This window comes from Kaistella treverensis (genome assembly GCF_900114045.1).
Classification (GTDB): Bacteria; Bacteroidota; Bacteroidia; order Flavobacteriales; family Weeksellaceae; genus Kaistella; species Kaistella treverensis.
In genome coordinates, this window is the sequence record NZ_FORQ01000002.1 from 403,559 (window position 1) to 461,229 (window position 57,671).

Sequence of the window (57,671 nt, forward strand, 5' to 3'; positions counted from 1 at the left end):
AGCTGAGGTTGATGAAAGAACGCTGGTGACGACATTAACAAAAAAAATGGCCGAAGAGCTCACAAAATATTTCACAAAATTTGGCATTAGAACCCGATATATTCACTCCGATGTAGAAACGCTGGACCGAATCCAGATTATGCAGGATTTGCGCGTAGGTCTTTTCGATGTTTTGGTAGGTGTAAACCTTCTGCGTGAAGGTCTGGATTTGCCGGAAGTTTCGCTTGTCGCGATTCTTGATGCGGATAAAGAAGGGATGTTGCGCTCCCGACGTTCGATGATTCAAACCGTTGGTAGAGCGGCGCGAAATCTAAACGGCCGTGCGATTATGTATGCGGACAAAATGACGAAATCGATGCAGGCAACGATTGACGAAACCAATTACCGTCGCCAGAAACAGATGGAATACAACGAGAAACACGGTTTGGTTCCAACTTCTCTCAACAAAAAAATATCTGAAGTTTTGGTGGGCCGCAGCAAAGATTTTCCAGATCCAAAATATACTCAAAAAGAAATTTTACAAAAAGTTGCCGAACAAAAGGCAAATTTTGGTGATGCAGATATTGAAAAATTAGTGGCTGAAAAACAAAAAGCAATGGAAGCTGCCGCGCGAAACCTGGATTTCATTAAAGCTGCAAAACTGCGCGATGAAATTAATGCGCTGAAGACGGAATAATTAATCATTATCTATTTCGAAAAAAAATGCTTCTGAAGCAGGAAATAAATTGAACAGGAACTTTTCGGTTTAATTTTGATCTTGTTAAAAAACAAAAAATATCGTCTTTTAAGGCGATATTTTTTCTATTTAGAATTTGTAAATTTTCTTTGAAGATTTCATCGGTGCCGTGCTTTGCCGAAGCGGTTTCAGCAAATCCATTAAACCATTGAGTTTTATTTCATAAATGGTGGAAAGCTGCATGCCCAGTTTTCCTCTTGGCATACCTTGCCTTTGAAACCATTCCAAATAATTCACGGGTAAATCGACCAAAAAAACGCCTTTGTATTTGCCAAAAGGCATTTCGGTTTCGCAGATTTCCTTTAAAATTTCCGGTCTTAATTCTGGTATCATCTTAAATGCTGAGGTCAATTTTTTCTTCAATTTCTTTCGGTTCCGGAAGAATCAGCTCATTGTCGTCATCCGCAAACTCGTCTCGGTAAACCTGGATTAAAAGTACGGTAATGGAAATCAGAATCGGCCCGAAAATCAAGCCCATAAAGCCGAAAACATTTAAGCCTAAAATAATTCCAAAAACGGTATTTAAAGGGTGAATATTTTCCAGTTTTTTCAGTAAAGTAAAGCGTAATAAATTGTCGGTAAGTCCCACAACGATAACACAGTACAGCGCCAAACCAATGCCTGAACCAACGTTTCCTTCGGCAATCATAAAAATACAGACCGGAACGTAAACTATAGCCGCCCCGACAATCGGCAACATCGCGCCGACGCAGGTTAGTGCAAAAAGCAAAAACGGGCTGGGCGCACCGAAAATAAAATAGCCAATAATAGCAATAATTCCCTGTCCGATGGCGACAACCGGAATTCCGATCGCATTTGCCATCACCATTTTCTGAATTTTTTCGCCCAAAAGATTGACGTTGGATTTTTTCAACGGTGCGGAACTTCGCATCAGCCTTTCAAAAAGTCGGGGTTTTTCGAGCAAAAAATAAAGAATAAAATACATTGAAACCAAAACGGTTAGCGTATTGAAAGTTCCGCTCAGCGCCGAGGTGGAATATTTTCCAACATTATCTTTCAGCTTGGTAAGATTGTCTTCGCTTAAAACATCAATATGTGTTTTGCTGTAGATATAATCGTGGATTTTATCAATAAAAATATTGAACTTTTCCATGTACGCCGTTGCATTTCCGAGTTTGTCAATCAGCATATCGATAATGAAATATACGGGCAGAATTAAAATAACCAAAGTGCCCAAAATTATCAGCAACGACGCTGCCCAGGGTTTCCAGTTTTTTTCTTCCTGCAGGTAAAGATTGTATTTCCGTGTAATGACATACAAGGTAATTGCGCCCAGCAAAGACGGAATAAACAGCGATAGATTGTACGCAATAAGAAGCGCCAAAACTACGATGACAAGCAGCAAAAAAATCTGCTTGATAACTATTTCACTAATTTGGTGTTTTTTATTTGGCATTTTCTGGTATTAAAAAAGCAATGGAAATCCATTGCTTTCAAATGTACATTTATTCCTGAAAAGAATGTAAAAATAATTTAATCTTTCGTGATAATTGGGCGCGGTCTGCCGCAAAAAGCAACGTAGAGCGAATACATTACGACCAGGAAAATAGGCATGGTGAAAATAATTCCAATTCCGCATAGGAAAACGCCGCAAATGCTTACCAGCAAACCTAGAAGTGAAGTTCCGAGAAATACGCCGTAATTTTCTTTGGCAATATTAAAGGATTTTTTCAGCGCGTCGGAAAAAGAAGCATTTTCAAATAACAGAATCGGATAGCCCAACATAAAGAAAGGAAGAACGAAAAGTCCCGGGACAAAACACATCGCGAATGAAATTCCTAAAGCGATGCTCATTACTAATGTGTACAACACAATGTTCAGAAAATTCTGTTTAAATCCTATAAATATATCAGAAAAATCAAGTCTTTCATTCAAATTATATTTATTCGCAAGGTAAATTATACCCACATAAAAAGGTGCAAGAAGCAAAGTTACCAAACCGGATAAACCGTAATACGTGCGAATGCCGGGAATCGACCACATATTTTCAGACAGCGTTTCGGGTGAATTTTGAATTTCTTCTAATAATTCTTCGGACTGAAATCCCGAAATAGGCTGAATTAAAAATGAAATTAAAAACATGAGTAAAAATGCCCCGATGGCATAGAGAAAAATGCCTTTGTAAATATCGAAAGCGTGCGCGATTATAGCGCCTGCCGACCGCTCCGGCCCGTTTGATTGTTTAAAATCCTGAAAAGTTTCCATAGTTGTTTAGATGTTTTTTCAAATTTATCATAATTTGTAAACATCTCATAATTTTTTCGCACTTTTTGGTTCAATTTCTCGGAAAAATTGTTGGTATAATGCATAAATGACAGCATGCCAAAACGGAAAAGTGAGTAAAAAACCAAAACCGAAAAGCAAAAGTCCGGAAAGACTGAAAATTATCGCCACGATTATCGCAATTAAAGCGGTGGTAAAATCTTTTTTCAAGGCTTTAAATGTCAACCGGATTCCCTCAAAAGTATTGATATTGCTAAAAAACATCAGCGGAACCGAAAATGCGGTGAGAATCAGCCAAACCACGCCCAAAACTATTAATGAATTGGCGTAGGAAAAAATAATGAGCCAAAACAGGTAAAAACCAAAAAATTTAAAAAAAGCAAAACCCATATAGCCGGCGAAAAGATCGTTCATAACCACGGGCTGTTTCAGGTCAATTTTGCGGTAAATCTGATAGAAGCCCACATTCAGTGGATTCAGCAGCGCAAGTAGAATAAAAATTCCAAAAACAAAGCCCTGCATTTGCGGTAGCAATGCCACTTCCTGCATTTTCGCGTTGAAAGCCGGCATATCGGTTTTAATTAAATCTGCGTACGGCGCCAGCGCATCCCAAAGTCCAAAATATCTGAAAAGATAAAAATAACCCATAAACAGCAGCGAAAAATACAAAAGACTGTACACGAGTTGAAAAAGCAACGTTTTGTTCCAGTACGCAAACGCGGTTTTCAAAATATCGCTCAGGTTGCCTTTCGACGGGTAATTTTTTTCCATGCCGCAAAAATAAGCAAATCCTGAAGATTAAATTTTTAAAACACTAATTTTGCCAAATGCTGGAAAATAACCATCCGAACTTTTTGGTGATGGACGAGCTTTCGTTCTCGAAAGTTCCTTTCTTTTTTATGATTGATTTTTTGGTGGAAAAAGTGGAAATTTTTACTGAAAACCAAATTTCGGAAAATGGTTTATCAATTGATTTTCAAAGCATTAAAACCGAAAAATTTGGCCAAACAACGGCTAAAAAATTTCAACTTAAAGTTTTCCCGCAAGCTGCGGAAATTTATCACAAAGGTTTTGATTTGGTTCAGAGTAATTTGCGACGCGGAAATTCCTATCTTACAAACTATACTTGCAAAACTGAAATCGAAATCGACTTGAATTTAAAGCAGATTTTCGAGCTTTCAGAAGCAAAATACAAGGTTTTATATAAAGATCAATTTGTGTGTTTTTCGCCCGAAACATTTATTGAAATTAAAGAAAACCGCATTTCCACGCACCCCATGAAAGGCACCATTGATGCTTCAATAGAAAATGCTGTTGAGGTTTTGAAAAACAATTCGAAAGAAAAAGCGGAACATTACACGGTGGTGGATTTGCTTCGGAACGATTTAAGCCGCGTTGCTGATGACGTGAAAGTTGATGAATTCCAAAGAATTGATTTGATCAAAACCGCGCAGAAAAATTTATACGCCATGAGTTCTGAAATTTCGGGCACGGTAAAACCAAATTTTCGGGGCAAAATTGGCAGTATTTTTCGTGAACTTTTGCCCGCAGGTTCCATTTTAGGTGCACCAAAACGAAAAACTTTAGAAATAATTTTAGAAGCTGAAAACTACAAGCGTGGCTTCTACACTGGCGTTTGCGGCTGGTTCGATGGCGAAGATCTGGATTCCGGTGTCATGATTCGTTTCATCGAAAAAGAAGGCGAAAAACTTTATTTTAAAAGCGGTGGTGGAATCACACATTTGAGTAATTTTGCCGACGAATATCAAGAAATGATAAATAAAATTTATGTCCCAATTCATTGAAAGTATTAAAGTAGACGACCGAAAGATTTTTATGCTGGAGCTGCATCAGCACCGCGTAAATGAGACGTTCTCTTATTTTGGGCATGAAAACCCGCTTAATTTAGCCCAGGTTTTTAAAAATCTGGATCATCAGGAAGAAGGTTTGTATAAATTTAAAGTGACCTACGGTTTAGACGGAAAATTCCGCACACAGATGATTCCGTACGCGATTTCGGAAAAAGCAAATTTCGAACTGGTAGAAAATAATTCCTACGATTACGCTTTTAAATTCGAAGACCGAACCGAGCTGGAACACATGAAACAGCGCTCCCGGGCTGCCGAAATTATCATTGTAAAAAATAATCATATTACGGACACGTCTTATTCCAACCTGATTTTCAAAAAAGGCAAAGATTGGTTTACGCCGAAAAGTTTTTTGCTGAACGGCGTTCAAAGACAGCATTTGCTGAAAACCAAAAAAATTAAGGAAGCAGAAGTTACGCTCCAAAACATCCACGATTTCAGCCATTTCCAACTCATTAACGCGATGAATAATCTGGATGATCAGCTGATTTACCCGATTTCTAAAATTAAAAATTTGCCGCAAAAACCGGGAGCTGAAGCTTTTTAAAATTTATTTTAAAAACTTAAAATATTCCTTTAAAATTTCTGCATTTTCAATTTCCGAAGTATCAACTTCGAGGATTTTGGGTTTTTCATCAGCTTTAAAGAAATTATTCAAAACGCGAATCAGGGTTTCTTCCTCATCAACTTTGGTGTAACCAAAACCAAAATGTTTCGCCAAGTGTTCCGCATTTTTATGGTGCGTGGTCATGATAAATTCGTCTAACGCATTTGTAGAACTCGGTCCCGGAATAATTTTAAAGATGTCGCCGCCGCCATTATTGAAAATAATAATTCGGGTGTACGGCGGAATATAATTGTTCCACAAACCATTGATGTCGTAAAAAAAGCTGATTTCTCCTGTGACTAAAAGCGTTTGTACCGGACTTTTCATCGCGTAGCCCATCGCGGTAGAAGTGGAACCGTCGATGCCGCTGGTGCCGCGGTTGCAGTAAATATTGTTGTTCGGAAAATCGAAAAGTTGTGCGTAGCGGATCGCAGAAGAATTGCTGATATGTAAATTAATATTTTTTGGCAGTTTAGCGGCTAAAATTTCAAAAAATTTAAAATCCGAGAATGGCGTTGTCAGGCAATATTCAGCGTGTTTTGCATCTTTTTTATCACGCAGCACATCCCATAAATTGTAATAAGCACTCGGTTCCAATTTGATAAAATTGAGCATTTTAGCAAAGAATTTTTCCGGCGTGGTTTTTATTTTTTCGCTTAACGAAAAAAACGTGTCTGGATGCCAAAATTCATCGATGTGCCAATGGTTTTCCGGTTTTGCGTTGCGTAGAAATTGCTTTACTTTCTTGGAAACTACGTTTTGACCAATGGTAATCAGCAAATCCGGTGCGTAAGTTTTATAATCTTCATCGGTAAAATTGAAAATATACCGGTCTATATGCCCAAAAAATTTCTCCTGACGCAAGTTCGAGTTGGCTTCTTTTAAAACAACAACGCTATGATTTTTCACCAGTTGCGATAACTGCATTTCAAGCTCTTCGCTGTGATCGCGCGTACCAACCAAAATCATAATCCGTTTTGCGGTATTCCAGTCTGCAGGGAAATTTGGTGTAAATTCAAACTGTGGTTTCCGGATGGTTTTTTCCACCGGCGGAAGCTTCGGCAATTCTGAAACCAGTTCGTAAAGCGGCTCAGCCAACGGAATATTAATATGAACCGGTCCCTGGCGCTCAAAACAGGTTTCAATTGCTTTTTTAATGATGTTGAAATTTTCTTCATCAGCATCTTCTTTCTCATCTTCCAAAAGCTGAAAATCACCGTAAGAATGCTGGTGATAAAGGTCTTTTTGGCGAATGGTTTGTCCATCGAACAAATCCACATAATCGGTCGGCCGGTCTGCGGTTAGAATTAAAATCGGTGTATTCTGGAAAAAAGCTTCGGTTACGGCTGGATAATAATTCGCTGCCGCTGAACCGCTGGTGGAAGTTACAGCAACCGGTTTTTTAAGACTCTGGGCCATTCCGAGCGCCACGAAACCTGCGCTTCGTTCATCAACAATGCTGTAGCAATTTAGTTCATCCATTTCCGAGAAATGAATCGCCAGCGGCGCGTTTCGGGATCCCGGAGAAATCACAACATCAAAAATGCCGTATTCTTTTAAAAGATATCCTAAAATCTGAATGCTGCGTTTGCCGGAGAATTGCTTCATAGTCTGTATTGCTTCCCGCAAATTTAATGATAATAAAGTTGAAATTTAAGGAAGAAATTTTCCGCTTTCTAAAAAATATGCTGCTTTTAAGGTAATAAATATCATTTTTTAAAATGCTGCTTTTTCAGCGCTTGATTTAAATCTTTCGTAACTTTAACTACCTAAAAATCAAATGCCGATCATTTCCTTTTTAGCATTTCCATTAAATTATTAAACCAAAATATGATGAGTGCTAATACCAAAAACCTAAGAAATGTAGTCTTGCTGGGCCATTCTGACAGCGGCAAAACTACGCTCATAGAAACGATGATGTACGAAGGCGGGGCGATTAAGCGCCGTGGCAGCGTAAATTTACGCAACATGGTGAGCGATTATACCGACCTGGAACATGAGAAAGGAAAAACCATTTTTTCGCACCAGATGTTTGTAAACTGGCGCAACAACAGGATTAATATGATTGATACGCCGGGATTTGATGATTTTATTGGCGAAGTGGTTTCCTCTTTAAAAGTCGCTGATACCGCCATCATCGTGCTGAATGCCGCAAACGGTGTGGAAGTAGGAACCGAGCTGGTTTGGGAATATGTTGAAAAATATAGAACACCAGCCATTTTTGTCATCAACCAGATGGACCATCCGAAAGCTGATTTCGAAAAAACTCTGGAACAGGCGAGGGAAAGATTTGGGCCGAAGTTGCTTCCACTGCAGTTTCCGTATAATTCCGGCGCAAATTTTAATTCAATTATCGATGCGTTGCGGATGGTGATGTACGTATTTCCGGCGGACGGCGGTAAACCCGAGAAAAAACCCATTCCTGAAAGCGAATTGGAAAGAGCCAACGCAATGCACAACGCTTTGGTGGAAATCGCCGCCGAAAATGAAGACGGCTTGATGGAAAAATATTTCGAAGAAGGAAATTTGTCTGAAGAAGAACTCGGACAGGGAATTACACTCGCGCTGGCTAAACAGCAGTTTTTTCCGGTTTTCATTACTAGCGGCTTAAAAGATATGGGAAGCGGCCGTTTGATGGGATTTATTGATGATATCGCACCGTCACCCGCGGAAAGACCAGCAAGAAAACTTGAAAATGGTGATGAAATTTCTTACGATCCCGACGATAAAACCACGATATTTATTTATAAAACCACATCCGAACCGCAAGTGGGGATGGTTTCTTACTTTAAAGTTTTAAGCGGAAAACTAAAACCGGGAGATGAACTTGTAAATGCGGAAAATGGAGAAATTGAGCGCATTTCACAGGTGTTTTTAGCTGAAGGAAAAGACCGCATTACGGTAGATGAGCTGGTTGCCGGCGATTTAGGTGTTACCGTAAAACTCAAATATGCGCGTTCAAATCACACTTTAAACTCAAAAGGTCTTAATCGCAAAATCCGTCCGATGGAATTCCCGGAAAGCAGAATTCGCAAAGCAATTTTTACCGATGTTTCCTCGGACATGGAAAAATTGGTCACCGCACTGCACAAAATTCAGGATTCCGATCCAACTTTGGTGGTAGAACAATCTACGGAACTTAGGCAAACCATTCTGCACGGTCAGGGACAGTTGCATCTTGATCTCGTGACACAGCGGTTGGAAAAAGAATTTGGTGTAAAAATGAGGTTTGCAGCACCGAAAATCCCGTACCGCGAAACCATTACCGGAAAAGCGGATGCCGATTACCGCCACAAAAAACAATCCGGCGGCGCGGGGCAGTTTGCAGAAATACATTTAAAACTCGAAAATTATTACGACGGTATGGAAGAACCAACGGGTGTAAACATACGTCAGAAAGACATCGAAGAACTGCCGTGGGGCGGAAAACTTGCTTTTTACTGGTGCATCGTGGGCGGCGCGATAGACAACCGCTACATCGGCGCTATAAAAAAAGGCATTATGCAGCAGATGGAATCCGGGCCCCTGACCGGTTCGCGCTGCCAAAACGTCCGCGTAACCGTTTACGACGGTAAAATGCACAGCGTCGATTCCAACGATATTTCCTTCCAGCTCGCCGCGGCGGGCGCCTTTCGCGACGCTTTTCACCGCGCAAATCCGCAGCTTTTAGAGCCGGTTTATGCAGTGGAAATTTTATGTCCGGACGAAGATACCGGCGATGTAATGGGCGATTTGCAAACGCGCCGCGCTATCATTTCGGGTATGGATTCCGAAAAACATTACCAGAAAATCTTGGCGCACGTTCCCCTCGCGGAGCTTGATGACTACGGTTCAACGCTGAGGTCAATAACGGGCGGTCGTGCAAAATTCACCATGAAATTTGCCGAATACCAGCTAGTTCCGATGAATGTACAGCAGGAAGTGGTGCGAAATCAAGCGCCGTTGCAGGAAGCTTAAATTTCAGTAAAATGAAAAATATCCGTCCTTTAGGCGGATATTTTTTTAGGAAACGACAAGATTTTCCATGTGCCCGAAGGCTGGTACCCGCTGTCCGCTGCAATCTTTTTTGCCGCCCGCGCAGCGGGCGGCAAAAAAGGATTTCCACTTCCATCGGGGTTAGAATTTCACTTTTTCCTTCTTTTAACAGGTGAAATATTTAATGAATCATCAAAAAGCTGGTGACGCCAAGTCCCAAAAGCAAAAATAAAAACGCGAAGAAATTCCTTTGGTCCTGTAAACCCGCTGGTGCGCCAGAAAGAAGTAAACCACGTTATAAAGCAGAAGCGCCGTGATGAGCAAATAAATTAGAAAGTTCACAAACGAGGAGCTGATCATTGTGCTGACTTTATAAAGCAGATAAAGAAGCAAGATATTCAGCAAAGAAAAGCGAAATAATGCAGTGTGAAAACGCCGTGATCGAAATACCACCACCTTTTCTTGTTATGGAAAATCCATAAAAAAAGGCAAATAATGGCAAATAAATAAAAAGCGCTTTCGGCAGATTATGAAAAGAGGTCAATGCGAAATTCCGTAAAATATCACCTTTTTTTATGCCTTTTTCTTTGAGTTCAAAAAATTTGTGTGCGATAGGTTTTTCGATAAAATCAAAAGCTCCGGGATTTTTCACCAATGCAGAATCGTAAGCCTTTTCTGTAGTATAACCCAGAAACTTGGTGTCTTTATCTACGGATTTATCCATATCAAAACTCGTCGCGAAATTTCCCAGCGACGCGGAATCGATCATTACCGCGGTTACTTTCTGCAAAGCTGCTGAATCTTCTGCTGTAAGATTCGGTTGCGCTTTTATGCTGTCGATTTTCTGCTGTAACGCCGCCGTACTAATGTCTGAAAGGACTTTGGTTTGTTTTAATTTTTGCGACTCTTTGCCGCCATTAAAATCCATATTAAAAGGCGGAAATATTGAAAATAAAAAAAAGGTAATAAAGCTGATGAAAATATATAATTTTACGGGCGGTACGTAACGCTGTCTTTTCCCTTCCAGATAAGTTTGTGTTAATTTTCCCGGCTTGAAGAGCAAATTTTTTATAGTTCCCCAAAACTGGCCGTCGTAATGCGTAAAGTCTTCGATGAAATGCGTGAAAAGATAATGAAACGGTCTCCGCGTTTCGGTGTTTTCCTGGCCACAGTTCGGACAAAATTTTTCTTCAACAATAAAACCGCAATTCAGGCAGTTTTTTTCTTCCCGAAGTTTTCCGTGGCTCATGACGTATAATTTTACTCAAAAATAAAAAATAATACGTTTGCAGTGAAAAGTATTTCGATATCTACAAAAAACCGCTCCAAATGAAACGATTTTTTAGTTTTAAGCGAATTGTCTTTAATTAGAAGTTTTAAGCTTCTTCCAGCTGAACGGTAAAATGTCGTAAAATTTCCGATTCCCAAACGATTTTATAACCTTTTGTAATTTCGTCCCGACGGTCGTAAACATTTTTAATCGCTGCCGCGATATAATCCATGTGATTGTTGGTGTATGTACGGCGCGGAATTGCAAGTCGCACCAGTTCCAGTTTCGGATTCCGGTTTTCGCGCGTCTCCGGATCTCGGTCTGCAAGCAAAGTCCCGATTTCCACCGTGCGGATTCCGGCTTCCTTGTAAATTTCATTCGCTAAAGTCTGCGCCGGAAATTCTTCGCGTGAAATATTCGGCAAAAAGCCCAAAGAATCTATGAAAACCGCGTGACCACCAATTGGTTTCTGCACCGGAATTCCATAATCAATTAATTTATTTCCCAAATATTCCACTTGGGAAATCCGGCTTTCAAGGTATTCGAATTCAGTAGCTTCATCTAAACCGACCGCCAGCGCAGCCATATCGCGGCCCGCCATGCCGCCGTAAGTAATGAAACCTTCGAAAATAATGGTGAAATTGGAAGCTTTTTTAAAAATTTCTGCATCGTTCAGCGCAATAAATCCGCCGATATTCACCAAACCATCTTTTTTGGAACTCATCGTCATTCCAACTCCATAGGAAAAAGCTTCTTTCGCGATTTCTTTAATGGTGCGGTTTTCCTGGCCTTTTTCGCGTGTTTTTATGAAATAAGCATTTTCTGCAAAACGCGCAGAATCAAAATAAATGGGAATTCCGTAACGGTCAGAAAGTTCTTTTACTGCTTTCATATTTTCAAGCGAAACCGGTTGTCCGCCGGAGGAATTGCAGGTAATGGTGATTAAGCAAAACGGAATTTTTTCTTTCGGGTGCGCTTTGTAAACTTCTTCCAGCTTCTTTAAGTCGATGTTTCCTTTGAAAAGGTGCGGATCATTGATGTCAAAAGCTTCATCAATGGTACAGTCGATGGCGTGGGCTTTCCGAATTTCAATGTGACCTTTTGTAGTATCAAAATGCGAATTTCCAGGAATCACATCGCCGTCCTTAACCAAAACTGAAAAGAGCACATTTTCCGCAGCGCGCCCCTGATGTGTTGGCAAAAGATATTGGTAACCGGAAATATTCCGCACTGTTTCGTGCAATTTTTCGAAACTTCTGGAACCTGCATAACTCTCGTCGCCGGTCATCAAAGCGCCCCATTGCTGGTCGCTCATGGCGCCGGTGCCGGAATCGGTTAAAAGATCGATGAAAACCTGGGAGGATTTTAAATTAAATAAATTGTAGTTGGCATTTTTCAGCCAATTTTCTCTTTCTGCACGGGTGGATTGGTGAATTTCTTCCACCATTTTTATTCTGAACGGTTCTGCGTAAGGTAATTTCATTATGATAAATTAAAGAGTAATAATTAAAAGTAGGTTTGTGATGAAAATTCATCATTCATTTTTAATTATTAAATTTTCACTCCGGTGCCTTAAAAACATTGTCATCTGAATGGAAACCTGCAACGCCGCCGCTCACCGCAAATTTCATGGCCTGTGCCGCGCTTACGTTTTCTAAAGTCACAATATTGGTAGCAAGTACGAAAACTACCCAACCGGAAACGGCGTAAGAATGCGGCAAATAAACCGAAACATAATCCGGAAAACCGACGGAAGAAAGATCGCTTTGGGTAAGAAAACCAATTCGCCAAACATCGGGGTTATCTGAAGTTTTAATGAGAACCGGGACGTTGAATTTCTTTTTGTCGCCTACGAAAGACGTCATAACATCTTTCAGCGAGGTATAAATAAATTTGATTCCGGGTGTATGTTCCAGCAAATAATCGAAACTGTCGACGATGACGCGGCCGATTATAAATTTATTCCCCACAAAACCCACCAAAGTGATGGTACAGATAACGATCAGAAAGGTAATTCCCGGGTAAACCTGCTCGGAAAGTGCCGGTACAATATTATCGATGCTGGAAACTACGTACCAGATTATCCACACGGTGAGCGCGAAAGGTCCGATGATAAGCAAACCCTGGAAAAACGATTTTGCCAGGACATTGAGGATGTTTTCGATTTTCTGTTTGTTCATCTGCTTTCGTAGGAAATACTAAAATTCTACCGGTAAAAATAGGCAAAATTTAGCTTTTTTAATGGGAAATTTTAGCCGTGGATGCTTTCTTTTTTTCCGTACGATTTTATGATTTCAGCTTCATAATCCAGCCATTCTTCCCAGCGTTTGTTCACCGTTTCGGGATCTCCAAGTTTTCGGGCAAAACCAATGAAAGTGGTGTAATGATTGGCTTCAGAAATCATGAGTTCACGATAAAAAACCTTGAGTTCTTCATCTTTAATATTTTCGGTCAGTACCCGGAAACGTTCGCAGCTGCGTGCTTCAATCATCGCAGCAAAAAGCATTCTGTCGATAATTCTCTCATCGCGCGTTCCGCCCTGGCGGATGAATTTAAAAAGTTGACCTACATAATCGTCTTTCCGCTCGCGGCCAAATTCGTAGCCGCGGTTTTTGATGATCTCATGAACCATTTGAAAATGCTCAAGTTCTTCCTGCGCAATTTTTATCAGTTCAGTAATGATTTCGGGATATTCGGGCAGCATGGTAATAAGCGAAATGGCATTGGAAGTCGCTTTTTGCTCACACCAGGCGTGATCGGTAAGTATTTCTTCCAGGTTACCTTCTGCAATATTTGCCCAGCGCGGATCGGTGAGCAATCTTAATTTGAACATGATGAATTTTTTACAAATTTAATAATTTAAAGCACAGCGAATTATGTTCGCCAAAGTTCTTGATATCGTAAAAAATTTTAAGTATATTTACCATATCGGTTTTCTGGTGGCATAAATGTTGAATAAATAGAAATTAACATTAAAAAAATAAATTATGAACACAACAGCATTAACAAACAGATTTGAAAAATTCGGAATTTTCGTATTGACTTTCTTTTTCAGCGTGATGGCATTTGCGCAAACGACCACAAATACGCCTGACGTGGGTGTGGATGTAACTACAACAAAAACTACCAGCACCGAAGAATGGTTTACCAACCCGCTTTATTGGGTAGTTGGTGCGTTATTGCTGATTATCTTAATCGCAGTAATTGCGCGTGGAAATAAAAGAGACTAATTTCTTTTCTCTAAATATGAAACTGCTTCGGTTATGCTGAAGCAGTTTTTTTACGCAGAAATTCTAAAATTTTCCAACCTAAATCGTCTAATTTTTTCAATGCTTCCGCGATGGCGACTGCTAAACCAATATTCAGCAAAAACATGATCGGTAAAAATGCGCCCCACGGCAGCTTGTCCTGAAGCGGAACAACAATGAAATAAATTAAAGACGAACTCATGCCCTGCGCGAAATAATAAAAAATGGCATTTTTCCCGATGTAGGTGATGAAATTGTTTTTCTCGATTTTCAGGCGGTTGTACAAAACCAAAAGCGTGAGCAGCGAAAAACCCGACCAAAAAATATAGAGCAATTTGGGTGGAAATTTGGCTTTATTCATTCTTAAAAACAAATCTTTACCGAAATTCCAGAAGAGCAGAATTAAAATAAGGAATAAAATTCCGTAGAGAAAAGGAATCCATTTCGTGGGGATTTTTTTGCCTTTTAGCTGATTTGCCAGTAAAAATATTCCGAGGTATAATGCTACGTAACCAACTTGTCCGGTCGGATAATAATGGGGCAGTAAATTGAAAATCAGCGTCAACGCAAAGCAAATCGCGATAAACCAATTGACGTGTTTTGAAAAAAATCTTAAGATTAAAACGCCAAAAACCGTCAGAATAAAATAGACTTTCAGATACCAAAAACTTCCCATTACCACTGGAAAAGTATCCGCATTGGTGTATTGGTGAAGATACCAGTTGCCGAGGTTTTGCCATTGTGGAACTGTGGAAATATTGTTCGGGACATATTTCGTTCCGAAGGTTGAATAGAAATTTTTCATCCAATCAAGGCCGAAAAAATTCAATCCGAAAACTTTAAAGAGATAATCCAGAAAAAAGAGAAAAGTCACGAAAATCATATAGGTGATCTGCAGTTTAAGCAGGCGATACAGGGTTTTTTCAACATTTCCGCCGGAGGTTAAACCGCTTAAAGCATAAAATAATGGAACATCAATGAGCAAAGACAGCACGCGAACTTCAGTCGGCACATAATATTGCCCGGACCAAAACACGGTGTGGATGAAGATGATGGAAAGTGTGGCAAAACCTTTTGCAAAATCAATATAGAGATCTCTTTTCATAAGCGGTTAGTGAAAATCAAAAATACTTAAAAAAATGCCTATTTAGCCGGTTATTTTTTAAATGAGTTCAATTTTATTAAATCCGTTCAACTCCCTGAAATTAAATCTGCTGCGAAATTTTTTGCTGCGTTGTGGATAAATCGAAATAATTTCTTATTTTTGCACCTCGAATTAACTAACAAAATTTATAAACAATGTTTGCAATTGTAGAAATAGCAGGGCTTCAATACAAAGTTGAGCAAGACCAAAAGTTGTTTGTAAACCGTTTGAAAGGCGATAAAGGAGGAAAAGTTTCTTTCGATAAAGTTCTTTTAACTGTAAACGGTTCTACAACAATCGGCGCCCCAGCTGTAAGCGGTATCACTGTTGATGCTGAAATTCTTGATCACGTAAAAGCTGATAAAGTTATCATTTTCAAGAAAAAAAGAAGAAAAGGCTACGAGAAGAAAAACGGTCACAGACAGTCTTTAACTCAAATCGTTATCACTGGTATTACCGGTTTTGATGACAACAAAAAAGAGAAAAAAGCTGCACCGAAAGCCAAAAAAGAAGCAGCAGCAACAGAGCCTGTAGCTACAGAAACCCAAACCAGCGAAAGCGCTGAATAATTTTAACCCAAAAACCTTAAAATAAAATGGCACATAAGAAAGGAGTTGGTAGTTCCAAAAACGGTAGAGAATCGCATTCTAAAAGATTAGGTGTTAAGATTTTCGGAGGTCAGGAAGCTATTGCCGGTAACATTATCGTGAGACAAAGAGGTACACAACACCATCCTGGTGAAAACGTAGGAATGGGGAAAGACCATACTTTGCACGCGTTAGTTGATGGTAAAGTAGTTTTCAGAAAGAAAGCAAACGACAGATCATTTGTATCTATTGAACCGAACGCTTAACAAAAAGTGTTTTAAAATATAAAAAATCCCAATCGCAAGATTGGGATTTTTTTGGCTGCTAAAATGGGCTTTTTTTCTATTTTCCGCGATTAAGGAAAGCATCCCAGCCCTGTGCGTTTAGCGCAATTAATTCATTACTTCCGCGCGCCACCAGGAAATTTCCCTGATCTAAATCTACCGCGTGACCAATCACCGTGAAATCCGGGTGGTTTTTGATCTTCTCAAAATCATTCGGTGAAATGGTGAAAAGCAATTCGTAATCTTCACCGCCGCTTAATGCGCACATGATGGGATTTAAATTTAATTCTTCCGCCGTAGAAATTGTCAAAGAATCCATCGGAACTTTTTCCTCATAAATCCGGAAACCAACTTTACTTTGATCCGATAAATGCAAAGTTTCCGAGGACAAACCATCTGAAATATCAATCATGGAAGTCGGCTTAATGTCTAGCTCTTCCAAATTTTTTTTAATGTCAGTCCGCGCTTCAGGCTTCAGCTGTCTTTCCAGAATATAATCGTAACCTTCCATTTCCGGCTGCATATTCGGATTTGCTAAAAACACCGAATGTTCACGTTCCAAAATCTGCAAGCCCATGTATGCGCCGCCCAAATCGCCGGTGACAACCAGCAAATCATTAACTTTTGCGCCACTTCGGGTTACTATTTTTTCAGAAACTTCCAGACCAACAGCCGTAATATTGATAATTAAACCTGAAGTTGAACTTGTGGTGTCGCCACCAACTAAATCTACATTATAATGTTTACACGCCAGCGAAATTCCGGCGTAGATTTCCTCCAAAGCTTCCACCGGAAAACGGTTTGAAGCTGCAATTGCGACCAAAATCTGTGTCGGTTTTGCGTTCATCGCTGCAATATCGCTGAGGTTCACCACGACGGCTTTATAACCTAAATGTTTCAGCGGCACATAACCGAGATTAAAATGTACACCTTCCGCTAAAATATCCGTGGTCAAAACCACTTTTTGGTTTTCCGGATTAATCACCGCAGCGTCATCACCGATAGAAATTTCAGTGGATGTATTTTTAAAACTAAAGTTTTCTGTGAGGTGTTTGATCAGTCCAAATTCTCCATAAGCGGAAATTGGCGTAAGATCCAGATTTTTATCTTCCAGCATAATTTTTTTTATTTTTATTTTCAGAAAAATTGGCCGCTATTCGGGTGTTTTTTCGTCATTTTTCTTTTTCCAGGTAAAAGTTCCGTGCTTATGAAAAGGCTCAATATTTTCCGGTTTAAACGGCAAACTTTTCAAATCTGCACTCGTAAGCATGGTTACATTTTCGCTTTTAAATTCTTCCAGAACTTCCAGGATATCATCCGGCGGTGTGGTAGATTTTCTCAGCATCGTGTCGATCCAAACGCCGGTGGCTTCCGCGGTGGCGCAATGCGTGCCGTCTGGCAGATAAAATTTATGTACAAACTGGTAAATGCTTGCATCTTCCGACATGCCGGAAATTTCTGCGGTTACAAAAACCGTTTGATCCGCATAAATTTCTTTGAAAAACGAATACCGTTCATGCAGAATTACCGGACCGATTCCCCAGTAACTCAGCTCTTTAAGGCCCATTTTGTGCGTGCGCATAAAAGCCATACGCGTTTGCGCGCAATATTCTACGTAAGAAGAATTGGCGAGATGCTTATTTGCGTCGATGTCGCTCCAGCGAACCTCAAATTTATAATGAAAATCAGACATATTTTTATGAATTTTTTTTGGGCGCCTCGTTCCGTCTTCCGTTCCGTCTTCCGCCGCGGCGGAGAGCTCCACTCAAGCCGGGGCGCGGGCTGCGTATCGAAACCCGGTTATTTTATAATTCCCAAAATTAAGCAATAATGATGGGTTAGAAAAATGGTATTTTTGCACCAAATAAGGCCGAATTTTTATTTCAGGCTTTCAGATTCTAACGGTTATTTTATGGAAAAAAAGCAAATCATCATTATCGGCGGTGGCGCAGCAGGATTTTTCTGTGCGGCAAACCTCGATGAAACCAAATTTAAAGTAACCATTTTAGAACAGAATTCTGATGTTTTGCAAAAGGTGAAAATTTCGGGTGGCGGCCGCTGCAATGTTGCGCACGCCCGCTTCGATCCGCGCGAATTGGTTAATTTTTATCCGCGCGGAAATAAAGAATTGCTCAGCGTTTTTCATAAATTTCAACCTGGCGACACTATGGAATGGTTTGAAAACCGAAATGTTCCCTTAAAAATCGAAGCTGATAACCGTATTTTTCCGGAAAGCAATTCTTCGCAAACTGTTATTAATGCAATGGTGAACGAAGTTCAGAAAAAAGGTTTTGAAGTACGTACCAAATCCGTTGTCCTCGACATCGAAAAAGATGAAAACCAATATTTGGTAACGACAAACACAGAAAAATATGCCGCTGATTACGTGATTTTTACCACCGGAAGTTCTCCAAAATCTTTAAAATTACTTCAAAATCTCGGTCATAAAATCGTGGATTTGGTACCGTCGCTTTTCACGTTCAACATCAAAAATGAAACTTTAAAGGATTTGATGGGAACCAGTTTCGCAAATGCCGAAGTGTCGATTCCGCAGCTGAAAATGGAAGAATCTGGTCCGATGCTGATTACACACTGGGGACTTTCCGGTCCGGCGATTTTGAAAATTTCCGCGTGGAAGGCGCGCGAATTAGCAGATTTGAAATATAAATTTGAAATCGTGGTGAATTTTTTAGGTCTTGAAAAGGAAACAGCGGAAGAAATCATCGTCAACTTCAAAAAAGAAAATCCAAAAAAGAACATCGGAAGCTCGAAAATTTTCGACATCACCACCCGCTTCTTCCACCGCATTTTGTGGCTTTCAAAAATTGATTTGAATAAAAATATTTCCCAAATTTCCGCGGCTGAACTGGCAAAAATTTTAGAAAATCTCTGTGAGAACAAAATGCAGGTTACCGGAAAGTCAACTTATAAGGATGAATTTGTCGCCGCGGGCGGCGTGCAGCTGAAAGAAATCAACTTCAAAACAATGGAATCTAAAATTCTTCCCAATTTTTTTATCGCCGGTGAGGTTTTAAATATTGATGCAGTAACAGGCGGCTTCAATTTTCAGGCGTGTTGGAGCGAAAGTTGGCTGATTTCCAAGGCTTTAAATCTTTAATACAAATTTAACATAATGTTGCATTTTTGGTAAGATTTTTATTTCTTAGATTTGCAAAAAATATTTTTAAAATGAGAAAATTACTTCCAATATTTTTATTTCTAACGTTTTTAACGTCATGTCAAACCTTGGTGGTAACACCGCAACACCCAATGAGAACCAATTCTTTGGAGCTTTACAATACGTACCGGGTGCAAACCGCGAATGAGGGAACAAGGAAAGTAAAAGTCCTGAAACAGGATCAAGAAAAAATTTATGGCAAGCTGAAATCTGGAGAAGATGTGGTAATCAACAAATCTGATGTTCGCACCGTGCGAAAAACAGATGTTTTGACTTCGCTTCTTGTTGGTGCCGCGGCAGTTGCTGCCGTTGTTTTTGTGCCGATATAACCACAATTTTTAGAAAATAAAAGGAGCATTGAAAAATGCTCCTTTTTTTATTTGAAAAGCCGGCCAACTATTTTACCAATCTCCACGAAGTCCTTCGCGTTGGCAATGTCCCGAGTATCTTTCCGGTAATCTTCAGCTTTTGGAAGCGATGGATAAATGAGCAGGAAATTACGTTCGCGGAAATGGTCATTGAGGTAATCCGGCAAACGTTGCATTTGCGGGAGATAGGAAACCATATTGCGCTTCGCCATTATCATTATTAAACCATCGTTGTGTTTCATTTTTTCAAAAACCTTTTTAATTTCAAACCAGTTGTTGAAAATAATGAAACTTGCTTCGATGTTCGCCCGTTGCCGGATTTTTTCAATCACCGCGATGGTTTCATCGGTTCCGTAGAAATCTATTTTCGAACCGGAATTTCGAGCAATATTCCACACTTTTAATAGTGAATGGAAAAAAGTCGGCTCTTTTTCGGCATTTTTTGGCAAAATAACAAAATACCGCTGGATGGTCGACGCCGGCTGAATCGCCTGATAAACCAATACATTTGCGGTTTTATTATTCAAATATCCGCTATACAGATTATATACAAAACTCGGTGAAAAGCCTTTTTTGCCCGAAATACCAATCAATAAATCGGTAATGTCATATTCTTTAATCACATTTGAAATTCCGGAAATTACATCGGTGTCATAGCGCGTAAGCGGCGTAATTTTAATATCCGTTGCGGCACCGCCCTGTACAGCTAATTCAAGAATTTTTTCGGCGTTTTTCTTGGAAGAGTCGTTTTTTTCTTCGTTAATAATATTTAAAGCAAAAACATTTTCGGCGGTGCTTTTGGAACGGATCAATAACGCAAGATTGGTCATGGGTTCTACCGTTTCTATTTCGTTGATCGCCATTAAAATATTTTCGGTTTCAGGATTGGTTTCATCCATCGTGTCTTCGTTGTCCTGTTGCACGATTTCTTCAGCATTTTTCTGCGTCACAAACGACGAAATTGTACACGAAACCAAAATCAGCAGGATACTTCCGTTCAGAATACTTTCATCAAGCAAACGGATGGGTTCGCCCAGGTCCGTTTCACCAATGATAATATTATAACCAACCGTAACCGTTGCTAAAGTTGCCGCCGCTGAAGCCGAGCTTAAACCGAAAATAATACCGCCTTCCGCCTTGGAATAGGAAAAGGTTTTCTGCGTAGCTACCGAAGCCAGATATTTCCCACCAATGGAAATGATCATCATTAAAATGGCCACTTTTATGGTTTCAAAATCTTTGAAGAAAACCGTAAAATCGATGAGCATCCCAACGCTGATCAAAAAGAAAGGAATAAAAATCGCGTTCCCCACAAATTCCACACGGTTCATTAAAGATGAAGTATGCGGAATTAATTTATTCAGCGCCAAACCTGCGAGGAAAGCACCAATAATGGCTTCAATACCCGCGAGCTCTGCTAATAGCGCCGCGAAGTAAATCATGACAAGCACGAAAATATATTGCGAAATCTTGTCGCTGACTTTCTTGAAAAACCAGCGCGCTATAATAGGAAATCCGACTAAAACAGCGACTGCGAAAAGTATAATTCCGACTGAAAGTTTTGTCCAGAAAGCTGCATTTACCTGCCCGGTAGTCATCCCAACGACAACTGCTAAAACAAGAAGCGCGGCAATGTCGGTGATCACGGTTCCGCCAACTGTAATATTTACCGCGCGATTTTTTACGACACCCAATTTGCTAACAAGTGGGTAGGAAATTAAAGTGTGCGAAGAAAATAAACTCGCAAACAAAAATGAAGTCAGCCAGTTAAAATCTAAGATATAGTGGGCAGCCACAATACCCATTATAAACGGAATTACAAAAGTATAAGCACCAAAACCCATACTTTTCCACTTGTTTTTTTTGAATTCAGCCATGTCTATTTCCAGCCCGGCCAAAAACATGATATAAAGCAATCCCGTGGTGCCTGTAACCACAATGCTGCTGTCGCGCGTAAGTACATTAAAACCGTTCGGTCCAACTGCGGCGCCGGCGATAATTAAACCCAGAAGATGCGGAACTTTAATTTTATTGAGAAGAAGCGGCGCGGAAAGAATAATAATTAAAACCACCAAAAACTTCAGTACAGGATCTTCCAGCGGAAGATCAAACTGCGAGACTGTTAACATTATAAACATCTTAGTTTTTGATTTTTTCCAGTTCAACAGAAAATTTCGAAACGCAGTCTTTACCTGTGAGCTCGCGGTTTCCTTTAATGCGGTCGGTAATTTCAGCCGGAACCTGCAAGGTGATTTCGGATTTGTTAGGACTGGTAGTGTTGTTGAGGGAACTCATCTTTATTTCCGAGCCGGTAAATTTCGCAGTGTAGATATGCTCACTACCACTTTTATTAATGATGATTACCTGCTGCGCTGAGATTATCCACGTATCATTACGTTGGTCACCAATGACGTGTTCCGCACAACTGGATTCTGTGCATACCATTTTTCCGTTCCATTTTCCGAGAATATTTTGCGGTAATAAAGTAGCCGCTATAGTATCAGCCGTGTTTTCAGCGTTTTCTAAGCTGTCGCGCAATGCCAGTAAAATTTCGTAATCCTGCTTTTTTACAGCAAATTCCGTTTCGCGCAGCAGGAGATTTTTTTCGCGCTCTTTCAGCTGATTTTCTTTTTTAGAATCGTCGCAGGAACTTAGGGAAAACCCAAAAAAAAGCAGAAATAGCAGGGAAAATTTCATCTGAAAGTGTTTTTAAAGTTTTCTAAAATTATAAAAATAAATCCGGAATTAAAAATCCCGGAATTTTTCAGCTGCTATTTTTGAAATATTTTAAGCGTTCATTTTCGCAATGGTATCAATTCCACCTTTGGTTTTTTGGCCTATTTTGCAGGTAATTTCTGCATCTAAAGGTAAAAAAACATCCATTCTGGAACCGAATTTTATAAAACCGAATTCGTGCCCGGCTTTCGCAGTATCACCTTCATTACAGTTAAAAACAATGCGGCGCGCCACATAGCCCGCAATCTGGCGGAACACCACAATATGATTGGTTAAACTTTGTACCGCAATCGTAGTTCTTTCATTTTCCGTGGACGATTTTTCGTGCCACGCGACCAAATATTTTCCGGGATGGTATTTTTTATAAATAACGTCGCCCGACACCGGATAACGGCAAATGTGAACATTAAGCGGCGACATAAAAATAGAAACCTGTATGGCTTTTCCCTGAATAAATTCGGTTTCTTCAACGTGTTTAATCATCACCACTTTACCGTCCACCGGCGCGATTACGTTTTCTTTATGATTTAAAATATCGCGATTGGGAACTCGGAAAAACCAGAAAATTAACCCATAAATGATGAGCAGCGGCAGAACCACAGCCAGTCCCCACATTTCCAAAAAATAAACCGATAATATACTGATTACAGTGAAGGCAATGCCCGCGACTATCAGCGTACCTTTGGATTCTTTATGAAGTTTCATAACTTAAAATAATTTTTCTAAAATAAAGTATAAATATACGACTGGTGCGCAGATAATAAAACTGTCTAAACGGTCTAAAATTCCGCCGTGACCGGGAATAATATTTCCAGAATCCTTCACACCGAAATTTCTTTTCAGCTGGCTTTCAACCAAATCTCCGAACGGCGCGAAAACCGAAACCAAAAATCCTACAATGATAAAATTTCCGCGTAAATCCGGAAATCTCATTTCGATAAAATACCCGATTATAAGGGTGAAAAAAACGCCGCCGGCAAATCCTTCCCAGGTTTTTTTCGGTGAAATTTTCGGCGCCATTTTGTGTTTTCCGAAAAATTTTCCGGTGAAGAACGCAAATGAATCGCTGCTCCAAATTAAAACAAAAAGGAAGAAAACTTCGAGCGTAAATGTTTCTTCAACCATCGAAAACTTCGGTAAACCTAAAGCGAAACTAAATGGCAGCGCGGTATAAATAACGGTGAAAATTAATTTACCGTTATCAAAGTATAATTCCTTTGGAAATTTAAATAAAGTGATCACAGCAATAACGATGAGCGATAGCGCTAATATTTCGGAAAGGTTGAAATTGAAATAAAAACCGTGCTGAAAAAACCGTTTGGAAAAATAGTAGAAAACGAGAATTATAAGGGGGAAAACGACCCATTTTTCCCAACTTTTCGGATCGAATTTCATGATCCGTATGCATTCCCAGGCGCCAACAAAAACGAAAAAAGTCATGAGCCCGTAAAAAAGATTCTGCTGTTTTACCAGTCCGGGAGAAACTGAATTAATCCATTCTGCGCCAAGTGGAGTTGTACACATGATGACAAGCAAGCCATATAAAGCACCACCAAAAAGGCGTAGAAGTAGATTTTTATCCAAAATTTTTAATTAATGTTGAGCTGGTTTTGCGGCGTATAAAGATTTTTAATCTTCCAGCAAAAGTAAGAAAAGTTTTGTATTATCCTTATTCGGAGTATCTAATTTTGAATTGCTGCCGCTGATAGAAGTAAGATTCCGGATATTTCCGTTGCGTTTGATTTTGCTCATCGCGTCGTTCAGATTTGTCACGATTTGCGAAACATTAGCCATAATCACAATTTTTTCCGGCAGGCGCGAAGAGTGATAATGCAGAATGTTATTGTGTGACAGCATAATTCTCCCGTCGTAAGCAATCAGATATTCACAGGTGATAAAAGCGCAGTCGTTGAAAAGTTCGAGATTGGTTGTGTAAGGAATGCTGATGACATCGAGGAAATTTTTCAAATCCTGATCCCAGCAAAAAACCGATTTTACCTGCTCGATCTTCAGAATATGATTTAAGGTATTGAGCGCTTCCGCTTCATCTGCACAGTAATTAAAAAATCCGCCGGAATGGGTAAATAATTGCGCAAACTTATAATCGAGGTCAGCATTTTTCAGCTGATCTCCAAGTTTAACCAAATCCTGTTCATTTTCTTCTTCAGGTTGATTCAATATTTTCCCGACCAATTTTTTAAATAGACTCAATTTCGAAATTTATAAGATTGTTATACAAAAATAAAAAATATTTCAAGAAACAATCAATTTTATAAAAGAATCCTGATTATTTCTTTCGGTTAATAATCAGGATTTTTTAAGTTTTAAAGTTGTGTTCCGGAATCCGGTGCGATAATCTCTTCGCCTTCCGGTTCTCCTTCTTTATGCGCATTGGACACCGGATTTTCGGTAAGTTCCGGATCCCAGGCTCTCTGACCGAAGACTTCTTCTAAATCTTCGCGGAAAATAACCTCTTTTTCAAGGAGTTTTGCTGCGAGAGCATCCAGTTTGTCTTTGTTGTCGCTCAGGATTTGCAATGCTCGTTGATATTGCGTTTCAATGATTTTCGAAATTTCTTCGTCGATCATTTTAGCGGTTTGATCAGAATAAGGTTTTCCGAAACTATATTCCGACTGACCGGAGCTGTCGTAGTATGAAATATTACCTAATTTGTCGTTTAGACCATAAATCGTAACCATGGCCTGCGCTTGTTTGGTAACTCTTTCCAGATCGGAAAGTGCGCCGGTGGAAATATTTCCAAAAATGGTTTGTTCCGCAGCACGGCCACCTAAAGTCGCACAAAGTTCATCAGACATCTGTTCAGTGGTCGTCAATTGTCTTTCTTCCGGTAGATACCAGGCTGCGCCTAATGATCGTCCACGTGGCACAATTGTAACTTTTAAAAGCGGTGCAGCATGCTCTACCAACCAGGAAATGGTAGCGTGACCAGCTTCGTGGTAGGCAACACGTCTTTTTTCTGACGGCTTAATGGCCTTATTTTTCTTTTCCAGACCACCGATGATTCGGTCAACAGCGTCTAAGAAATCCTGAGTCATTACTGATTCGTGAGAATTTCTGGCCGCAATCAAAGCGGCTTCATTACAAAGATTGGCAATATCAGCTCCGCTGAATCCAGGAGTTTGTTTCGCAAGAAAATCACGGTCGATGTTATCATCCAGTTTAATTTTCGCTAAATGCACATCGAAGATTTCGCGTCTTTCATGAAGTTCCGGCAAATCAACATAAATTGAACGGTCAAAACGTCCCGCACGCATCAAAGCTTTATCCAAAATATCAGCGCGGTTGGTTGCTGCCATTATGATTACATTGGTATCGGTACCGAAGCCGTCCATTTCCGTAAGCAACTGGTTGAGTGTATTTTCTCGTTCGTCGTTTCCACCGGTCATATTTCCTTTACCTCTTGCTCTACCAATTGCATCAATTTCATCGATGAAAATAATGGCAGGAGATTTTGCTTTTGCCTGCGCAAATAAATCACGTACACGCGAAGCACCTACACCCACGAACATTTCAACGAAATCTGATCCTGAAAGCGAGAAAAACGGAACTTTAGCTTCACCTGCTACAGCTTTTGCTAACAAGGTTTTACCGGTTCCTGGAGGACCAACAAGCAAAACACCTTTCGGAATTTTACCGCCTAATTTGGTGTATTTATCGGAATTTTTAAGGAAATCTACAACTTCCTGAACTTCTTCTTTTGCGCCTTCCAAACCTGCAACATCTTTAAAAGAAACGTTTACTTTATCTTTTTCATCGAAGAGCTTAGCTTTTGACTTACCTATTGAAAAAATTTGGCCGCCACCGCCGCCGCCGCCGCCGCCCATCATCTTGCGGAAGATGACGAAATAAAACAGCGCCATAATAGCAATCCAGAAAATTGCGGTAAACAATAATTCGGTCATTGGATTTTTACCAATGCCGTAATCTTTTTTAGTTGCTACTGCGGGATTTTCCGCCTTAATTGTGTCAAATTTTTGCAGGAAAAGCTGCAGATCACCAAAACTTAAAGTGTAATCCGGTTTTGGTGAAAAATCAAAAGCAGAAAAAGGGCTTCTTTCTTTTTGAACCTGCTTCGTCGCCGCTTCCGTTTTTGCGGCCTGAGTTAGAAAAACATCCGCTTTTTCGGTGTCTTTATAAATAAGCACATTATCTACTTTGCCTTGCTCCATCAGCTGGTAAAATCCTTCTTCATCTATTGTATTGGTGTCATCACCATTCATATTAGAAAAGAAAAAGAGAAATAACGCAACTATAACGATGGGGAAGAACCAGTTAAAACCTTTATTATTATTCATATCTTTTTTCAAAATTCTGCGCGGGATTTTTCCCGGCAGATGCTGTAATTAATTTTCTATTTTAGTTATTGCCGCGTCGCCCCAAAGCTCTTCAATATCGTAGTATTCGCGGGTTTCGCGCTGGAAAACATGCACCACAACAGAAACATAATCCAATAAAACCCAAAGGTTATTTTCTGTTCCTTCTACATGCCAAGGTCTGTCGTGCAGGTCGTTTCTTACTTTTTTTTCGATGTTTCCGGCGAGCGCAGAAACCTGGGTATTAGAGTTACCGGTGCAGATAATAAAAGTTTGTGCAACGGAATTTTCTATTTTTGAAAGGTCGAAAATCATGATGTCTTCTCCTTTTGTATCTTGTATAGCTTCTACGATTTTATCGATTAGAAGTTGTTTTTCTGGAATCTTATTCATTAAAAATTTTGTATAATCTGCAAATTTATTGTTTTTTTATTTAATTAGTCTGAAATTTGGCCTTTCCAACTCTTAAAGTTTTCATAAATGACCGACTTGTTTTACCTGCGGGAATGTTCTTCAACACAAGAAAAAATCGGGGAATTTATACCTGTAGAAAACCCGGCTTCGGTTGCCGTCTGCACTTTCAATCAAACTAAAGGAAAAGGTCAATATGGAAATTCCTGGGAATCTGGCAAAAACCTAAATATTGCTTATTCTCTGGCTGTACCAACTTCGTCTATAAACCTTCCCGACCATTTGTTCAATTTCCATACCGCTGTTCTGGTGGCCGATTTTCTCGCCAATTTGACCACGCAAAAAGTTCAGATTAAATGGCCGAACGACATCATCATCAAAAATAAAAAAATTGCCGGTTTGCTCGTAGAAAAAAAAATGCTGCTAAATGAGCCTTTTTTTGTGTTTGGAATTGGCCTGAATGTGCTGCAGGAAGATTTCGAAAATCTGTCAAAAGCAGGTTCTTTGCTTACACAAACGGGTGTTTTGCACAATTTGGAAATTTTAACCCAACAGCTTCACCAATACCTGGTTGAAAATATTTCTAAAAATGTAAATTCAAAAAAAACATTAAAACAGCTCAATAAAAATTTATTCCGTAAAGATTTGGTCTCGGTTTTTGAAATTAACCAAATAAGACAAAATGGCATTATCAAAGAAGTTGATGAAGCCGGTTTTTTGATGGTTGATCTGGAAAATGATGGATTAAAAAAGTTTTTCCATAAAGAAATTGAACTTCTTTACTGATTTGCTCGCCGGAAATAAAGAAATAATGCGATCGGTCCGAACACCAAATTTGGAATCCACATTGCAACAAGCGGCGTAAGTCCTTTGTTTTGCGAAACTACTTTCAAAACCTCGAAGGAAAAAACAAAGACGAAGGCCAGCGCAATCCCAATTGCTAAATTGATACCCAAACCGCCGCGTTTTTTTTGCGACGAAAGTGAGAGCGCTAAAAATGTAAGAATAATGACCGAAAATGGCATCGATGTCCGCTGATGAAGTTCATTTAAATAGGTATTCAAATTCGCATTTCCTTTTTCTTTTTCGCGGTTTACGAAAGTGACGAGTTCTGGCGTGGTTTTATTTTGACCGAGCAAAACATCGGGGAAAAGCTCTTCCGGCGGCAGGCCGAAATCCTTGGTCATGCTGTTGCCATTGTTCAGCTTTTCTTTATCATTTTTCAGAAATGTTTTTTCCAAAAAATTGGTCATTGTAAAGCGCTTTTTTTCCGGTTCCCAATAGAAATCTGCAGCGTTCAGCTGGTAAATTAAATTCCTTTTTTTATCGAATTTCTGGTACAGAAATCCAGAGCCGCGCTTGTCTTTTTTGTTATAACTTTTAATGAAAATGTATTCGGTTTTTGAAAGTTGCGTGGAAACTTCCGCATTGCCGGTAAACTGGTCACGGCTTTTTGCGGTGTACGTGTAAGGTTCCAACTCGTTTTTTTTGGTATTTGCCAGCGGCAAAACAAAATGATTGATGAGCAAAGCTGCGGCTGCAATAGCTCCTGATGTGATTAAATACGGCCGCGCAAAACGGTGAAAACTCGCGCCGGAACTGATAATCGCAACAATTTCGGTATTATTTGCTATTTTCGAGGTGAAAAATATGACCGAAATAAAGACCAGAATCGACATAAATGTAATAACCAAATTCACGATCCAGAAAGGATAGAAATTAATTAAGAATTCGCTTACGGTAAATCCGTTTGATTCAATTCTTGGTGCTTTTGCCTGCACATCAATTACCAAAACGATGATACTCAAAAGTCCCAGCATAAACCCGAAGGTGCCGAGGTACTTTTTGATGATATACAAATCGATAATTTTCATGCTTTTTGGGCGGAATTTTTTACAGTCGGTTTTTTAATTGCGGAATAATTGAATCTTTCCATTCATAGAAATCGCCGGCGATAATATGTTCACGGGCCACACGAACCAAATCCAGATAGAAAGCTAAATTATGTACCGAAGCAATTTGCTTTCCTAAATATTCTTTCGAAGCAAAAAGGTGGCGTACATACGCTTTGGAATATTCGGAATCTACATAGCTCGTCCCAAGTTCGTCCAAAGCAGAAAAATCATCTTTCCACTTTTCATTTTTCATGTTCATAATGCCGCCCCACGTGAAAAGCATTGCATTTCTCGCGTTTCTGGTTGGCATTACGCAATCCATCATATCAATTCCCAGTCCTATGCTTTCCAGAATATTCCACGGTGTACCAACGCCCATTAAATAACGCGGTTTTTCTTTTGGTAAAACGTCGGTTACTTCGTTGGTAATGCGGTACATTTCATCTTCCGGTTCACCAACAGAAAGTCCGCCAATTGCGTTTCCTTCGGCATTCTGTTCAGAAATAAATTCCGCCGATGCTTTCCTTAAATCTGAATAAGTAGAACCCTGAACGATTGGAAATAAACGCTGCTTATGACTGTAAATTTCCGAATTTTCCTCAGTCCAGCTGATGCATCTTTTTAACCAACGATGCGTCATTTCCATCGAAGATTTTGCTAAATTATAATCGCACGGATACGGCGTACATTCATCAAAAGCCATAAAAATATCTGCACCAATTTGCCGCTGTATTTCCATTGATTTTTCGGGGGAAATAAAATGCGTGCTGCCGTCGATATGGGATTTAAATTTTACGCCTTCTTCGTTCAGTTTTCTTGATTTTGACAAAGAGAAAACCTGATAACCACCGGAGTCAGTAAGAATTGGCAAATCCCAGTTCATGAATTTATGTAGTCCGCCGGCTGCCTGCATAACATCCATTTTCGGGCGCAGATTCAGGTGATAGGTATTTCCTAAAATAATCTGGGCTTTAATGTCATCTTTTAATTCTCTCTGATGAACGGTTTTCACCGAAGCTACAGTGCCAACAGGCATAAAAATTGGCGTTTGGATATTGCCGTGGTCTGTAGATAAGGTTCCGGCGCGGGCTTTTCCGGGTGTGGTATTATTTATGGTAAAAAATTGGGACTTCATTCTATCGTGCAAATACGGGTACGTTACGGTTTTCTTTTAATCTTTTTTCAATGTAAACTTTTGCGGCGGGGTCTTTTTCTAAAACAATTTTTTGGGCGTCATTTAAAATGCTTTCAATTTCGCCGGTCGCGGTGTAATATTTATAACTTTCGGTAAAAGCTTTACCGGTGGTTTTTTTCTGTTTTAAGGTGTAGCGCGTGGCATTGTCGAGATTCAGGTTTTGAATAACGCTTGTGAGTTGCTCGTTCATGGCGAAATCTGCAATAAGCTGCGACATGGTTTCTTTCTCCACTAAATTTTTCGGTGGATCAATTAATTTTCCGCAGGAAAAAGCAAAAAAAGCCAGAAATAACAGCCAAAATTTTTTCATAACTTCCCGATGAGTGCTTTCCATTTTAAATTTAAAACGCCGAAAACCGCTTCGTGGATGATTCCGCCGTTCATTTTGCTGGTTCCGAGCTCGCGATTGGTGAAAATTATGGGAACTTCAACAATTTTAAAACCTTTCTGATAGGCACGGAATTTCATTTCAATCTGGAAACCGTAGCCTTTCAGCTTTATGTTTTCCAAACCGATGTTTTCTAAAACCTTTCGGGAAAAACACACGAAACCTGCAGTGGTGTCGTGAATCGGAATTCCAAGAATGGTCTGAACATATTTCGAGGCAAAATAAGAAAGCAGCACTCTTCCCATGGGCCAGTTGACCACGTTTACGCCTTTGGAATAGCGAGAACCGATGCTCATGTCCGCTGTTTGACAGGCTAAAAATAATTTATTCAAATCCTGAGGATTGTGCGAAAAATCCGCATCCATTTCAAAAATATAATCGTAATTATTTTCCAGCGCCCATTTAAAACCGTGAATATAAGCTTGCCCAAGACCGTCTTTTACTTTCCTTATGCTTAGAAAAAGATTTTTTGGGTGCAAAAGCTGCATTTTTTTTACGGCCTCACCAGTGCCGTCGGGCGAGGAATCATCGACCACCAGAATATGGAAATCCTCCTGCAGCGCGAACACGGCAGAGATAATACTTTCGATATTCTCAATCTCATTATACGTTGGTATGATGACGAGTTTCTTCATCCGGAAAATTAATGTGCAAAGATAAACTATTCCGCCGTTATTTTTTTAAATTCTAATTTAGCTAAATCCTCGGTTCAGCTGCTTAATTTTTGGTTGAATTAGCCGTAATATTCTTATTTTTGCAAAAAGGTTTTTCTTGGTTAGAATCGTACAGCAGAATGATTGGGTGACCTTTATTGTCACAGGCTGCATTTTGCTCTATACTTTCATGTTGCTTTACTTACAACGGGATTCTTCGGTGCGGGTTTTCATATTGCAAAAATTTGCCGATTCTTCCAATAATTTTTTAAGCTGGTTAATTATCAGCGCAGTTTTTGTGCTGTCCTTCGCGACATTAATTTCGCAAACCATTCCTATTGTACCGGCAAAAATCCGGGAATTGAATCTTTTCGGTTACGAGCTGAATAAGTTTGGTTTTACGCTGTGGGTTTTAATTCTGTTTTATTCGGTTAAAAGCGGTCTCGGTTATCTTTTTTTCGCCGGAACCGGTAGTCAGGAAAAATGGCCGTATTTTCAGTTTACCGCCTCGAAGTTTTATTTTGTTGCTTCTTTGGTTTTGCTCGTGGCGTGTATTTACCAATTTTACTTCAATGCAGATTTATCACTGCTTTACAATTATTATTTTTGGGGTTTTTTAGGTGTTTTTTTATTAAAAATACTGCTTTACCTCTTCTCTCCTCAATATATCCTGCCTATAAAATGGTATTATAAATTTTTGTATATTTGCACGCTCCAAATAGCGCCTGTCATTGCGCTTTGGAGAATATTATATTTTTAACAAAATTTAATGATGAAAATTAAATCTATCCTTGTTTCACAACCTGCTCCCAACGAGTCGTCGCCTTATCTTGAAATGGCAAAAAAGGAAAAAATCAAGATTGATTTTAGACAGTTCATTCATGTAGAAGGTGTAGATGCGAAAGAACTACGAGGTCAAAAAATTGACTTATCACACTTTACCGGCGTAATTTTTACCAGTAAAAATGCGATCGACCACTTTTTCCGTTTGGCGGAAGAAATGCGTTTCGCTGTGCCGGATTCTATGCGCTATATCTGCCAGTCTGAAGCGATTGCGAATTACCTGCAGAAACATATCGTGTACCGAAAAAGAAAAATTTCTTTCGGTGAGAAAAACTTCTGCGATTTGGCACCACTTTTCAAAAAATTTCCATCGGAGAAATATATTTTACCTGCTTCGGACATTTTAGGTTCTGACATTCAGAAGGTTATGGATGCTTCCGGCGTGGAGTGGGTGAAAGCTACGATGTACAAAACCGTCAGCAGCGATTTAAGCGATATTAAAATCGATGATTACGACATGCTTGTGTTTTTTACGCGTCAGGGCATCAAATCTTTGGGTGAAAATTTCCCCGATTTTAAACAGAATGACACCAAGATCGCCGTTTTTGGAGCAACCACAGAACAGGCAGCAATAGATGCCGGTTTCCGCGTGGATGTTATGGCGCCAAGCAAGGAATCACCTTCTATGACCATGGCGATTGAAAAATACATTAGAAATTTGGAAAAATAATTTTCTGAAATTTTTGAAATAAAGTAAAAACCGCCTTTCCATGTAAAGCCGGTTTTTATCATTTAAAGACTATAATTAATGAGCAATATAAATCAGGAAAAAAAGCCCGAAAAGCAGCCAAAAAATTCAGTGCCGAGGGCGAGGAAAGTTGACCATATTCTGGAAACGCACGGTGACAAAAGAAATGATCCGTATTTCTGGCTGAACGAAAGGGAAAACCCGGAAGTTTTGGCGTACCTGAAAGCAGAAAATTCCTACGCGGACGCGGTGATGAAAGATACCGAAGATTTTCAGCAACAACTTTTTGATGAAATGAAAGCGCGTTACAAGGAAAACGACGAATCTTTGCCGTATTTTTTCAACGAATACTGGTACATCGTACGTTACGAGGAAGGCAAAGAACATCCGCTTTTCACCAGAAAACATTTGACTTTAGAAAATCCCGAAGAGTTGATTCTCGATGTAAATATTCTGGCCGAAAAGCACAAATTTTTTGAAGTTGGCAGCGTCGCGGTTTCACCTAATAATAAACTTGCGAGCTATTCTTCGGACAACATGGGACGCAGAATTTACGAGCTGAATTTTAAAAACCTGGAAAACGGCGAAATTTTACAGGATCAAATTCCCAACACGACCGGAAAAGCGGTTTGGGCAAACGACAACGAGCATGTTTTCTACATCCGGAAAGATGAAAGTCTGCGCGCTTTTCAGGTTTATTTGCATCAACTTGGAACGGATTCTTCGCAGGATGTTTTGGTTTTCCACGAGAAAGATGAAACTTTTGACGTTAATGTTTACAAAACCAAATCGCTGGAATATATTTTCATTGCGAGTTCCAGCACAATTTCTGATGAACAGCGTTTCATTCCGGCGAGCGATGTTTTGGCGGAATGGAAAATCATTCAACCAAGAATTGACGATCTGGAATACGCGGTGGAACATTATCAGGATGAATTTTATATCATCACTAATGCTGATGACGCTACGAATTTTAAACTCGTAAAAACAAAAGTTGCACAACCGGGAATTGAATTTTGGACAGATGTTATTCCGCACCGCGAAGATGTTTTGCTGGAAGGTTTTGAAATTTTTAATAAATATCTTGTTCTTGAAGAAAGAACTGAAGGTTTGCTGCAGCTGAAGATTATAAATTCTACCGACAATTCTGTCCATTTTTTACCTTTTTCCGATCCTACGTATACCGCTTATATCGGTTTAAATCTGGAATTTGATACCGATAAACTTCGTTATGGCTACACTTCTTTGACGCAGCCAAGTTCAACTTTCGAATATGACATGAAGGAACGAACCACAATTCTCCTGAAACAGCAGGAAGTTTTAGGTGGCGATTTTTCACCCGAAAATTATATTTCCGAAAGAATCTGGGCAAAAGCGCGCGACGGAAAAAAAGTGCCGATTTCGCTGGTTTTTCATAAAGATACTCCGAAATCTTCGGAAACACCTTTGTTGCTTTACGGTTACGGAAGTTACGGTCACACGGTGGACGCAAGCTTTTCAAACGTGCGGCTTTCGCTTTTAAACCGCGGTTTTATTTTTGCAATCGCGCATATTCGTGGTGGCGAATATTTGGGCCGCGAGTGGTATGAAGACGGAAAAATGCTGAATAAAAAGAACACTTTTTTCGATTTTATCGATGCGGCGAAACATTTGATTAAAGAAAATTACACCTTATCAAAACATTTGTATGCGATGGGCGGCAGCGCCGGCGGACTTTTGGTAGGGGCAGTGATGAACTACGAACCAGAACTTTTCAACGGAATTGTGGCGCAGGTTCCATTCGTGGACGTTGTTACCACGATGTTGGATGAAACTATTCCGCTGACAACGGGTGAATTTGATGAATGGGGAAATCCGAAAAAGAAAAAATACTACGAGTATATGAAATCGTATTCGCCGTACGATAATATTGAAGCGAAAAATTACCCGAATTTACTCATCACCACTGGTTTTCACGATTCTCAGGTGCAATATTGGGAACCCGCAAAATGGACTGCGAAATTTCGGGATGTGAAAACTGACCAAAATCTGCTTATCTTTAAAACCGATTTAAGCTCCGGTCACGGCGGCGCCAGCGGGAGATTTGAATCTTTAAAGGAAGACGCGCTGGAATATGCTTTTTTAATGAAATTAGAGAATAAAATTGATGGAAAATAAATCAGAAAGCCAATTGTGGTCGGAAGTAGAAGAATTTTTTGTAAAAACGTTTGATACCGAAAAGCACCCGCAGATCGATACGATTTTATTTTTGATTGGTGTGCAGGAACTGGGTAGCGGCCAGCAGAAATATACGAAAGATGATAAGTTGAACATCCTGCACATTGCGGTTTGTAGATTATTGGAGCCTTTTGGGTACTACAAATTTTCGCATTACGATGATGATGGTTATCCGCATTTTGATGAGGTAGATAAACTTCCAGAACTGAAGCCGAACGAACAACAGATTTTAATGAAAAAAGCGATCATTCAATATTTTATCGACGAAGAACTTATTAATTAAAAAAAGGCCGAAAAGAAATTTTCGGCCTTTTTTAGGCAAATTTTTTAAAAATGCCTGAACTAACTTTTTGGATTTTCCAAGATGTTTTCCAGTTGCTGCAGACTTTTCAGCACGCGCTCTTCAAACCCGAGTTTCATTAAAGTTTTCATTTCCTCTTCAGAACCGAAATGAATATTGATGGTCAGCTTCATGCCTTCTTCCACACCGGTAAAACCCACAAGCCAGTTGGAAGTGGGGATCAGCGGATTAATTTCTCCGTGTTCATCGGCCATAAAATCTGTAAAATCAAAACTTCTTCCGCTGTTGATTTCATGAAATTTAAATCCGGCAAATTGGGTTTGATTTTCCGGATTCGTCATTTTATACTTCCAGAAGCCGTTTGGTGCAAAATTCATTTCCACAGTTTCTGCTTTCCACGGCGCTGGCGCCCACCAGCGTTCCAGCAAAGTTGCTTCGGTGAAATGCGACCAAACTTCGGTTGCCTGGACATTTAAAATTTTCATAATATACACCGTGGCTGCCTGTTCGTCGGTATTGAAGATGACTTTTGCTTTCATTTTTCTTGTTTTCACAAATTTAGCTATTATTTACCAGACGGTTTTTGCGTGATTTATTAAATTAAAATTAACTATAATTAGTTAAATAAAAGATTTTTAAGAAAATAAGCACAATATAACGGCTAAAAATTTGTTATAACAGTGTTAAAATCATTAATTTTAACAATTCATATTTAAAATTTCTGATGAACAATAAGTTTATACCATTTATCTCTGTCCTGATGACGATTTCCATGATCGTCTTTGTTACGCTTCAGCTTTATTGGTTGAAGGAACTTTACGGCGCTTTGAATCAGGATTTTAGCAATAAAGTTTATTCCTCTATGGAATCTTCTGCGTTGAAGATTTCACAGCTTGAAAATGAAAAATACCTGAACCAGGATTTTAAAAATTTCGGAAAAAGCGTTGTTGACAGCAGCAATAAACCAACGCAAACTTACATTCAGCAAAATTCCGATGCCGGAAACCGCGAAACTGTAATTTTCCAGAAAAGCATCGTTGAAAACCAAAATTTTCCGATTTCTCAGAAAGGTGACAGTTTAAAACTGACAAATCTCTACACCGATGAGGGGATTCTTCAGATTAAAAAATCGCCAAACACCACCGAACCGCTGACGGCACAAATGAGCAAAGACATTAATAATAATACGTATGCGCTGCGCCAGTTTGTAAAATTAAGCGCCTCCAGCTTGCCGATAGAAAAAAGAGTTGATGTAAAAACGCTGGATTCGGTGTTGTCCAATGAACTGAAATTAAGCGGTTTAAGCACGAAATTCGGGTTTGCAGTTATCGACCGCACAAATAAAATGACAAAAGTGGTGAATCCGACTTTTTTGGAGGAAAAAGATAAAAATAATTACACTTATCCGCTTTTTACCGACAGCAAAGACCGGCCGCTTTACACGCTGGCGCTGGTTTTCCCGCGCAAAGATTATTCTTTGGCGAAAAATAATTTGCCTATGCTGCTCGGAACTTTTATGTCCTTGCTTACGATTTTGGGAATTTATATTATTTCCATTAATTATATGATGCGTCAGAAAAAAATTGCGGAAGTGAAAACCGATTTCATCAACAATATGTCGCACGAATTTAAAACTCCTTTAGCGACGATTTCGGTGGCGACAGATTCTTTGGCAAATGATAAAATTGCAACGAATCCGGAGAAAGTAAAATATTATTCCGGTTTGATCAAGCAGGAGAATCTACGAATGAAAAAGCAGGTGGAAAATGTGCTGAATATGTCTAAACTAGAGCGGAATGAGGTTAAATTATTTTTAAAGGAAACCGACGTGCGAAGTCTCATAAAAGAGATTACAGAATCTTTCGGCCTCATCGTTGCAAATCGCGATGGTACGCTGACTCAGGAGTTTAACACCGAAAAATATGTCTTTAAGATTGATGAATTTCACATTTCTAATGCGCTTGTAAACCTGCTGGATAACGCCAATAAATATTCGCCCGAAGCACCGGAAATAAAAGTAAGCACCCGGAATGAAGGAAACTGGTACATCATTGAAATCGCTGACAAAGGGATCGGAATGGAAACCGACAATAAATCCAGGATTTTCGAGAAATTTTTCCGCGAAGAAACGGGTAATATTCACAATGTAAAAGGTCAGGGTCTTGGATTATCTTATGTGAAGAAAATCATTGAACTCCATAAAGGCGTTGTATTGGTGGAATCTCAAAAAGGTCTTGGAAGCAAGTTCACCATCAAATTACCGATGGTTTAAAAAAAATAAAAAAGTAGGTGAAAGCCGTATAACATTAAACAAATAAATTATGAGCAACAGAATCTTATTAGTAGAAGACGACCAAAGTTTTGGTGCGGTTTTGAAGGATTATTTATCCATTAATAATTTCGAGGTTACCCTTGCAACGGACGGTGAACAGGGCTTGAAAGAATTTACGGAAAACGAGTTTGATATCTGTATTTTCGATGTGATGATGCCGAAAAAAGATGGTTTCAGTTTGGCGGAAGACGTAAAGCGCATTGATAAAAATATTCCCATAATTTTCCTCACCGCGCGGAATATGCGCGAAGATATCCTGAAAGGTTACCAGCTGGGCGCCGACGATTATATTACAAAACCTTTCGATACCGAACTGCTTCTTTACAAAATAAAAGCGATTTTGCAGCGCAGCGCGACATTGGAAAATGATGAGCAGGAACAGTTTAAAATCAGCAATATATTTTTCGATTCGATGTTGAGACAATTGCGTGTTGGTGAAAATGAATACAAGCTTTCGCCAAAAGAAAACGAACTGCTGAAACTGCTTTGCCAGCACCGCAATGATTTTATGCCGCGAGATTTGGCTTTGAGAAAAATCTGGAAAAAAGAAAATTATTTCACCGCGAGAAGTATGGATGTTTACATCGCGAAGCTGAGAAAACTGCTGAAAGACGATGACGGTTTGGAAATCATCAATGTTCACGGTGAAGGTTTCCGTCTTTTGGTGAAAAATTAGGCCAAATAGCCGGTAATTTTTTGTTTTGAAATTCCGGCAGTTTTTAGCAATTGCCAAAACTGAAAAATTCGGTGTTTTAGCGGCAAATTTTTTTGATTTAAATAAAATTAGCGATTTGCTAAAACAGGAAAATTTGCTCTTTTACTAGGTAATTTTTTTGATTTAAATAAATGCACTTTTTAGTGTTGTGCTAAATTGAAAAAATTAGCCATTAAAGCAGGTAATTTTTTTAGTTTTATTTAAAGCCAGTTTTCAGCGTGTTCCAAAATAGAAAAATTTGCCGTTAAAGCAGGTAATTTTTAATAATTAAAAAAATAAGAGCCACTTTCAAAAAAAGTGGCTCTTATTATATATGGTGTATTGTGAAATTATTTTGCTTCCACACAGAAAACGCGGTATTGTATCGGCAGTGCGCTCGGGAATTGCTGTTTGATTCGGGCGAGATCCGCCGCCGCACTTTTTTTGGTAAAATAACTACCGGCCATTACTTTATAGTTTGGTCTTAGCGAGGCATCGATTTCAACTTTCATATTCGGGAAACGTCTGCGGAAAAACATACCGACTTCGCGCGCTTCTTCATTACTTTTTACCACCGCCAACTGAATTTTGTAACCCATAATTCTTGGGTTTCTACGGCAGATTTCGGCATCGGTAAGTTCGCGTTCCGGTACGGCGATTTTCGGTTCTGAGGTTCTGCCCTCATTATTTCCGGAAAATGTAGTGCTAGGTGTGGCACATTTATCTTCGATATTGGCAAGCAGGTCGTTCACGTTCTGGTCCATCACAATGGTAAGTGGCGTACCGTTGATGGTGTCGTTTTTTATAACTTGCTGTGCGGTAAAGAAATTAACCGAAAAAAGGGAAAACAGGGCAAATATCTTAAAATAGTTTTTCATCGAATATATTTTGCACAAATTTAAAACAAATAAAAATTATAGGAGTATTTGTTATTTAGAACCTTTATAAATTAAACCAAAACCTCCGATGGATACGTAATCGGCTGTTAAGATTCTGTTAAAAGTCTTATTTTTGCCAAGTTGAAAGTAAACTCAATACAATTTACTAACCCAAGATTTTATAAATGATTAGTTGGAGAAAGCATTACAAAAGAGGTCTTATCGCAATAGGTCTATTGCTGTCGACCAGTGCTTCTATTTACGCTCAGGGAGATGCAAAAAACGGTGAAAAGCTTTTCAAAGCGCAATGTACCGCGTGTCACGCTTTAGACAAGCAACTTGTAGGTCCTGCTTTAGGTGGCGTAGTAGAGAGACTCAAAACGGAGCAAAATTTAGATACCGATTGGCTTCATAAGTGGATTAAAGATAACAAATCTTTACGAGAATCGGGCGATAAATATGCCATTGAAGTCTATGAAAAATTCAACAAAGTTGAGATGACGCCGTTTCCTAATCTTAGTGATCAGGAAATCGATGACATCTTAGAATACACCACAAATCCTCCTGCTGCAGAGCCAGCTGCTGATGCTACCGCTGCCGGTGCGCCGGGTGCTCCTGCCGGGATGGACGCCGTAACCGCTCTTGAAGTTTCCAAAAGAGAATCCATGAACTCTAAAGTGATTTTGATTTCGCTTTTAGCTATTGGTGCTCTTTTGCTTTGGTTGTTGCTAAAACTGCGACAGCTGGTAAAACTTCAGCAAGACGATGATCTGGTAGGTGTAAATGCTAATAAAGCGGTTTCTTTCGGGGAGCTTTACAGAAAATATCATTACGTAGGAAAAGGGCTTGTAGTTCTTTTGGGAATTTTTGCCGCCTACGGAATTTGGAACAGCTTAATGTGGATCGGAGTATACAAAGGTTATAAACCGGATCAGCCGATTTATTTCTCGCACAAAATTCACGCAGGTGAAAACAAAATTGACTGTCAGCTTTGTCACTCTTCCGCGAAATATGGTAAAGTTTCGGAAATTCCATCAATGAACGTGTGTATGAACTGTCACCGAAATATTGCTGAATACAACGGCAAATATATGGAGCCAGGAAAAGACAAGGCTTTCTATGACGGTGAAATTCAGAAAATTTATGCTGCTACCGGCTGGGATCCAGCGTCACAACAGTACACCGGAAAAACGCAACCTGTTGAATGGACGAGAATTCACAATATGCCGGATTTCGTTTACTTTAACCACGCACAGCACGTAGTCGCCGGCGAAACCGCAATTATCAACGGATTTAACCAAAAAAATCCTGATGCTAAAATTGATGTGGTTTGTAAAGCATGTCACGGACAGGTTGACACAATGAACGTGGTACAGATGGCAAACGACTTCACTATGGGTTGGTGTATCGAATGTCACCGAACTACCGAAGTGGATATGAAAAATGGTTATAATCAGGAATATTTCAAAAATCTACATGAGAAGCTGAAAAAACAGTATGGCTCGGGTGCGAAAGTTACCGTAGATGCAATTGGTGGTCTTGAGTGTGGTAAATGTCATTATTAATAACAAAAATTAGAAGTATCAATGGCTTCAAATAAAATACAATTCAGAAGTATTCAAGAACTGAAAGATCCTACGCTGAACGGGAAACTGGCTCAGAAGGAATTTCAGACAGAAATCCCGGTGGACGAGGTATTAGATTCGTCGCGGTCTTCCGACTCAGGGACTTCACGTAGAGATTTCCTTAAGCTTTTAGGATTTTCTACAGCAGCTGTTACTTTAGCAGCTTGTGAGGCGCCGGTTATTAAAACAATTCCGTACGTGGTAAAACCGCACGAAATTATTCCGGGTATCCCAAATTATTATGCAAGTACCTACTTTGACGGATTTGATTTTGCAAGTGTTTTAGTGAAAACCAGAGAGGGGCGTCCAATTAAAATTGAACCGAATCCTTTAGCTGGAGATTTAGGTAAAACCCGCGCAAGAACTCAGGCGTCCGTCCTTACTTTATACGATAACGAAAAAGTAAAACAGCCAAAACTTAACGGTAAAGACGAAACTTTCGATAAAGTAGATGATTTCGTTCTTAAGGGTCTTACGGATGCCCAGAGCTTTGGTAAAAAAATAGTTGTTTTATCGCATTCTTTCCCTTCACCGACATTTAAAAAATTGTTTGGTGAATTCAAAGCAAAATATCCTACAGCAGAACTGGTAACTTATGATGCTTTACCATACAGCGCAGCGTTGGATGCAGCTCAGGAAGTATTCGGTCAGCGTGCTTTACCGGTTTACGATCTTTCTAAAACTCAGCTGGTAGTTTCTTTCCAGGCAGATTTCTTAGGAGATTTTAACGGTGGAAATTTAGATACTTCTTACGCAGCAGCTAGAAAACCGGGCCCGGACATGATGAGACACATCCAGGTGGAGTCCAACATGACTTTGACAGGGGCTAATGCTGATACAAGAATACGCTTGAAACCAAGTGCAGTAAATAAAGTTTTAGTTGAAGTTTACAACGGTTTGAACGGTGGAGCAATCAGCAAAGAAGCTGGTGAAATTGTAAAAGAATTACAGGCAAAAGGCAGCAACGCTGTTGTGTTTGCTGACGGTTCTAAAGCGGCTCATGTTTTAGCTAACTTAATTAACCAAAAATTAGGTTCTAGCGCTTTCACCGGAAAAGCAAGTTTCTTAAAAGAATTTGACGGTGCACGATACAAAGAGTTTTTATCGTGGTTAAATGCAGGTCAGGTTGGTGTTTTAATCGCGAACAATGTAAACCCGATTTATTCCAACATTCAGGGCGAAAATTTCAGAAAATCTCTGGAAAAAGTTCCTTATGTAATTGCGGTTACCGATAAGAAAAATGAAATGTATAAAGCAGCGAAAGCTGTAATACCGGTAGCAAACTGGTTGGAATCCTGGGGAGATTTAGCGCCGCAGACGGGAATTTATACATTGATGCAGCCTACCATCCAGAAAATCTTTAAATCAAGACAGATTGAAGAATCTCTTTTGGTTTGGATGAACGGAAAAGGCAACGAAGCAAACAATTACTACGATTATTTAAAGGCGAACGCTCAAACTTTATTGGGTTCTACAACCTTTAATCAAGCCTTATACAACGGTATTATAGCGGGTGGAAACACCGCGTCATTAAGCTATTCCGGTGGAAATGCACAACAGGCAATCGCTGAATTGGGAGGTTTTAAAGCTTCTGATTTAGAATTGGTGCTATATACCAAAACTGCTGTAGGTGACGGTACACAAGCCAACAACCCATGGTTGCAGGAATTACCGGACCCAATCACCAGAATGACTTGGGACAACTATTTAACAGTTTCTCCAAAAGATGCGGCGAGATTAGGTATCGATAACGATCTCAACGGCAGAATGCAGCTGAACGGCTCTTTAGTAAATCTTACCGCAAACGGCGTAACCTTGAAAAATGTGCCGGTTTATATTCAGCCAGGCCAGGCAGACGGTTCTGTGGGACTTGCTTTAGGTTATGGTAAAAAGAATTCCGGGAAAGTTGCCGAAACAGGGGTAAATGCTTATCCGATTTTCGATGGAAGCAATTTGGTTCTTTCAAATGTGAAAATTGAAAAAACTGGTGATCTGCATGAATTTGCAGGGATGCAGCTTCAAAATACTTTAATGGGCCGTTACGAAATTGCAAGAGAGGTTTCTTTGGATACGTTCTTAAATGTAAAATTCGATGACGAAAAATTAGGTTGGAACAAACCTTTGGAATATCATACCATCGGAGGTGCTTTACCGGCAGGTAAAATTGACCTTTGGGATGCTTTCGATGATACCGACGGGCCACACTTTAATTTGTCAGTTGACCTTAACTCATGTATCGGATGTGGCGCCTGCGTTGTAGCTTGTCAGGCAGAAAACAATATTCCGGTTGTTGGTAAAGATGAAGTAAGAATGTCCCGTGATATGTTTTGGTTAAGAATTGACCGTTACTATACCACAGATATTCCAGCTGAAGTTGACACCAATAAAGACAGTAAACTTTCTCAGGAAGAAGCAATTACAGCGGACCTTAATGTACCAGGAATGTACGGTCACTTCATGGATAAAGAAAGTGGAATACTTAATCACCCGGCAGAAAATCCGGATGTGATCTTCCAGCCGGTGATGTGCCAGCACTGTAACCACGCACCATGTGAAACGGTTTGTCCTGTAGCTGCTACTTCTCACGGTAAGCAAGGTCAGAACCAGATGGCTTACAACAGATGTATCGGTACAAGATACTGTGCGAACAACTGCCCTTATAAAGTTAGACGTTTCAATTGGTTTACTTATAACCTTAATGATAAATTCGACTTCAATCAAAACAATGATTTAGGCAGAATGGTTCTTAACCCTGATGTTGTTGTAAGAACAAGAGGGGTAATGGAAAAATGTTCAATGTGTATTCAAAAAACACAGAACGTAATTCTTGAAGCTAAAAAAGAAGGCAGAATTGTAAAAGATGGTGAGTTCTCTACTGCCTGTTCAAACGCCTGTCCGACTGGTGCCTATACATTTGGTGATATGAATGATAAGAACTCTGAAGTTCGCAAATTATTCAGCACCAACAGGAAGTATACTTTGCTGGAAGAAATTGGGACTAAACCTAACGTATTCTACCACACCAAAGTGAGAAATAGAAAAGAAAATAATGTTTAAATAATAAATAGGTAAAAAATGTCAGGACATTACGAAGCTCCGATAAGGGAACCTTTAATTATTGGTCACAAGACTTATCACGATATCTCCGAGGATATCGCCAGACCTATAGAAGAAAGAGCAGGGAAGTTATGGTGGGTTTCTTTTTGGATCGCATTAGCCCTTTTCGTCTACGGATTTGGTTGTATTGCGTACACCATCGGTACCGGTATTGGTGCTTGGGGACTTAACCGAACCAACAACTGGGGCTGGGATATTACCAACTTTGTATGGTGGGTAGGTATCGGTCACGCAGGAACACTTATTTCTGCTGTACTTTTATTATTTAGACAAAGATGGAGAATGTCTGTAAACCGTTCTGCGGAAGCGATGACGATTTTCGCGGTAGTTCAGGCAGCGATCTTCCCGGTAATTCACATGGGTAGAGTTTGGGTAGGATATTGGGTTTTCCCTTTACCAAACCAATTCGGTTCACTTTGGACCAACTTTAACTCGCCACTACTTTGGGACGTATTTGCAATTTCTACTTATTTCTCCGTATCCACAGTTTTCTGGTTTATGGGGTTGATTCCGGATTTTGCGATGATCAGAGACCGTGCAAAAACTCCTTGGACCAAAAGAATCTATACCTTCTTGTCTTTCGGATGGGGTGGAAAAGCAAAACACTGGCAGCGTTTCGAAGAATTATCTTTGGTATTGGCAGGATTGGCAACTCCACTTGTATTCTCGGTACACACCACGGTATCCTTTGACTTTGCTACGTCCGTAATTAAAGGTTGGCACTCCACCATTTATCCGCCATATTTCGTTGCGGGAGCAATTTTCTCAGGCTTCGCAATGGTACAGACGCTTCTATTAGTAGCTAGAAAAGTAGCACACTTAGAAGATTATATTACCATGTATCATATCGAGATTATGAACATTGTAATTATAGTAACAGGTGGTATGGTAACTGTAGCTTATGCTACTGAATATTTTATCGCATGGTATTCCGGATCAAGATATGAGGATTTCACCTACCTTTCACCAGGGGCGGCAACCGGACCTTACTGGTGGGCGTTCTGGGCATTGATCATCTGTAACTTGGTAATTCCAGCTTTATTCTGGTTCAAGAAAATCAGAACAAACATTTTCGCGACATTTATTATCGCTTTGGTAATCAACATCGGGATGTGGTTTGAAAGATTTGACATTATCGTTATCAATATTTCCAGAGATTATTTACCAAGTTCCTGGACAATGTTTAAACCTTCAATTATTGATGTCGGCGTCTATTTAGGAACAATTGGTTTCTTCGGAGTTTTATTCTTATTGTACGCCAGAACCTTCCCGGTAATCGCACAGGCAGAATTGAAGACCATCTTGAAGATATCAGGTGAAACTTATAAAGCTAAAGAAGAAGAAGATGAGCACCACTAAAAGAATATACGGCATGTATGCCGACGACGATGATTTATTGGAAGGTGTAAAAGCTTTCAACGATAAAGGTATTGCGATTGCAGAAGTCTACACACCATTCCCGGTACACGGGCTGGACAAGGCTTTAGGTTTAAGAAAAACCAGAATTTCTGACGCTGCTTTTATTTACGCAGTGTACGGTTTAACAATCGGTGCTTTGGTTACCTGGTATACCATGAATCATGACTGGCCAATGAATATTGGTGGTAAGCCTGCATTTACGTGGGGTGAAAATATGCCCGCTTTCGTGGTTCCAATGTTTGAATTAATGGTTTTCTGTGCAGCACACATGATGTCCCTTACCTTTTTGGTGAGAAACAAAATGTATCCTGGATGCCCACCGCAAAACCCGGATCCGCGCACGACCGATGATAAATTCATGATGGAATTTGTTACAGACAATGTAGATGCAGTAAAACAAATCCTGATTGATACCGGGGTTGAAGAAATAACTGTAAAAGATGCTTAAGATGACAAAGAATATAATTAAAGTTACAGCAATCTTAGGATTCGCCGCAATTAGCTTAAGTTCTTGCAGCGACGCAAATCCGCCTTTGGTTTATTTTCCGGATATGTATTTTCCAGTAGCGTACGATCCTTTGATGAAGGCTGAAGATGCATACTCAGACCACGATAATTCCATTCCTGCTTTTGTTAAAAATAATGGAGGTACCGGTCTTGGTTCTGTGAACGGAACAGTAGCACAAAACGAAGAAGGTATTGCAGATCAGGCGGCAAACAAAGCAATGACCCCGGATGAATACAATGCGGGTTACGACGAGTCCAAAATGCTAACAACTTCACCGTTAGATGCTGCAAACCAAGAAAAAGACATCAAAAGGGGCAAAATTTTATACGATCAAACCTGTGCTGCTTGTCACGGCGTAGCTGGTGACGGTCAGGGACCAATCGTAGAAAGTGGTGCGTATCTGGGTGTTCCGAAATATGCAGACCGGGAACTTACCGTAGGTTCTGTGCACTATGTCTTAACAAATGGGAGAAATGCTATGGGATCATATGCGGGTCAGCTGAAACCTGGTGACCGTTGGAGAGTTTCCCTTTACGTGATGAATGCCTTCAAAGGTGGAACATCAGCAGCTCCTGCAGCTTCTGCTACAACTGCCGCAGCAGCACCTGCTACAGCGGACGCAGCCGCGCCGGGAGCACCATCTAGTACGAGTCCTAAAAAATAAAAAGAGTAATAAAATGTATAGTTTTTCACCGAAATTAAGATTATATTCAATCATATTCATCATAGCGGGATTGGTGCTTTTTGGCGCAGGTTATTTTATGAACCATGCTGCAGATGATGCACAAATTGAACATATGATGGAGGCTGTTCATGCAGGCGGTAATCACGCTCCTTCCAACTCCAGCGAGCTTGTTGGACCGCAGGATCACGCGGCGCACTTGGAGCATGCTAAACTTCAGTTCCATAATCAGCCGTTAGCAGCAATTCACACCGTTGCAGTTTTCCTTTTTGCGTTAAGCTGTTGTGCCTTGTTTTTCTACGCCATTCAAACGGCTTCACACGCAGGTTGGTCCATTATCATCTTACGGGTGATGGAGGCAATCGCTTCATTTATTCCATGGGCGGGGGCGATCATCGTGATCATTATGTTGCTGAACGTTTCCCATTTAGGACATCTCTTCCATTGGATGGATCCTGAACTCACCGAAAAAGGAAACCCGAATTTTGATGCAATCTTATTTGAAAAGAAAACATTTTTAAATATTCCTTTTTATGCGGTAAGAACATTAATTTATGTAATCGGTGCTTCTTTCTTCGCCTGGAAACTTAAAAGCCTTTCCAAAAAAGTGGACGAAACAAAAAGTAGAGCTACCTATGCCACTTATTATAACTGGAATGTAGGATATATCGCTTTCTTCGGTTTCGCATCTGCAGCTTGGGCTTGGGATTGGTTAATGTCCATCGATCCGCACTGGTATTCTACCATGTATATCTGGTATGCGATGGTAAGTACATTAGCTTCCTCAATTGCTGCGATTTTATTAATCAGCGTTTATTTGAAGAAAAAAGGTTTCTTACCTCAGTTTAATGATAACCACTTACATGATTTAGGCGTATTCTTATTTGCTTCTACGATGTTGTGGACTTATACCTGGTTTGCACAGTTCATGTTGTACTGGTATGCAAATATTCCGGAAGAAGTAAACTACTTCTACGGTCGATTTGAATACTACGGTTGGGCATTCTGGTTAATCTTGGTTTTAAACTTTGCACTTCCGTTAATGGTTATGGTAAGTTCCAGCATCAAAAGAAACTATACCGTAATGACTACGATGGCGATCATCATTATCTGCGGGCACTGGTTAGTGTATTACAATATGGTAATGCCGGGCTCCGTAGGTCCATACTGGGAAAATATCACCGGATTGTTAACTAATCTTGGTGCAGTGCTATTCGGCTTTGGATTATTCGTTTTCGCAGTGATGACCGCATTGTCTAAACGCAAATTAATTCCGGAAGGAAATCCATTCGTTCACGAATCAAAAATTTATGAATATCCTTTCTAAGCGAATATTCATATCAAATACAATCCCGGCCTTTGTCGGGATTTTTTTATAAATTTGTTTTAAACCAAACTCTGATGAGAATTAACTTTTTAACCGATATTTCGCCAAAGGCAATTTTAAAAAAAAGCCGCTTTTTGCTCCTAATTTTTGTTTTTGCCGCGCTTGCAAGCTGTAAGAAAACCACCGTTGATGCAACCAATACGAAGACATTGCAGTCCAGTATCAATGATATGGCAACCAGTTTAACCACGTTGCAGCAGGTAAAGTTTAGCGAAGCTCTATACATTATTAAAACTTTCGGTGTGGAGGCAGAAGGTTCCTATAACGAGCTGAAAGGTTTAGGAAATCTAATAAATGGCAAGAAAGTGCCGGAAATTTTTGCTTTAGCGGATAAAGTCGCAAAAAGCAACGGTATCGACTGGACAAGCACCGGACCACCGTCTTTAGGTGAAATGAACATTTTCGGGAACGAACTCGCTAAAGAGTCCGATCCGAATGAAGTTTCAGCAAACTCTTTAAGCATCGTGGTAAGTCCGCTCGGTAATGATGAAGTTTTAGGTCCGCAATCTTTGCAAATTGTCCCAAGACTGTTAGACAATAAAGGAAATAAGGTTGATTTTACCGGCGCAGCGCTGGAAGTTGTTATGCAGGTTTACAGTGGTGGCGCGCAGGTTTTGCAGGCTAAAAATTTAATGCAGGACAATAATTTTAAAGGTTTTACCTTAAGATACTCCTCGTTACCTTCCCAAAAAATCATCAATAACCAAATTGATATTACGGTTACGGTAAAAACCACGAAAAAGACGTTTAAAATGACTAAGGTCGGTATTGATGTCAATCCGAAAGCCTTACGTATGCCGCCCGGCGATCCCGCGCTAAATCCAGCAAATCCGGATGCACAGTTACCAACCGATTCCATTAGATTTAATGACGATACACCTGTTGACAAAGCTGTAATTCCCGCAGGGGATCCGAAAGCTACGGTTTCACGTTTCCTCAACAATCTTTCTGCTCAAAATTTAAGAGGTGCTTATGCCACAGCCGATAATCCGGGTTGGGGCTCTTACGATCAGTTTTCCAATCCAACTTCCGGTTTTGGTGGAGTTAAAGGTGTAAACGTAAAAAATATAGCAACCACTTCAGTGAATCCAAATGCTGCAAGCGTAAACGCCACGTATGACATCACAGACAAAGACGGAAAAACAACAGCTATCCAGGTGACTTTCGGGCTTAAAAATACAAATGGAGAGTGGAAGATTTCCAGCTATAAAATCAATCAATAATGAATCAGCAGTTAGTAGAAGATTTAGAAAAAACCATCGAAAATATCCCGAATTTTCCGAAAGAGGGAATTCAGTTCAAAGATATTACGCCCATTTTCCTGAATCCGCAGCTTTACAAAGATGTCATCAGAGATCTTGCGGCGTTCAGCCGTGATAAAATTGATGTGGTTTGCGGAATCGAAAGTCGCGGCTATTTATTTGGAATCGCCATCGCTGTCGCTTTAGACGTTCCGTTCATTTTAATCCGAAAAAAAGGCAAATTACCACCGCCTTTCGTCGGACAAAAATACGATCTGGAATACGGCTCCGCCGAAATTGAAATGCGCACCGGCCAGCTGAAACCGAAGCAAAGAGTTTTAATCCACGATGACTTATTAGCAACCGGCGGCACTACAGAAGCGGCAGCGCTCTTGATAGAAAAGCAGGGTGGTGTGGTTTCGCAGTTCAGCTTTTTAATCGCTTTGAAAGATTTGGGTGGCGAAGAACGCTTGAAAAAATTCAATGCAGAAGTTCACCAGATTCTGAGTTACTAAAAACGAAAAAAATAGTGTGTTTAGCAGGTAAAATTTCGCGGCGGAATGGCGGCTTCTTTTTTAGAAACTTAATTTTGTATATCGCTCAAAAACAGTTAAATTTGCACTTCAATTTTTATTAAATTATGGCAAAACAGAGACCTCACATCAACAAAAACGATATGGAAGGTAAGGAAACGGTAGAAGTTTTCAAAGATTTAGATCGCGGTGCTTTAGATACCGAAAGATTTCTGGAAAAAAATGCAAAACTTCTGACCATCATTTTTGGTGCTTTAGTGATCGCTGTATTGGGCTTTTTTGCGTACAAACAGTTTTACGTGCAGCCGCGCAATGAAGAAGCAACTTTAAGCTATTTGTCTGCACAAAAAAATCTTGCCGAAGGTAAAACCGATTTAGCTTTAGGTGGAAAAAGTGCTGCAAACCCAGGATATTTAGGAACTTTCAAAGATTATTCAGATACTGAAGTTGGTAAACTTTCTGCTTATAATGCAGGATTAATTAAATTCAAAGAAGGTAAATATCAGGAAGCTTACGATTTGTTAGACAATTTTTCCAGCGACAGCAAAGTTTTAACTGCTTTGAAATATGGCGCAATGGCCGACAGCCAGTCTAATTTAAATAAAAACGAAGATGCGTTATCACTTTTAGATAAAGCAATTTCTGCAAGCGACGATCCGTACACGAAATATTATTTTACCAGAAAAGCCGGAACTTTAGCTCTTGCAATGAAGAAAAATGCGGAAGCAAAAAAATATTTCTCTACAATCGAGGAAAAATATGAAGATTACGATAACGGCATGTCTGACGCGTACATTGAAATGGTAAAATATTTCTAAAAAAATATAAAATGGCAACTGTAAATCTTTCAGATTATCAACCATTAAAAATCAGCGATGCCAGTTCTTTTAGAATTGGCATTGTTGTTTCCGAATGGAATGATTTTGTAACCGACAACCTGCGCGATGGTGCGCTGGAAACACTGCTAAAAGAAGGGATAAAAGAAGATCATATTAAAATCTTCAACGTGCCGGGTGCTTTTGAGCTTAATTATGCGACGATGCAACTCTGTAAAACCGGCTATTTCGATGCGGTAATTGCAATTGGCTGCGTCATCCGCGGCGAAACACCACATTTTGATTATGTTTGTTCCGCAGTTGCGCAGGGAATTAAAGATTGCAATATTCTGACGGATGTTCCGGCAATTTTTTGCCTTTTAACTGATGATACCAAAGAGCAATCGATTGCCAGAAGCGGTGGCCTGCTCGGAAATAAAGGAATTGAAGCGGCCGTTACAGCAATGCAGATGGTTGCTTTCAAACGAGATTTGTAAAGTCCGACTAGGTAGAATTAAATTTGTTTAGAGTGAAAAAAGCAGTCATCATTCCTTGCTATAATGAATCTTCGCGGCTGCCGGTCGACGGATATTCTGCGTTTTTAAAGGGGAATAATCACTGTAAAATAGTTTTCGTGAATGATGGTTCCACCGATGATACTTTAAGCATTCTTCAGCGACTACAACTAAATTTTCCGGAAAACGTTCAAATTATCGACTTGCCCGAAAACGGAGGTAAAGCTGCTGCGGTGCGGGCCGGAATGTTGGCTAGTAGCGATGCTGGCTTCGAAAAGCTTGGCTATCTCGACGCTGATCTTGCCACGTCACTTGAAGAATGGCTTGCAATTTCTAACAAGATTTCGGATGAAATTGTCTTTGCTTTTGGCTCCCGAATTTCTAAAATCGACAACTTCATTTCACGAAAAAAATACCGTCACTATTCCGGGCGGGTGATCGCTACTTTTATTTCCGAAGCTTTGGGAATTGCGGTTTATGACACGCAGTGTGGGTGCAAAGTTTTCCGTGCAGACATGGTGAGGGCGCTTTTTGAAGATAAATTTATCTCGAAATGGCTGTTTGATGTCGAGATTTTTTTCCGGCTGAAAAATATCCTTGGCGGACCAAAAATGTCGCAGTTCTGCCGTGAAATTCCTCTCGAACGTTGGCAGGACGTTGAAGAGTCCAAAGTTAAATTCACTTACTTCTTTAAGCTTTGGATCGATCTTTTTTTAATCGCTAAAAAATACCGAAATGCAGAAAACAGCATTTTATAATTCAACCAAATTCTACAAGATCGCGCTTGTTTGCTTAATTGTTACGCGTTTAATTTTAAATGCGCTGATTCCGCTAATGGACCAAACGGAAGCCCGCTATGCGGAAATTGCCAGACTGATGGCCGAAACCGGCAACTGGGTTACACCGCAGATTGACTATAATACACCGTTTTGGGCGAAACCTCCACTTTCTACATGGCTTTCCGCTTTATCAATCAAAGTTTTTGGAGTTAATGAATTCGCCGTGCGTTTTCCTGCTTTTGCAATTTCTATGTTGCTGATATTGCTATTGAAACCATTTGCCAAACGCGCAAACCTTCCGCTGGTTATACCTGCTTTTATTCTCTTTACGCTGCCGGAATTTTTATTGCATGTCGGGGTAGTTTCCACAGATATGACTCTGTTGCTCACTATTACGCTGATGATGGTTTCTTTTTGGGAAACCATGAACGGTGGAAAGCGTTATTGTGGATATCTTTTCTTTGTGGCAATAGGGCTCGGATTTTTAGCAAAAGGGCCTATTATTTTGCTGTTGACAGGTCCGCCGCTATTCGCGTGGACGGTTTGGTTTAAATCATTTCGAAAACTTTTAGCTTTTCCGTGGTTTATCGGTGTGCTGCTTGTCATCGCCGTGGCGCTGCCGTGGTATTATCTTGCTGAAAAAACAACACCGGGATTTCTGGAGTACTTTTTTGTTGGTGAGCATTACAAACGGTTTTTCGATGCTTCCTGGAAGGGTGATAAATATGGTTTTCCGAAAATCCAGCCTTTTGGTATTATCTGGGTTTTTCTGTTTTCACTGGCACTGCCCTGGATTATTTTTTTCGCAAATAAGGCTGTCAAACAACCAAAATTAATTCTTCAAGACCGTTGGCTTTTATTTCTAGCGCTGTGGGTTTTGTGGACTCCGCTGTTTTTCACCTCATCGAAAAGTCTCATCCACACTTATATTTTGCCGTGCTGCGTTCCGCTTGCGCTGTTTGTGGCAACTTATTGGGACAGCATTAAATACAAAAAAGCGTACGTCTGGTCCGCACTTGTTGTTCCGATACTTTCGGTTCTTATTATCCTGCTTTATTTTGTTCCCGGAGTTTTTGAAAACAATACTAATACTGATAAGTACATTTTAAAAAATTATAAAGGTGAAAAACTCTTCTACCTCGGAGAGAAAACGTATTCAAGCCAGTTTTACAGCAAAGGTCGCGTTAAAACTGTTCCGGTTGAAAAGTTAGACAGCCTGAAAAGCGCCGACAAAAACTTCCTTTTACTGGTCCGTAAACGAAATCTGGAATCAGTGCAAAATTCCCCCGAAATGATAAAGCTGGACGAAAGTCGGAAAAGTATTTTGTTTAAAGTAAAATAGTTTGCGGCGGCGTCCTCTTAATTGATAACTAGGTATATTTTTTGTTAATGTAAAAAATTAAAATAAACTATTATGAAATGGACAAATGATAGAAGTGGGAATGTAGATGACAGACGAGGCTCCGGCGGGGGCGGCATGCTTGTCGGTGGTGGTTTGGGAACCTTAATTATCGCAGCAATCATATTTTTTCTGGGTGGTGATCCGTCCGCTATTTTATCTTCGGGGACTGGCAGTGCTGGTCCGGCGACCGAACAGCGCGACTTAACAACTGAAGAACTTAAAGTTCGCGATTTTGTCGAAATGGTGACCGCTGAAAACGAGCAGACTTGGACTAAAATTTTTCAGGAAAACGGCATGCAGTACGAAGCCGCGAAAGTGGTGATGTTTGAAGATGTAACACAATCCGGTTGTGGCACAGCGCAGGCTGCAATGGGCCCATTTTACTGTCCCGCAGACCAAACCGTATATATGGATATGAGTTTCTTTAAAGAACTGGAGCAGCGTTTTGGTGCTCAGGTAACCGAGTTTTCAATAGCTTACGTAATGGCGCATGAAATCGGGCATCATGTGCAGACGCTTTTAGGAACCACCCAAAAAGTAAACCAGTTGCGAAACAGCGGTAGGTATTCTCAAACTGACATGAACCGCGTTTCTGTGGCAACAGAGCTACAGGCGGATTTTTATGCCGGAGTTTGGGCAAAACAAACCGATAATCGGGAAAATATTCTAGAACCTGGTGATATTGAGTCTGCAATTTCTGCAGCCGAAGCCGTTGGTGATGATAATATTCAGAAACGTTCGCAAGGTTATGTGAACCAGGAAGGTTTTACACACGGAAGTTCTGCACAGCGTAAAGAATGGTTTATGAAAGGTTATAACACGGGAGACATTCGTCAGGGAGATACTTTCAACGCTTTATTAAATTAGAAAAAAATGCTCCTATAGCACCGAAAAAAACCACCGAACAAAATGTTCGGTGGTTTTTAAATATATGAATGTAAATTGCGTTTTTTAATAGCCTTGATTCATGCCGGTCTCTGGACTAGTGGCATTGGTACTGGTAGTTTCGCTAACTTTATCTTTAACCTGTGAAGTCAGATCTGAAGCTTTTGACTTGATGTCGTTCCCCCACTGGTTGAAATTATCTTTAGCGGTGTTTACTTTGTCCTTTACCATTTGCTTTTCTTCCGGACTGGAATTTTTATATTTCCACCATGCAACTGCACCTAATCCTAATAATGCTAACAAGCCGTTTGTCTTGGTTCCCATAACTTTAATTTTTAATTATTTAATGAATAAAATTTTAAATTGATAGCATCTAATATGTAAATTTTGTGCCAATTCACCTTCTGCAATGCTAAAATTTTGTTAATATCTATAATTAAAAATTCCGCCCTAAAAGAGCGGAATTTTTTAATTTAAAATTAGTTTAACCTAAATAAGGATATTTATAATCTTTTGCAGAAACGAAAGTTTCTTTAATACTTCGAACGGAAACCCAACGCAGCAAATTCATTTTTGAACCTGCTTTATCATTGGTTCCGGAAGCACGCGCGCCACCAAACGGCTGCTGACCAACAACCGCACCGGTTGGCTTGTCGTTGATGTAGAAGTTTCCGGCAGCATTTTCAAGCGCTTTATAAGCTTCAGCAATCGCGTAACGGTCCTGCGCAAATACAGCTCCTGTCAAAGAATATGGTGAAGTTTCGTCAACCAGTTTCAAAGTTTCATTCCATTCAGCATCTTCGTAAACGTAAACGGAAAGAATCGGCCCAAAAATTTCCTCACAAACCGACTCATATTTCGGATTTTTTGTTTCGATAACCGTTGGTTCTACAAACCAGCCTTTGCTGTCATCGCATTTACCACCGATGATTACTTCAGCGTCGCTGGAGTTTTCGGCTCTTTCGATGTATCCTTTACATTTTTTAAAAGAATTTTCATCGATTACCGCATTAACAAAGTTCGAAGGATCTTCCGGACTTCCTACTTTAATGGTTTTCATTTGTTTTTCCATCACCGCTTTTACATCTGCCCACAAAGATTGTGGAATATACGCACGGGAAGCAGCTGAACATTTTTGACCTTGATATTCGAATGCACCACGCACCAGGCCGGTCGCTACAGCATCAACATTCGCAGACGGATGAGCAACCACGAAATCTTTTCCGCCAGTTTCACCCACGATTCGCGGGTAGGTTTTGTACTGGTGAATATTGTCGCCGATGGTTTTCCACATGCTTTGAAAAACTTTGGTAGAACCTGTGAAGTGCAATCCTGCAAAATCCGGATGTGCCAAAACTTTCTCTGCAGTTTCTTTCCCATCGGTGAAAATCATATTGATAACACCGTCTGGTAAACCAGCTTCGGTTAAAATATCCATAATGACTTTTGCGGAGTAAATTTGCTTGTCAGAAGGTTTCCACACAACAACATTTCCCATCAAAGCCATACAAGTTGGTAAGTTCCCGGAAATTGCTGTAAAGTTAAACGGAGTTACCGCAAAGCAAAATCCTTCCAGAGGTCTGTATTCCGATCTGTTCCAGATTCCGTTATCAGAAATTGGCTGTTCACTATATAAATCCGTCATGAATTCTACATTGAATCTTAAAAAGTCAATAAATTCACAAGCTGCATCAATTTCCGCCTGATGCACATTTTTACTTTGTCCGATCATAGTCGCTGCATTCAAGCGGTCGCGGTACGGACCAGCAATTAAATCTGCAGCTTTTAAGAATATTGCTGCACGTTGTTCCCAACCTAAATTATTCCATTTTTCTTTTGCGGTTAATGCAGCATTGATGGCGTCATCAACATGCTGCATGGTTCCTTTGTGGTACACGCCTAAATTATGTTGGTGATCCTGTGGTGAAGTAATCACGACTTCATCGCCGGTTGTAACCTCTTTACCATCAATCACCATCGGGATATTCATTTTTTCTTTCCACATTTCTTTGTAGGTGGCAATCAGTGATTTTACCTCATCAGATCCTGGTTCATAGCTTCTTACGGGCTCGTTTATAGCTAAAGGAACTTGGGAAATTGCTTTTGACATATTTTAAATATTTTTATTGATAAATTTTGAATGTTACAAAGTTACGGGATTTAAAGCGATGGTCAAAATTGAAAAAAAGGCTCAAACCTTGACCAAAATTTTGTCGCACACCATTTTACTCAACACGATTTTGCTTTCATCGTCTTTTGCAATCGTCATCGATTCGTCGTATTTTTCGATGTCTAAAACCGTGAGAATTTTTCCGAGTTCGAGTTCTTTGCTGTTCAGATAATTTAAGAAATCATCATCAGAAACAGTTACTGCGCTGAAAGTTACGGTGTCGCCCTTTTTGGATTCGCTCAGTTTTTTCAGGTCTAAAGAGATTATATTTCCATCTTTGTTTGGTATTGGTTCGCCGTGCGGATCAAATTTCGGGAACTGCAGCAGCTCGTCCATTTTATCAAAAAACATTTCCGAATGCACGTGTTCCAGCTGTTCCGCGATTTCGTGCACGTTTTCCCAGCCGAAATTCATTTTTTCCACCAGAAACATTTCGGTCAACCGGTGTTTTCTGACGATTAAAGCGGCTTCTTTTTTTCCAAGTGCAGTGATGATGAGCGGCTTATACGTTTCATAAATTACCCAACCTTTCTGCGCAAATTTTTTCATCATGTTATTCACGCTCGGCATTTTCACATTCAAAAACTTGCTTAATTCGTTTACGGTGACTGAATTATCGTCTTTCAGTAGGTGAAAAATAGCTTTAAGGTAATTTTCTTCGGTAAGTGAAATCATATGTTAGACAATGTTTTGTACAAAACTAACATTTTTTAAAATGAACGAAAGCGCGCAAAAATTTTGCGCGCTTTCTCTTCAAATACATAAAATGAAATAAAAAATCTTCCTTCAAATAAAACAGCGCTTATAAAAAGAATGATATGAAAAGGTTAAAGGTTGGTTAGCTGTAATAGCTTATCAAAGGTGAGATTTTAATTAAAAAAAATACGCGTGATTTAACCCGATCTTTTAGTTTTTTAGACCCATTTGTGTAAATTTGGTTAATGAAGTATTCATTTAAAAACGATTATGCCGAAGGTGCGCATCCGCAAATTCTGGAAGCTTTGATCAAAACCAATCTGAATCAGCAAAACGGTTATGGTTTGGACGATTTTTCCAGCGAAGCAAAAGAAATTATTAAGCAAAAAATCGGTAATCCCAATGCGACGGTAGATTTTGTTTCAGGTGGAACTCAGGCCAATTTAATTGCGATTTCAGCGTTTTTACGCCCGCACGAAAGCGTGGTTTCCGCTTCTACTGGCCATATTTTCACCAATGAAAGTGGCGCTATTGAAGCGACCGGGCATAAAGTGCACTCGGTTGAAACTTCGAACGGAAAAATTTCTCCCGAGGACATCCAAAAAATTATTGATGTTCACCAAAATAAACCGCATCAACTCAAGCAAAAACTAGTTTATATTTCAAATTCCACAGAATTGGGAACCATTTATTCCAAACAGGAATTGGTAAATTTATACCGGTATTGCCAGGAAAATAATCTGTATTTATTTGTAGATGGTGCGCGTTTAGGTCATGCTTTAACTGCGGAAACCAATGATTTAAAACTCGAAGATTTCGGAAA

57 protein-coding genes and 1 pseudogene (2 of these 58 running past the window's edge) are annotated in these 57,671 nt (G+C 39.8%); 30 read left to right on the forward strand and 28 right to left on the reverse strand.

From position 1 onward, the window contains the following. A protein-coding gene (gene uvrB, locus BMZ55_RS07280; protein WP_089819769.1) for an excinuclease ABC subunit UvrB crosses the window boundary here: on the forward strand, positions 1–676 show its end. The gene continues 1,319 nt to the left of window position 1, outside the view; only the last 676 of its 1,995 coding nucleotides appear in the window; the start codon falls outside the window, past its left edge; it ends in the stop codon at positions 674–676. Positions 677–805: 129 nt separating this feature from the next. Here uvrB and BMZ55_RS07285 read toward each other — a convergent pair whose 3' ends face one another. From BMZ55_RS07285 to BMZ55_RS07300, 4 genes are all read right to left on the reverse strand, one after another. Beyond that, positions 806–1,069, reverse strand: coding sequence for a DUF3820 family protein (locus BMZ55_RS07285; RefSeq protein WP_089819770.1), 264 nt, complete (start codon positions 1,067–1,069; stop codon positions 806–808). Position 1,070: 1 nt separating this feature from the next. Further along, positions 1,071–2,153 (reverse strand): AI-2E family transporter, encoded by a 1,083-nt coding sequence (locus BMZ55_RS07290; protein ID WP_089819771.1) that lies wholly within the window; start codon positions 2,151–2,153, stop codon positions 1,071–1,073. Between the two features lie 77 nt (positions 2,154–2,230). Continuing rightward, a complete protein-coding gene (locus BMZ55_RS07295) occupies positions 2,231–2,962 on the reverse strand; it encodes a beta-carotene 15,15'-monooxygenase (RefSeq protein ID WP_089819772.1) in 732 nt (243 codons plus the stop codon). Between the two features lie 45 nt (positions 2,963–3,007). Further along, the gene (locus BMZ55_RS07300; RefSeq protein ID WP_089819773.1) at positions 3,008–3,751 is read right to left on the reverse strand and encodes a hypothetical protein; all 744 of its coding nucleotides are present in this window, start codon (positions 3,749–3,751) and stop codon (positions 3,008–3,010) included. Between the two features lie 56 nt (positions 3,752–3,807). Between BMZ55_RS07300 and BMZ55_RS07305 the strand changes: the two genes are divergently transcribed. Then, complete coding sequence (locus tag BMZ55_RS07305) at positions 3,808–4,785, forward strand: aminodeoxychorismate synthase component I (RefSeq protein WP_089819774.1); 978 nt, start codon at positions 3,808–3,810, stop codon at positions 4,783–4,785. Beyond that, entirely contained in the window at positions 4,769–5,395 is a 627-nt protein-coding gene (locus BMZ55_RS07310) for an aminotransferase class IV (RefSeq protein WP_089819775.1), read from the forward strand. The genes BMZ55_RS07305 and BMZ55_RS07310 overlap by 17 nt, the downstream gene beginning before the upstream one ends. 3 nt (positions 5,396–5,398) lie before the next feature. On the opposite strand, the gene menD is transcribed toward BMZ55_RS07310, so the two are convergent. Continuing rightward, positions 5,399–7,063: a 2-succinyl-5-enolpyruvyl-6-hydroxy-3-cyclohexene-1-carboxylic-acid synthase gene (gene menD / locus BMZ55_RS07315; protein WP_089819776.1), complete on the reverse strand. Its 1,665-nt coding sequence runs from the start codon at positions 7,061–7,063 to the stop codon at positions 5,399–5,401. Positions 7,064–7,285: 222 nt separating this feature from the next. Between menD and BMZ55_RS07320 the strand changes: the two genes are divergently transcribed. Beyond that, positions 7,286–9,412 (forward strand): elongation factor G, encoded by a 2,127-nt coding sequence (locus BMZ55_RS07320; RefSeq protein WP_233701918.1) that lies wholly within the window; start codon positions 7,286–7,288, stop codon positions 9,410–9,412. Between the two features lie 388 nt (positions 9,413–9,800). Here the strand turns inward: BMZ55_RS07320 and BMZ55_RS07325 are convergent, their stop codons facing one another. The 4 genes from BMZ55_RS07325 to miaE all read right to left on the reverse strand — a co-directional run bounded on the left by BMZ55_RS07325 (position 9,801) and on the right by miaE (position 13,533). After that, positions 9,801–10,679, reverse strand: coding sequence for a DUF3667 domain-containing protein (locus BMZ55_RS07325; protein WP_317041316.1), 879 nt, complete (start codon positions 10,677–10,679; stop codon positions 9,801–9,803). Positions 10,680–10,806: 127 nt separating this feature from the next. Next, on the reverse strand, positions 10,807–12,183 hold the full coding sequence (locus BMZ55_RS07330) for a tryptophanase TnaA (RefSeq protein WP_089819778.1): 1,377 nt from the start codon (positions 12,181–12,183) through the stop codon (positions 10,807–10,809). Between the two features lie 76 nt (positions 12,184–12,259). Continuing rightward, positions 12,260–12,880: a DUF502 domain-containing protein gene (locus tag BMZ55_RS07335; protein WP_039340902.1), complete on the reverse strand. Its 621-nt coding sequence runs from the start codon at positions 12,878–12,880 to the stop codon at positions 12,260–12,262. Between the two features lie 71 nt (positions 12,881–12,951). Beyond that, positions 12,952–13,533 carry a MiaE family protein gene (gene miaE, locus BMZ55_RS07340; protein ID WP_089819779.1) on the reverse strand — a complete coding sequence of 194 codons (582 nt, stop codon included), beginning with the start codon at positions 13,531–13,533 and terminating at the stop codon, positions 12,952–12,954. Positions 13,534–13,687: 154 nt separating this feature from the next. On the opposite strand from miaE, the gene BMZ55_RS07345 reads away from it, so the two are divergent. Beyond that, positions 13,688–13,930, forward strand: a complete 243-nt coding sequence (locus BMZ55_RS07345) for a hypothetical protein (protein WP_089819780.1) — start codon at positions 13,688–13,690, stop codon at positions 13,928–13,930. Positions 13,931–13,961: 31 nt separating this feature from the next. Here the strand turns inward: BMZ55_RS07345 and BMZ55_RS07350 are convergent, their stop codons facing one another. Next, positions 13,962–15,053: an acyltransferase family protein gene (locus tag BMZ55_RS07350; RefSeq protein WP_089819781.1), complete on the reverse strand. Its 1,092-nt coding sequence runs from the start codon at positions 15,051–15,053 to the stop codon at positions 13,962–13,964. A 194-nt stretch (positions 15,054–15,247) separates the two neighbouring features. Here BMZ55_RS07350 and rplU point away from each other — a divergent pair. Together rplU and rpmA are read left to right on the forward strand one after the other, a co-directional pair. After that, a pseudogene (rplU, locus tag BMZ55_RS07355) lies at positions 15,248–15,658 on the forward strand (50S ribosomal protein L21); the annotation flags it as partial. Positions 15,659–15,687: 29 nt separating this feature from the next. Continuing rightward, on the forward strand, positions 15,688–15,945 hold the full coding sequence (gene rpmA, locus BMZ55_RS07360) for a 50S ribosomal protein L27 (RefSeq protein ID WP_039340885.1): 258 nt from the start codon (positions 15,688–15,690) through the stop codon (positions 15,943–15,945). 76 nt (positions 15,946–16,021) lie between these two features. Here the strand turns inward: rpmA and thiL are convergent, their stop codons facing one another. Beyond that, on the reverse strand, positions 16,022–17,080 hold the full coding sequence (gene thiL, locus BMZ55_RS07365; protein WP_089819783.1) for a thiamine-phosphate kinase: 1,059 nt from the start codon (positions 17,078–17,080) through the stop codon (positions 16,022–16,024). 36 nt (positions 17,081–17,116) lie between these two features. Continuing rightward, entirely contained in the window at positions 17,117–17,656 is a 540-nt protein-coding gene (locus BMZ55_RS07370) for an acyl-CoA thioesterase (protein ID WP_177179793.1), read from the reverse strand. 219 nt (positions 17,657–17,875) lie between these two features. Here BMZ55_RS07370 and BMZ55_RS07375 point away from each other — a divergent pair, with 219 nt between their 5' ends. Together BMZ55_RS07375 and BMZ55_RS07380 are read left to right on the forward strand one after the other, a co-directional pair. Continuing rightward, positions 17,876–19,081: a BaiN/RdsA family NAD(P)/FAD-dependent oxidoreductase gene (locus BMZ55_RS07375; RefSeq protein ID WP_089819785.1), complete on the forward strand. Its 1,206-nt coding sequence runs from the start codon at positions 17,876–17,878 to the stop codon at positions 19,079–19,081. Positions 19,082–19,152: 71 nt separating this feature from the next. Then, positions 19,153–19,470, forward strand: coding sequence for a bacteriophage spanin2 family protein (locus tag BMZ55_RS07380; RefSeq protein ID WP_143068759.1), 318 nt, complete (start codon positions 19,153–19,155; stop codon positions 19,468–19,470). A 47-nt stretch (positions 19,471–19,517) separates the two neighbouring features. Here the strand turns inward: BMZ55_RS07380 and BMZ55_RS07385 are convergent, their stop codons facing one another. The 7 genes from BMZ55_RS07385 to rsfS form a co-directional block, all read right to left on the reverse strand. Further along, positions 19,518–21,638 carry a cation:proton antiporter gene (locus BMZ55_RS07385; RefSeq protein ID WP_089819926.1) on the reverse strand — a complete coding sequence of 707 codons (2,121 nt, stop codon included), beginning with the start codon at positions 21,636–21,638 and terminating at the stop codon, positions 19,518–19,520. A gap of 10 nt (positions 21,639–21,648) precedes the next feature. Next, positions 21,649–22,206, reverse strand: coding sequence for a hypothetical protein (locus BMZ55_RS07390; RefSeq protein ID WP_089819786.1), 558 nt, complete (start codon positions 22,204–22,206; stop codon positions 21,649–21,651). Positions 22,207–22,296: 90 nt separating this feature from the next. Then, complete coding sequence (locus BMZ55_RS07395) at positions 22,297–22,950, reverse strand: phosphatidylserine decarboxylase family protein (protein WP_089819787.1); 654 nt, start codon at positions 22,948–22,950, stop codon at positions 22,297–22,299. A gap of 3 nt (positions 22,951–22,953) precedes the next feature. Continuing rightward, positions 22,954–23,829, reverse strand: coding sequence for a phosphatidate cytidylyltransferase (locus tag BMZ55_RS07400; RefSeq protein ID WP_089819788.1), 876 nt, complete (start codon positions 23,827–23,829; stop codon positions 22,954–22,956). A 45-nt stretch (positions 23,830–23,874) separates the two neighbouring features. Next, entirely contained in the window at positions 23,875–24,456 is a 582-nt protein-coding gene (locus tag BMZ55_RS07405; RefSeq protein WP_089819789.1) for an LUD domain-containing protein, read from the reverse strand. 113 nt (positions 24,457–24,569) lie between these two features. Then, positions 24,570–26,561, reverse strand: a complete 1,992-nt coding sequence (gene ftsH / locus BMZ55_RS07410; RefSeq protein WP_089819790.1) for an ATP-dependent zinc metalloprotease FtsH — start codon at positions 26,559–26,561, stop codon at positions 24,570–24,572. Between the two features lie 48 nt (positions 26,562–26,609). Beyond that, positions 26,610–26,972: a ribosome silencing factor gene (gene rsfS, locus BMZ55_RS07415; RefSeq protein WP_039340859.1), complete on the reverse strand. Its 363-nt coding sequence runs from the start codon at positions 26,970–26,972 to the stop codon at positions 26,610–26,612. Positions 26,973–27,059: 87 nt separating this feature from the next. Between rsfS and BMZ55_RS07420 the strand changes: the two genes are divergently transcribed. After that, the gene (locus BMZ55_RS07420) at positions 27,060–27,776 is read left to right on the forward strand and encodes a biotin--[acetyl-CoA-carboxylase] ligase (RefSeq protein WP_089819791.1); all 717 of its coding nucleotides are present in this window, start codon (positions 27,060–27,062) and stop codon (positions 27,774–27,776) included. On the opposite strand, the gene BMZ55_RS07425 is transcribed toward BMZ55_RS07420, so the two are convergent. From BMZ55_RS07425 to BMZ55_RS07440, 4 genes are read right to left on the reverse strand one after another with little or no spacing between them, the layout of a single operon-like run. Continuing rightward, the gene (locus BMZ55_RS07425) at positions 27,770–28,864 is read right to left on the reverse strand and encodes an LptF/LptG family permease (RefSeq protein WP_039340853.1); all 1,095 of its coding nucleotides are present in this window, start codon (positions 28,862–28,864) and stop codon (positions 27,770–27,772) included. The genes BMZ55_RS07420 and BMZ55_RS07425 overlap by 7 nt on opposite strands. Positions 28,865–28,883: 19 nt before the next feature. Further along, entirely contained in the window at positions 28,884–30,020 is a 1,137-nt protein-coding gene (gene tgt, locus BMZ55_RS07430; protein ID WP_089819792.1) for a tRNA guanosine(34) transglycosylase Tgt, read from the reverse strand. Position 30,021: 1 nt separating this feature from the next. Further along, on the reverse strand, positions 30,022–30,390 hold the full coding sequence (locus tag BMZ55_RS07435) for a DUF4296 domain-containing protein (RefSeq protein WP_177179794.1): 369 nt from the start codon (positions 30,388–30,390) through the stop codon (positions 30,022–30,024). Then, the gene (locus tag BMZ55_RS07440; protein ID WP_089819794.1) at positions 30,387–31,103 is read right to left on the reverse strand and encodes a polyprenol monophosphomannose synthase; all 717 of its coding nucleotides are present in this window, start codon (positions 31,101–31,103) and stop codon (positions 30,387–30,389) included. The genes BMZ55_RS07435 and BMZ55_RS07440 overlap by 4 nt, the downstream gene beginning before the upstream one ends. 136 nt (positions 31,104–31,239) lie before the next feature. Here BMZ55_RS07440 and BMZ55_RS07445 point away from each other — a divergent pair, with 136 nt between their 5' ends. The 4 genes from BMZ55_RS07445 to BMZ55_RS07460 all read left to right on the forward strand — a co-directional run bounded on the left by BMZ55_RS07445 (position 31,240) and on the right by BMZ55_RS07460 (position 35,152). Beyond that, positions 31,240–31,881 (forward strand): DUF4271 domain-containing protein, encoded by a 642-nt coding sequence (locus BMZ55_RS07445; protein WP_233701919.1) that lies wholly within the window; start codon positions 31,240–31,242, stop codon positions 31,879–31,881. A gap of 12 nt (positions 31,882–31,893) precedes the next feature. Further along, a complete protein-coding gene (locus BMZ55_RS07450; protein ID WP_039340840.1) occupies positions 31,894–32,634 on the forward strand; it encodes a uroporphyrinogen-III synthase in 741 nt (246 codons plus the stop codon). Positions 32,635–32,712: 78 nt separating this feature from the next. Then, complete coding sequence (locus tag BMZ55_RS07455) at positions 32,713–34,809, forward strand: S9 family peptidase (protein WP_089819796.1); 2,097 nt, start codon at positions 32,713–32,715, stop codon at positions 34,807–34,809. Continuing rightward, positions 34,799–35,152 carry a hypothetical protein gene (locus BMZ55_RS07460; RefSeq protein ID WP_089819797.1) on the forward strand — a complete coding sequence of 118 codons (354 nt, stop codon included), beginning with the start codon at positions 34,799–34,801 and terminating at the stop codon, positions 35,150–35,152. The genes BMZ55_RS07455 and BMZ55_RS07460 overlap by 11 nt, the downstream gene beginning before the upstream one ends. 59 nt (positions 35,153–35,211) lie before the next feature. On the opposite strand, the gene BMZ55_RS07465 is transcribed toward BMZ55_RS07460, so the two are convergent. After that, positions 35,212–35,709, reverse strand: coding sequence for an SRPBCC family protein (locus BMZ55_RS07465; protein WP_089819798.1), 498 nt, complete (start codon positions 35,707–35,709; stop codon positions 35,212–35,214). Positions 35,710–35,894: 185 nt separating this feature from the next. On the opposite strand from BMZ55_RS07465, the gene BMZ55_RS07470 reads away from it, so the two are divergent. Further along, complete coding sequence (locus tag BMZ55_RS07470) at positions 35,895–37,442, forward strand: sensor histidine kinase (protein ID WP_089819799.1); 1,548 nt, start codon at positions 35,895–35,897, stop codon at positions 37,440–37,442. Positions 37,443–37,491: 49 nt separating this feature from the next. Beyond that, positions 37,492–38,178 carry a response regulator transcription factor gene (locus tag BMZ55_RS07475; protein ID WP_039340827.1) on the forward strand — a complete coding sequence of 229 codons (687 nt, stop codon included), beginning with the start codon at positions 37,492–37,494 and terminating at the stop codon, positions 38,176–38,178. A gap of 368 nt (positions 38,179–38,546) precedes the next feature. On the opposite strand, the gene BMZ55_RS07480 is transcribed toward BMZ55_RS07475, so the two are convergent. Beyond that, positions 38,547–39,074, reverse strand: coding sequence for an SPOR domain-containing protein (locus BMZ55_RS07480; RefSeq protein WP_039340824.1), 528 nt, complete (start codon positions 39,072–39,074; stop codon positions 38,547–38,549). Between the two features lie 185 nt (positions 39,075–39,259). On the opposite strand from BMZ55_RS07480, the gene BMZ55_RS07485 reads away from it, so the two are divergent. From BMZ55_RS07485 to ypfJ, 13 genes are all read left to right on the forward strand, one after another. Beyond that, on the forward strand, positions 39,260–40,639 hold the full coding sequence (locus tag BMZ55_RS07485) for a c-type cytochrome (RefSeq protein WP_089819800.1): 1,380 nt from the start codon (positions 39,260–39,262) through the stop codon (positions 40,637–40,639). A gap of 21 nt (positions 40,640–40,660) precedes the next feature. Then, positions 40,661–43,756 carry a TAT-variant-translocated molybdopterin oxidoreductase gene (locus tag BMZ55_RS07490; protein WP_089819801.1) on the forward strand — a complete coding sequence of 1,032 codons (3,096 nt, stop codon included), beginning with the start codon at positions 40,661–40,663 and terminating at the stop codon, positions 43,754–43,756. An 18-nt stretch (positions 43,757–43,774) separates the two neighbouring features. Further along, positions 43,775–45,175, forward strand: a complete 1,401-nt coding sequence (nrfD, locus tag BMZ55_RS07495; protein WP_039340815.1) for an NrfD/PsrC family molybdoenzyme membrane anchor subunit — start codon at positions 43,775–43,777, stop codon at positions 45,173–45,175. Continuing rightward, positions 45,162–45,683 (forward strand): DUF3341 domain-containing protein, encoded by a 522-nt coding sequence (locus tag BMZ55_RS07500; RefSeq protein ID WP_089819802.1) that lies wholly within the window; start codon positions 45,162–45,164, stop codon positions 45,681–45,683. The genes nrfD and BMZ55_RS07500 overlap by 14 nt, the downstream gene beginning before the upstream one ends. Then, positions 45,676–46,407 (forward strand): c-type cytochrome, encoded by a 732-nt coding sequence (locus BMZ55_RS07505; RefSeq protein ID WP_089819803.1) that lies wholly within the window; start codon positions 45,676–45,678, stop codon positions 46,405–46,407. The genes BMZ55_RS07500 and BMZ55_RS07505 overlap by 8 nt, the downstream gene beginning before the upstream one ends. A 13-nt stretch (positions 46,408–46,420) precedes the next feature. Continuing rightward, on the forward strand, positions 46,421–47,752 hold the full coding sequence (locus BMZ55_RS07510) for a quinol:cytochrome C oxidoreductase (RefSeq protein WP_089819804.1): 1,332 nt from the start codon (positions 46,421–46,423) through the stop codon (positions 47,750–47,752). A 74-nt stretch (positions 47,753–47,826) separates the two neighbouring features. Continuing rightward, positions 47,827–49,035 carry a DUF6694 family lipoprotein gene (locus tag BMZ55_RS07515; protein WP_089819805.1) on the forward strand — a complete coding sequence of 403 codons (1,209 nt, stop codon included), beginning with the start codon at positions 47,827–47,829 and terminating at the stop codon, positions 49,033–49,035. Next, positions 49,035–49,568, forward strand: a complete 534-nt coding sequence (locus tag BMZ55_RS07520) for an adenine phosphoribosyltransferase (protein ID WP_089819806.1) — start codon at positions 49,035–49,037, stop codon at positions 49,566–49,568. Before BMZ55_RS07515 ends, BMZ55_RS07520 begins: the two co-directional genes overlap by 1 nt. Before the next feature lie 125 nt (positions 49,569–49,693). Continuing rightward, on the forward strand, positions 49,694–50,404 hold the full coding sequence (locus BMZ55_RS07525) for a YfgM family protein (protein ID WP_089819807.1): 711 nt from the start codon (positions 49,694–49,696) through the stop codon (positions 50,402–50,404). A gap of 11 nt (positions 50,405–50,415) precedes the next feature. Then, on the forward strand, positions 50,416–50,898 hold the full coding sequence (gene ribH / locus BMZ55_RS07530) for a 6,7-dimethyl-8-ribityllumazine synthase (protein WP_089819808.1): 483 nt from the start codon (positions 50,416–50,418) through the stop codon (positions 50,896–50,898). A gap of 32 nt (positions 50,899–50,930) precedes the next feature. Beyond that, positions 50,931–51,674, forward strand: a complete 744-nt coding sequence (locus BMZ55_RS07535; protein WP_089819809.1) for a glycosyltransferase — start codon at positions 50,931–50,933, stop codon at positions 51,672–51,674. After that, positions 51,652–53,037: an ArnT family glycosyltransferase gene (locus BMZ55_RS07540; protein WP_089819810.1), complete on the forward strand. Its 1,386-nt coding sequence runs from the start codon at positions 51,652–51,654 to the stop codon at positions 53,035–53,037. Before BMZ55_RS07535 ends, BMZ55_RS07540 begins: the two co-directional genes overlap by 23 nt. Positions 53,038–53,109: 72 nt before the next feature. Further along, positions 53,110–53,964 carry a KPN_02809 family neutral zinc metallopeptidase gene (ypfJ, locus tag BMZ55_RS07545; RefSeq protein ID WP_089819811.1) on the forward strand — a complete coding sequence of 285 codons (855 nt, stop codon included), beginning with the start codon at positions 53,110–53,112 and terminating at the stop codon, positions 53,962–53,964. Between the two features lie 84 nt (positions 53,965–54,048). Here ypfJ and BMZ55_RS07550 read toward each other — a convergent pair whose 3' ends face one another. The 3 genes from BMZ55_RS07550 to BMZ55_RS07560 form a co-directional block, all read right to left on the reverse strand. After that, positions 54,049–54,306: a YtxH domain-containing protein gene (locus BMZ55_RS07550; RefSeq protein WP_039340785.1), complete on the reverse strand. Its 258-nt coding sequence runs from the start codon at positions 54,304–54,306 to the stop codon at positions 54,049–54,051. A gap of 160 nt (positions 54,307–54,466) precedes the next feature. Further along, positions 54,467–56,092: an L-glutamate gamma-semialdehyde dehydrogenase gene (pruA, locus tag BMZ55_RS07555; protein ID WP_089819812.1), complete on the reverse strand. Its 1,626-nt coding sequence runs from the start codon at positions 56,090–56,092 to the stop codon at positions 54,467–54,469. An 81-nt stretch (positions 56,093–56,173) separates the two neighbouring features. Further along, positions 56,174–56,827: a metal-dependent transcriptional regulator gene (locus tag BMZ55_RS07560; protein WP_089819813.1), complete on the reverse strand. Its 654-nt coding sequence runs from the start codon at positions 56,825–56,827 to the stop codon at positions 56,174–56,176. Between the two features lie 266 nt (positions 56,828–57,093). Here BMZ55_RS07560 and BMZ55_RS07565 point away from each other — a divergent pair, with 266 nt between their 5' ends. Next, positions 57,094–57,671 carry the 5' portion of a threonine aldolase family protein gene (locus BMZ55_RS07565; RefSeq protein ID WP_089819814.1) on the forward strand. The gene runs 454 nt beyond the window's last position, so 578 of the gene's 1,032 nt are visible here — the first part of the coding sequence; its start codon is at positions 57,094–57,096; the stop codon falls past the right edge of the window.

Coding starts and splice junctions, on each gene's coding strand:
- BMZ55_RS07380 (WP_143068759.1), top strand. CDS start 19,153: ATGAGAAAATTACTTCCAATATTTTTATTTCTAACGTTTTTAACGTCA.
- menD (WP_089819776.1), bottom strand. CDS start 7,063: ATGAAGCAATTCTCCGGCAAACGCAGCATTCAGATTTTAGGATATCTT.
- BMZ55_RS07295 (WP_089819772.1), bottom strand. CDS start 2,962: ATGGAAACTTTTCAGGATTTTAAACAATCAAACGGGCCGGAGCGGTCG.
- BMZ55_RS07485 (WP_089819800.1), top strand. CDS start 39,260: ATGATTAGTTGGAGAAAGCATTACAAAAGAGGTCTTATCGCAATAGGT.
- BMZ55_RS07305 (WP_089819774.1), top strand. CDS start 3,808: ATGCTGGAAAATAACCATCCGAACTTTTTGGTGATGGACGAGCTTTCG.
- ribH (WP_089819808.1), top strand. CDS start 50,416: ATGGCAACTGTAAATCTTTCAGATTATCAACCATTAAAAATCAGCGAT.
- BMZ55_RS07515 (WP_089819805.1), top strand. CDS start 47,827: ATGAGAATTAACTTTTTAACCGATATTTCGCCAAAGGCAATTTTAAAA.
- BMZ55_RS07505 (WP_089819803.1), top strand. CDS start 45,676: ATGCTTAAGATGACAAAGAATATAATTAAAGTTACAGCAATCTTAGGA.
- BMZ55_RS07490 (WP_089819801.1), top strand. CDS start 40,661: ATGGCTTCAAATAAAATACAATTCAGAAGTATTCAAGAACTGAAAGAT.
- BMZ55_RS07470 (WP_089819799.1), top strand. CDS start 35,895: ATGAACAATAAGTTTATACCATTTATCTCTGTCCTGATGACGATTTCC.
- pruA (WP_089819812.1), bottom strand. CDS start 56,092: ATGTCAAAAGCAATTTCCCAAGTTCCTTTAGCTATAAACGAGCCCGTA.
- BMZ55_RS07320 (WP_233701918.1), top strand. CDS start 7,286: ATGATGAGTGCTAATACCAAAAACCTAAGAAATGTAGTCTTGCTGGGC.
- BMZ55_RS07550 (WP_039340785.1), bottom strand. CDS start 54,306: ATGGGAACCAAGACAAACGGCTTGTTAGCATTATTAGGATTAGGTGCA.
- BMZ55_RS07520 (WP_089819806.1), top strand. CDS start 49,035: ATGAATCAGCAGTTAGTAGAAGATTTAGAAAAAACCATCGAAAATATC.
- BMZ55_RS07300 (WP_089819773.1), bottom strand. CDS start 3,751: ATGGAAAAAAATTACCCGTCGAAAGGCAACCTGAGCGATATTTTGAAA.
- BMZ55_RS07435 (WP_177179794.1), bottom strand. CDS start 30,390: ATGAAAAAATTTTGGCTGTTATTTCTGGCTTTTTTTGCTTTTTCCTGC.
- BMZ55_RS07475 (WP_039340827.1), top strand. CDS start 37,492: ATGAGCAACAGAATCTTATTAGTAGAAGACGACCAAAGTTTTGGTGCG.
- BMZ55_RS07395 (WP_089819787.1), bottom strand. CDS start 22,950: ATGAAACTTCATAAAGAATCCAAAGGTACGCTGATAGTCGCGGGCATT.
- BMZ55_RS07375 (WP_089819785.1), top strand. CDS start 17,876: ATGGAAAAAAAGCAAATCATCATTATCGGCGGTGGCGCAGCAGGATTT.
- BMZ55_RS07525 (WP_089819807.1), top strand. CDS start 49,694: ATGGCAAAACAGAGACCTCACATCAACAAAAACGATATGGAAGGTAAG.
- BMZ55_RS07325 (WP_317041316.1), bottom strand. CDS start 10,679: ATGAGCCACGGAAAACTTCGGGAAGAAAAAAACTGCCTGAATTGCGGT.
- BMZ55_RS07385 (WP_089819926.1), bottom strand. CDS start 21,638: ATGTTAACAGTCTCGCAGTTTGATCTTCCGCTGGAAGATCCTGTACTG.
- BMZ55_RS07345 (WP_089819780.1), top strand. CDS start 13,688: ATGAACACAACAGCATTAACAAACAGATTTGAAAAATTCGGAATTTTC.
- rsfS (WP_039340859.1), bottom strand. CDS start 26,972: ATGAATAAGATTCCAGAAAAACAACTTCTAATCGATAAAATCGTAGAA.
- BMZ55_RS07450 (WP_039340840.1), top strand. CDS start 31,894: ATGAAAATTAAATCTATCCTTGTTTCACAACCTGCTCCCAACGAGTCG.
- nrfD (WP_039340815.1), top strand. CDS start 43,775: ATGTCAGGACATTACGAAGCTCCGATAAGGGAACCTTTAATTATTGGT.
- BMZ55_RS07560 (WP_089819813.1), bottom strand. CDS start 56,827: ATGATTTCACTTACCGAAGAAAATTACCTTAAAGCTATTTTTCACCTA.
- rpmA (WP_039340885.1), top strand. CDS start 15,688: ATGGCACATAAGAAAGGAGTTGGTAGTTCCAAAAACGGTAGAGAATCG.
- BMZ55_RS07460 (WP_089819797.1), top strand. CDS start 34,799: ATGGAAAATAAATCAGAAAGCCAATTGTGGTCGGAAGTAGAAGAATTT.
- BMZ55_RS07510 (WP_089819804.1), top strand. CDS start 46,421: ATGTATAGTTTTTCACCGAAATTAAGATTATATTCAATCATATTCATC.
- BMZ55_RS07370 (WP_177179793.1), bottom strand. CDS start 17,656: ATGTCTGATTTTCATTATAAATTTGAGGTTCGCTGGAGCGACATCGAC.
- ftsH (WP_089819790.1), bottom strand. CDS start 26,561: ATGAATAATAATAAAGGTTTTAACTGGTTCTTCCCCATCGTTATAGTT.
- BMZ55_RS07455 (WP_089819796.1), top strand. CDS start 32,713: ATGAGCAATATAAATCAGGAAAAAAAGCCCGAAAAGCAGCCAAAAAAT.
- BMZ55_RS07540 (WP_089819810.1), top strand. CDS start 51,652: ATGCAGAAAACAGCATTTTATAATTCAACCAAATTCTACAAGATCGCG.
- BMZ55_RS07480 (WP_039340824.1), bottom strand. CDS start 39,074: ATGAAAAACTATTTTAAGATATTTGCCCTGTTTTCCCTTTTTTCGGTT.
- BMZ55_RS07500 (WP_089819802.1), top strand. CDS start 45,162: ATGAGCACCACTAAAAGAATATACGGCATGTATGCCGACGACGATGAT.
- thiL (WP_089819783.1), bottom strand. CDS start 17,080: ATGCTGGAAGATAAAAATCTGGATCTTACGCCAATTTCCGCTTATGGA.
- BMZ55_RS07350 (WP_089819781.1), bottom strand. CDS start 15,053: ATGAAAAGAGATCTCTATATTGATTTTGCAAAAGGTTTTGCCACACTT.
- BMZ55_RS07390 (WP_089819786.1), bottom strand. CDS start 22,206: ATGAAATTTTCCCTGCTATTTCTGCTTTTTTTTGGGTTTTCCCTAAGT.
- BMZ55_RS07465 (WP_089819798.1), bottom strand. CDS start 35,709: ATGAAAGCAAAAGTCATCTTCAATACCGACGAACAGGCAGCCACGGTG.
- BMZ55_RS07285 (WP_089819770.1), bottom strand. CDS start 1,069: ATGATACCAGAATTAAGACCGGAAATTTTAAAGGAAATCTGCGAAACC.
- BMZ55_RS07290 (WP_089819771.1), bottom strand. CDS start 2,153: ATGCCAAATAAAAAACACCAAATTAGTGAAATAGTTATCAAGCAGATT.
- BMZ55_RS07310 (WP_089819775.1), top strand. CDS start 4,769: ATGTCCCAATTCATTGAAAGTATTAAAGTAGACGACCGAAAGATTTTT.
- ypfJ (WP_089819811.1), top strand. CDS start 53,110: ATGAAATGGACAAATGATAGAAGTGGGAATGTAGATGACAGACGAGGC.
- tgt (WP_089819792.1), bottom strand. CDS start 30,020: ATGAAGTCCCAATTTTTTACCATAAATAATACCACACCCGGAAAAGCC.
- BMZ55_RS07330 (WP_089819778.1), bottom strand. CDS start 12,183: ATGAAATTACCTTACGCAGAACCGTTCAGAATAAAAATGGTGGAAGAA.
- BMZ55_RS07335 (WP_039340902.1), bottom strand. CDS start 12,880: ATGAACAAACAGAAAATCGAAAACATCCTCAATGTCCTGGCAAAATCG.
- BMZ55_RS07425 (WP_039340853.1), bottom strand. CDS start 28,864: ATGAAAATTATCGATTTGTATATCATCAAAAAGTACCTCGGCACCTTC.
- BMZ55_RS07420 (WP_089819791.1), top strand. CDS start 27,060: ATGACCGACTTGTTTTACCTGCGGGAATGTTCTTCAACACAAGAAAAA.
- BMZ55_RS07440 (WP_089819794.1), bottom strand. CDS start 31,103: ATGAAGAAACTCGTCATCATACCAACGTATAATGAGATTGAGAATATC.
- miaE (WP_089819779.1), bottom strand. CDS start 13,533: ATGTTCAAATTAAGATTGCTCACCGATCCGCGCTGGGCAAATATTGCA.